Annotated in this window: 45 protein-coding genes and 1 other RNA gene (1 of these 46 cut by a window edge); 24 read left to right on the top strand and 22 right to left on the bottom strand. The window is 73.5% G+C overall.

What is annotated here, in order from left to right; all coding sequences use genetic code 11:
- Positions 1–38: 38 nt before the first annotated feature.
- On the bottom strand, positions 39–668 hold the full coding sequence (locus IF02_RS0112805; RefSeq protein WP_030156378.1) for a TetR family transcriptional regulator: 630 nt from the start codon (positions 666–668) through the stop codon (positions 39–41).
- Positions 669–906: 238 nt separating this feature from the next.
- Here IF02_RS0112805 and IF02_RS0112800 point away from each other — a divergent pair, with 238 nt between their 5' ends.
- The 3 genes from IF02_RS0112800 to IF02_RS0112790 are packed head-to-tail and all read left to right on the top strand — an operon-like array spanning position 907 to position 4,092.
- Complete coding sequence (locus tag IF02_RS0112800) at positions 907–2,220, top strand: glycosyltransferase family 4 protein (RefSeq protein WP_030156377.1); 1,314 nt, start codon at positions 907–909, stop codon at positions 2,218–2,220.
- Positions 2,221–2,278: 58 nt separating this feature from the next.
- Positions 2,279–3,013 (top strand): class I SAM-dependent methyltransferase, encoded by a 735-nt coding sequence (locus tag IF02_RS0112795; RefSeq protein ID WP_030156375.1) that lies wholly within the window; start codon positions 2,279–2,281, stop codon positions 3,011–3,013.
- A complete protein-coding gene (locus tag IF02_RS0112790; protein WP_030156373.1) occupies positions 3,010–4,092 on the top strand; it encodes a prenyltransferase in 1,083 nt (360 codons plus the stop codon). The genes IF02_RS0112795 and IF02_RS0112790 overlap by 4 nt, the downstream gene beginning before the upstream one ends.
- A 96-nt stretch (positions 4,093–4,188) precedes the next feature.
- On the opposite strand, the gene IF02_RS0112785 is transcribed toward IF02_RS0112790, so the two are convergent.
- Complete coding sequence (locus IF02_RS0112785) at positions 4,189–4,491, bottom strand: hypothetical protein (protein WP_078622056.1); 303 nt, start codon at positions 4,489–4,491, stop codon at positions 4,189–4,191.
- A 133-nt stretch (positions 4,492–4,624) separates the two neighbouring features.
- Here IF02_RS0112785 and IF02_RS0112780 point away from each other — a divergent pair, with 133 nt between their 5' ends.
- Together IF02_RS0112780 and IF02_RS0112775 are read left to right on the top strand one after the other, a co-directional pair.
- On the top strand, positions 4,625–5,275 hold the full coding sequence (locus IF02_RS0112780) for a hypothetical protein (RefSeq protein ID WP_030156370.1): 651 nt from the start codon (positions 4,625–4,627) through the stop codon (positions 5,273–5,275).
- A 92-nt stretch (positions 5,276–5,367) separates the two neighbouring features.
- Positions 5,368–5,775, top strand: coding sequence for a hypothetical protein (locus IF02_RS0112775; RefSeq protein WP_030156368.1), 408 nt, complete (start codon positions 5,368–5,370; stop codon positions 5,773–5,775).
- Here IF02_RS0112775 and IF02_RS0112770 read toward each other — a convergent pair.
- From IF02_RS0112770 to IF02_RS0112755, 4 genes are all read right to left on the bottom strand, one after another.
- A complete protein-coding gene (locus IF02_RS0112770; RefSeq protein WP_030156366.1) occupies positions 5,772–6,782 on the bottom strand; it encodes an LLM class F420-dependent oxidoreductase in 1,011 nt (336 codons plus the stop codon). The genes IF02_RS0112775 and IF02_RS0112770 overlap by 4 nt on opposite strands.
- A gap of 126 nt (positions 6,783–6,908) precedes the next feature.
- Entirely contained in the window at positions 6,909–7,724 is an 816-nt protein-coding gene (locus IF02_RS0112765; protein WP_030156364.1) for a DUF5336 domain-containing protein, read from the bottom strand.
- A gap of 136 nt (positions 7,725–7,860) precedes the next feature.
- A complete protein-coding gene (locus IF02_RS0112760) occupies positions 7,861–8,805 on the bottom strand; it encodes an N-acetylmuramoyl-L-alanine amidase (protein ID WP_030156363.1) in 945 nt (314 codons plus the stop codon).
- A gap of 109 nt (positions 8,806–8,914) precedes the next feature.
- The gene (locus IF02_RS0112755) at positions 8,915–9,562 is read right to left on the bottom strand and encodes a class I SAM-dependent methyltransferase (protein ID WP_030156361.1); all 648 of its coding nucleotides are present in this window, start codon (positions 9,560–9,562) and stop codon (positions 8,915–8,917) included.
- A gap of 77 nt (positions 9,563–9,639) precedes the next feature.
- On the opposite strand from IF02_RS0112755, the gene IF02_RS34780 reads away from it, so the two are divergent.
- On the top strand, positions 9,640–9,777 hold the full coding sequence (locus tag IF02_RS34780; protein ID WP_158708489.1) for a hypothetical protein: 138 nt from the start codon (positions 9,640–9,642) through the stop codon (positions 9,775–9,777).
- 6 nt (positions 9,778–9,783) lie between these two features.
- Here IF02_RS34780 and IF02_RS0112745 read toward each other — a convergent pair whose 3' ends face one another.
- Positions 9,784–10,794, bottom strand: a complete 1,011-nt coding sequence (locus tag IF02_RS0112745; RefSeq protein WP_051696171.1) for a polyprenyl synthetase family protein — start codon at positions 10,792–10,794, stop codon at positions 9,784–9,786.
- 220 nt (positions 10,795–11,014) lie between these two features.
- Between IF02_RS0112745 and IF02_RS0112740 the strand changes: the two genes are divergently transcribed.
- Positions 11,015–13,165, top strand: coding sequence for an acyl-CoA dehydrogenase (locus IF02_RS0112740; RefSeq protein WP_030156357.1), 2,151 nt, complete (start codon positions 11,015–11,017; stop codon positions 13,163–13,165).
- A 12-nt stretch (positions 13,166–13,177) separates the two neighbouring features.
- Positions 13,178–14,368, top strand: coding sequence for a lipid-transfer protein (locus IF02_RS0112735; protein WP_030156355.1), 1,191 nt, complete (start codon positions 13,178–13,180; stop codon positions 14,366–14,368).
- Positions 14,369–14,447: 79 nt separating this feature from the next.
- Here the strand turns inward: IF02_RS0112735 and IF02_RS0112730 are convergent, their stop codons facing one another.
- Positions 14,448–14,807, bottom strand: coding sequence for a DNA-binding response regulator (locus IF02_RS0112730; protein WP_234318181.1), 360 nt, complete (start codon positions 14,805–14,807; stop codon positions 14,448–14,450).
- A 292-nt stretch (positions 14,808–15,099) separates the two neighbouring features.
- On the opposite strand from IF02_RS0112730, the gene IF02_RS0112725 reads away from it, so the two are divergent.
- From IF02_RS0112725 to IF02_RS0112715, 3 genes are read left to right on the top strand one after another with little or no spacing between them, the layout of a single operon-like run.
- Positions 15,100–15,954 (top strand): MaoC/PaaZ C-terminal domain-containing protein, encoded by an 855-nt coding sequence (locus IF02_RS0112725; RefSeq protein WP_030156352.1) that lies wholly within the window; start codon positions 15,100–15,102, stop codon positions 15,952–15,954.
- 34 nt (positions 15,955–15,988) lie between these two features.
- Complete coding sequence (locus IF02_RS0112720) at positions 15,989–17,068, top strand: Zn-dependent alcohol dehydrogenase (RefSeq protein WP_030156350.1); 1,080 nt, start codon at positions 15,989–15,991, stop codon at positions 17,066–17,068.
- A gap of 41 nt (positions 17,069–17,109) precedes the next feature.
- Positions 17,110–18,051 (top strand): 3-oxoacyl-ACP reductase, encoded by a 942-nt coding sequence (locus IF02_RS0112715; protein WP_030156349.1) that lies wholly within the window; start codon positions 17,110–17,112, stop codon positions 18,049–18,051.
- 39 nt (positions 18,052–18,090) lie between these two features.
- On the opposite strand, the gene IF02_RS0112710 is transcribed toward IF02_RS0112715, so the two are convergent.
- On the bottom strand, positions 18,091–19,155 hold the full coding sequence (locus tag IF02_RS0112710) for a hypothetical protein (protein WP_037836107.1): 1,065 nt from the start codon (positions 19,153–19,155) through the stop codon (positions 18,091–18,093).
- A 211-nt stretch (positions 19,156–19,366) separates the two neighbouring features.
- Here IF02_RS0112710 and IF02_RS0112705 point away from each other — a divergent pair, with 211 nt between their 5' ends.
- The 4 genes from IF02_RS0112705 (at position 19,367) to IF02_RS0112690 (ending at position 23,495) form a co-directional block, all read left to right on the top strand.
- Positions 19,367–20,416 carry an ABC transporter substrate-binding protein gene (locus tag IF02_RS0112705; RefSeq protein ID WP_030156346.1) on the top strand — a complete coding sequence of 350 codons (1,050 nt, stop codon included), beginning with the start codon at positions 19,367–19,369 and terminating at the stop codon, positions 20,414–20,416.
- A gap of 141 nt (positions 20,417–20,557) precedes the next feature.
- A complete protein-coding gene (locus IF02_RS33690; RefSeq protein ID WP_030156344.1) occupies positions 20,558–21,424 on the top strand; it encodes a Nif3-like dinuclear metal center hexameric protein in 867 nt (288 codons plus the stop codon).
- Entirely contained in the window at positions 21,421–22,164 is a 744-nt protein-coding gene (locus IF02_RS0112695; protein ID WP_199809215.1) for a zinc ribbon domain-containing protein, read from the top strand. The genes IF02_RS33690 and IF02_RS0112695 overlap by 4 nt, the downstream gene beginning before the upstream one ends.
- Positions 22,164–23,495, top strand: a complete 1,332-nt coding sequence (locus tag IF02_RS0112690) for a bifunctional RNase H/acid phosphatase (protein WP_030156340.1) — start codon at positions 22,164–22,166, stop codon at positions 23,493–23,495. The genes IF02_RS0112695 and IF02_RS0112690 overlap by 1 nt, the downstream gene beginning before the upstream one ends.
- A 63-nt stretch (positions 23,496–23,558) precedes the next feature.
- Here IF02_RS0112690 and rnpB read toward each other — a convergent pair.
- Positions 23,559–23,967: RNase P RNA component class A (gene rnpB, locus IF02_RS33095), an RNA gene on the bottom strand.
- Between the two features lie 77 nt (positions 23,968–24,044).
- On the opposite strand from rnpB, the gene IF02_RS0112685 reads away from it, so the two are divergent.
- The gene (locus tag IF02_RS0112685) at positions 24,045–24,779 is read left to right on the top strand and encodes a MerR family transcriptional regulator (protein WP_030156338.1); all 735 of its coding nucleotides are present in this window, start codon (positions 24,045–24,047) and stop codon (positions 24,777–24,779) included.
- On the top strand, positions 24,776–25,609 hold the full coding sequence (locus IF02_RS0112680) for a hypothetical protein (RefSeq protein ID WP_030156336.1): 834 nt from the start codon (positions 24,776–24,778) through the stop codon (positions 25,607–25,609). Before IF02_RS0112685 ends, IF02_RS0112680 begins: the two co-directional genes overlap by 4 nt.
- A gap of 110 nt (positions 25,610–25,719) precedes the next feature.
- On the opposite strand, the gene IF02_RS0112675 is transcribed toward IF02_RS0112680, so the two are convergent.
- Together IF02_RS0112675 and IF02_RS0112670 are read right to left on the bottom strand one after the other, a co-directional pair.
- Positions 25,720–26,643, bottom strand: a complete 924-nt coding sequence (locus IF02_RS0112675; RefSeq protein WP_051696170.1) for an AraC family transcriptional regulator — start codon at positions 26,641–26,643, stop codon at positions 25,720–25,722.
- Positions 26,644–26,804: 161 nt separating this feature from the next.
- Positions 26,805–28,250 carry an RNB domain-containing ribonuclease gene (locus IF02_RS0112670; protein ID WP_030156333.1) on the bottom strand — a complete coding sequence of 482 codons (1,446 nt, stop codon included), beginning with the start codon at positions 28,248–28,250 and terminating at the stop codon, positions 26,805–26,807.
- A 102-nt stretch (positions 28,251–28,352) separates the two neighbouring features.
- Here IF02_RS0112670 and yaaA point away from each other — a divergent pair, with 102 nt between their 5' ends.
- Entirely contained in the window at positions 28,353–29,153 is an 801-nt protein-coding gene (gene yaaA / locus IF02_RS0112665; protein ID WP_030156331.1) for a peroxide stress protein YaaA, read from the top strand.
- Positions 29,154–29,178: 25 nt separating this feature from the next.
- On the opposite strand, the gene IF02_RS0112660 is transcribed toward yaaA, so the two are convergent.
- Positions 29,179–29,925, bottom strand: coding sequence for a bifunctional DNA primase/polymerase (locus IF02_RS0112660; protein WP_030156329.1), 747 nt, complete (start codon positions 29,923–29,925; stop codon positions 29,179–29,181).
- A 214-nt stretch (positions 29,926–30,139) separates the two neighbouring features.
- On the bottom strand, positions 30,140–30,757 hold the full coding sequence (locus IF02_RS0112655; protein WP_030156327.1) for a TetR/AcrR family transcriptional regulator: 618 nt from the start codon (positions 30,755–30,757) through the stop codon (positions 30,140–30,142).
- A gap of 111 nt (positions 30,758–30,868) precedes the next feature.
- On the opposite strand from IF02_RS0112655, the gene ddaH reads away from it, so the two are divergent.
- The gene (gene ddaH / locus IF02_RS0112650) at positions 30,869–31,699 is read left to right on the top strand and encodes a dimethylargininase (protein ID WP_420708137.1); all 831 of its coding nucleotides are present in this window, start codon (positions 30,869–30,871) and stop codon (positions 31,697–31,699) included.
- A 27-nt stretch (positions 31,700–31,726) separates the two neighbouring features.
- On the opposite strand, the gene IF02_RS0112645 is transcribed toward ddaH, so the two are convergent.
- A complete protein-coding gene (locus IF02_RS0112645; RefSeq protein WP_030156323.1) occupies positions 31,727–32,740 on the bottom strand; it encodes a small ribosomal subunit Rsm22 family protein in 1,014 nt (337 codons plus the stop codon).
- A gap of 128 nt (positions 32,741–32,868) precedes the next feature.
- On the bottom strand, positions 32,869–34,209 hold the full coding sequence (locus IF02_RS0112640; protein WP_078622053.1) for a multidrug effflux MFS transporter: 1,341 nt from the start codon (positions 34,207–34,209) through the stop codon (positions 32,869–32,871).
- 108 nt (positions 34,210–34,317) lie between these two features.
- On the opposite strand from IF02_RS0112640, the gene IF02_RS0112635 reads away from it, so the two are divergent.
- Genes IF02_RS0112635 through IF02_RS0112625 form a run of 3 tightly spaced genes read left to right on the top strand, consistent with a single transcriptional unit; the run spans position 34,318 to position 36,547 of the window.
- Positions 34,318–35,079: an SDR family oxidoreductase gene (locus IF02_RS0112635; RefSeq protein WP_030156319.1), complete on the top strand. Its 762-nt coding sequence runs from the start codon at positions 34,318–34,320 to the stop codon at positions 35,077–35,079.
- A 56-nt stretch (positions 35,080–35,135) separates the two neighbouring features.
- On the top strand, positions 35,136–35,993 hold the full coding sequence (locus tag IF02_RS0112630) for a PhzF family phenazine biosynthesis protein (protein ID WP_030156318.1): 858 nt from the start codon (positions 35,136–35,138) through the stop codon (positions 35,991–35,993).
- Positions 35,994–35,995: 2 nt separating this feature from the next.
- Positions 35,996–36,547 carry a GNAT family N-acetyltransferase gene (locus tag IF02_RS0112625; protein ID WP_234318174.1) on the top strand — a complete coding sequence of 184 codons (552 nt, stop codon included), beginning with the start codon at positions 35,996–35,998 and terminating at the stop codon, positions 36,545–36,547.
- Positions 36,548–36,602: 55 nt separating this feature from the next.
- Here the strand turns inward: IF02_RS0112625 and efeU are convergent, their stop codons facing one another.
- The 6 genes from efeU to IF02_RS0112595 form a co-directional block, all read right to left on the bottom strand.
- Positions 36,603–37,451, bottom strand: a complete 849-nt coding sequence (efeU, locus tag IF02_RS0112620) for an iron uptake transporter permease EfeU (RefSeq protein WP_051696168.1) — start codon at positions 37,449–37,451, stop codon at positions 36,603–36,605.
- A 25-nt stretch (positions 37,452–37,476) separates the two neighbouring features.
- Entirely contained in the window at positions 37,477–38,799 is a 1,323-nt protein-coding gene (efeB, locus tag IF02_RS0112615) for an iron uptake transporter deferrochelatase/peroxidase subunit (RefSeq protein WP_030156312.1), read from the bottom strand.
- Positions 38,800–38,819: 20 nt separating this feature from the next.
- Positions 38,820–39,968 carry an iron uptake system protein EfeO gene (gene efeO / locus IF02_RS0112610; RefSeq protein ID WP_030156310.1) on the bottom strand — a complete coding sequence of 383 codons (1,149 nt, stop codon included), beginning with the start codon at positions 39,966–39,968 and terminating at the stop codon, positions 38,820–38,822.
- A 185-nt stretch (positions 39,969–40,153) separates the two neighbouring features.
- Positions 40,154–41,002: a heme ABC transporter ATP-binding protein gene (locus tag IF02_RS0112605; protein ID WP_030156308.1), complete on the bottom strand. Its 849-nt coding sequence runs from the start codon at positions 41,000–41,002 to the stop codon at positions 40,154–40,156.
- Between the two features lie 2 nt (positions 41,003–41,004).
- On the bottom strand, positions 41,005–42,111 hold the full coding sequence (locus IF02_RS0112600; RefSeq protein WP_030156306.1) for a FecCD family ABC transporter permease: 1,107 nt from the start codon (positions 42,109–42,111) through the stop codon (positions 41,005–41,007).
- A 31-nt stretch (positions 42,112–42,142) separates the two neighbouring features.
- Positions 42,143–43,186 (bottom strand): heme/hemin ABC transporter substrate-binding protein, encoded by a 1,044-nt coding sequence (locus IF02_RS0112595; protein WP_030156305.1) that lies wholly within the window; start codon positions 43,184–43,186, stop codon positions 42,143–42,145.
- A 122-nt stretch (positions 43,187–43,308) separates the two neighbouring features.
- Here IF02_RS0112595 and IF02_RS0112590 point away from each other — a divergent pair, with 122 nt between their 5' ends.
- Complete coding sequence (locus tag IF02_RS0112590; RefSeq protein WP_030156303.1) at positions 43,309–44,751, top strand: HtaA domain-containing protein; 1,443 nt, start codon at positions 43,309–43,311, stop codon at positions 44,749–44,751.
- Positions 44,752–44,816: 65 nt separating this feature from the next.
- Positions 44,817–45,311, top strand: partial view of an HtaA domain-containing protein gene (locus tag IF02_RS0112585; protein ID WP_030156301.1) — the start only. The gene runs 969 nt beyond the window's last position; the window shows 495 of its 1,464 coding nt (coding positions 1–495); the start codon lies at positions 44,817–44,819; its stop codon lies off the right edge, out of view.

Below are 45,311 nucleotides of genomic sequence, written 5' to 3'. Positions count from 1 at the left end.
CCCCCGAAGCCCCCGCCCCGCCCTGCGCGCCGCTTCCTTCAGGCCGAATCTTTCGGCGGCGCCGTCAGTGTGATCAGGCGGCAGACCGTTTCGATGTCGATCTTGACCTGGGCGATCGAGGCGCGGCCCGAGAGCCAGGTGATCAGCGCCGAGTGCCAGGTGTGCTCGATCACCCGGACCGCCGAGAGCTGCTCCGCCGTCGGCGGGGCGTCCAGGCCCATCGCGTCCAGGATGATCGCCGTGGTCAGCCGGGACACCGTGTCCACCTCGGGGCTCACGCTGCGGTCCGCGAACGTCAGTGCGCGGACCATTGCGTCGGCGAGGTGCGGTTCCCGCTGCAGGGCGCGGAAGGCGCGCATCAGCGTCTCCGCGACCCGGGCCGCCGGGTCCTCGCCCGCCGGGGGCCGTTTGCGGAGCGTCGTGTGCATGTGCTGGAGCTGGTCCTGCATGGTGGCGACGAGCAGGTGCACCTTCGACGGGAAGTACCGGTACAGGGTGCCCAGCGCGACCCCGGCCGCCTCGGCGACCTCCCGCATCTGGACGGCGTCGAAGCCGCCCCGGCTGGCCAGCTGTGCGCTGGCGTGCAGGATTCGGCGGCGGCGCGCCTCCTGGCGCTCCGTCAGGGGAGGGGACGCCGTCGTGGCGACGGCTTTCGCGTCCGCTGTCATCTGTCCCGTTCCATGGCGTTCCGTGTCGTTGCGGTGCTGATTTCCGGGCTGTTCGCGTCGTGATCGGCGGCCAGCATCTCAGGCGTCCGAGCCGTGGCGCGAATCACCTGCTCCGCCTCTTACGGTGTGGTTTCCGGCCGGTAGATTCAATGCTCTTCGACGGATCAAGTCTGAAACTTGTTCTACATTATGCGAGCGGTTACGCTCCGGCGAAAGTGCAGGGAGAAGGGGGCCGAGAGTGACCGCTGAGGCCATGGTGACGAGCCCTTTCGTGGGTTCCGCCACCGACGGCGACCGCCCGTTGCGCATCGCACTCCTCACCTATAAGGGGAACCCGTTCTGCGGCGGCCAGGGCGTCTACGTCCGGCACCTCTCGCGGGAGCTCGTGAGGCTGGGGCACTCCGTCGAGGTCATCGGCGCGCAGCCCTACCCGGTCCTCGACACCGGCGCCACGCTCACCGAACTGCCGAGCCTGGACCTGTACCGGCAGCCCGACCCGTTCCGTACCCCGAAGCGCGACGAGTACCGGGACTGGATCGACGCCGTCGAGGTCGCCACCATGTGGACCGGCGGATTCCCCGAGCCGCTGACCTTCTCGCTGCGGGCCCGGCGCCATCTCGCCGCCCGCGCCGGCGAGTTCGACGTCATCCACGACAACCAGACGCTCGGCTACGGCCTTCTCGCCGACCTCGGCGCCCCGCTGGTCACCACCATCCACCACCCCATCACCGTCGACCGCAAGCTGGACCTGGCCGCCGCCAAGGACCGCCGCAAGCGGGCCTCCGTGCGGCGCTGGTACGGCTTCACGCGCATGCAGGGGCGCGTCGCCCGCCGGCTGCCCTCCGTGCTGACCGTCTCCGGCTCCTCCAAGCAGGAGATCGCCGAGCACCTGGGCGTGCGCGACGAGCGCATCCACGTCGTCCACATCGGCGCCGACACCGACCTGTGGTCGCCCGACGCCTCCGTCGCCGAGGTGCCCGGACGGATCGTCACCACCTCCAGCGCCGACGTCCCGCTCAAGGGCCTCGTGCACCTCGTCGAGGCGCTCGCGAAGCTGCGCACCGAGCAGCCCGAGGCGCACCTCGTCGTCGTCGGCAAGCGCGCCGAGCAGGGTCCGGTCGCCCGCGCGATCGAGACGTACGGGCTCCAGGACGCGGTCCGCTTCGTCAAGGGCATCACCGACGCCGAGCTCGTCGACCTGGTGCGCAGCGCGCAGGTCTCCTGCGTGCCCTCGCTGTACGAGGGCTTCTCGCTGCCCGCCGCCGAGGCCATGGCCACCGGCACCCCGCTGGTGGCGACCACCGGCGGTGCGATTCCCGAGGTCGCGGGCCCGGACGGCGAGACCTGCCTCGCGGTGCCGCCCGGCGACGCGGGCGCGCTGGCCGCCGCGCTGGGCCGGCTGCTGGGCGACGCGCAGCTGCGGGCCCGCCTCGGCGCCGCCGGGCGCGAGCGGGTGCTGTCCCGGTTCACGTGGGCCAGAGCCGCCGAGGGTACCGCCGCGCACTACCGCGCCGCCGTCGAGCAGGCCGCCCGCAGCCGCCGCGCGCGGTGACCTTCCGCCTTTTCCACACCACCCCCGTACACCCCCGCGACCGCGAAGGCAGGACCCCGTGCTGACCGTCGATTTCTCCCGGTTCCCGCTCGCCGCAGGCGACCGTGTGCTCGATCTGGGCTGCGGCGCCGGCCGGCACGCCTTCGAGTGCTACCGGCGCGGCGCCCAGGTGGTCGCAGTCGACCGCAACGGCGAGGAGATCCGCGAGGTCGCCAAGTGGTTCGCCGCCATGAAGGAGGCCGGCGAGGCCCCGGCCGGCGCCACCGCCACCGCCATGGAGGGCGACGCGCTGGCCCTGCCCTTCCCCGACGAGTCCTTCGACGTCGTCATCATCTCCGAGGTGATGGAGCACATCCCCGACGACAAGGGCGTGCTCGCCGAGATGGTCCGGGTCCTCAAGCCCGGCGGCCGCATCGCCATCACCGTCCCGCGCTACGGCCCGGAGAAGATCTGCTGGGCGCTGAGCGACGCGTACCACGAGGTCGAGGGCGGCCACATCCGCATCTACAAGGCGGACGAGCTGCTGGGGAAGATGGAGGCCGCGGGCCTCAAGCCGTACGGCACGCACCACGCCCACGGGCTGCACTCCCCGTACTGGTGGCTCAAGTGCGCGTTCGGCGTCGACAACGACAAGGCGCTGCCGGTGAAGGCGTACCACAAGCTGCTGGTCTGGGACATCATGAAGAAGCCGCTGGCCACGCGGCTCGCGGAGCAGGCGCTCAACCCGGTCATCGGCAAGAGTTTCGTGGCGTACGCGACGAAGCCGCACCTGCCCGTCGGCGCGGCGAAGTGAGCTCGCCCGGGCGCACCGAACGCCTGGTCCTGGACGGCGTGCTGACCGCCGAGGAGGCCGCCGGGACGGTGGCCGGCATCCTCGCCGCGCAGCGCTCCGACGGGGCCATCCCGTGGTTCCGCGGCCACCACCTGGACCCGTGGGACCACACCGAGGCCGCGATGGCCCTGGACGCGGCGGGCGAGCACGAGGCCGCGGAGCGGGCGTACGACTGGCTGGCCCGGCACCAGAACGCCGACGGCTCCTGGTACGCGGCGTACGCGGACCGGCCGGACGGGGTGGACACCGCCGAGCCGCAGGACGCGAGCCGGGAGAGCAACTTCGTCGCGTACATAGCCGTCGGGGTCTGGCACCACTACCTGGCCACCGGCGACGACCCGTTCCTGGACCGCATGTGGCCCGTCGTCTTCGCGGCGACCGAGTTCGTCCTCGGACTCCAGCAGCCGGGCGGCGAGATCGGCTGGAAGCGGGAGGCCGACGGCGGTGCGGTGACGGACGCGCTGCTCACCGGTTCCTCCTCGATCCACCAGGCGCTGCGGTGCGCGCTGGCGATCGCCGAGCACCGCGAGGAGCCGCAGCCGGACTGGGAGCTGGCGGCGGGGGCCCTCGGGCACGCGATCCGGCGGCACCCGGAGCGGTTCCTGGACAAGTCCCGGTACTCGATGGACTGGTACTACCCGGTGCTGGGCGGCGCGCTGGGCGGCGCGGAGGCGAAGGCGCGGATCGAGGAGCGCTGGGACGAGTTCGTGGTCCCCGGGCTCGGTGTGCGCTGCGTCCTGCCGAACCCGTGGGTGACGGGCGGGGAGTCGTGCGAGCTCGCCCTGGCCCTGTGGGCGATGGGCGAGTCGGACCGGGCGCTGGAGATCCTGCGCTCCATCACCCACCTGCGCGCGGACAACGGCATGTACTGGACGGGCTACGTCTTCGACGACAAGGCGGTGTGGCCGGTCGAGCAGACGACCTGGACGGCCGGGTCGCTGCTGCTCGCCGTGGCCGCGCTGGGCGGGGACGAGGCCACCGGGGCGGTGTTCGGGGGGCTGGAGCTGCCGTCCGGACTGGAGCCCGACTGCTGCGGTTAGCCCGGAGCCCGGAGCCCGGAGCCCGGAGCCCGGAGCCCGGTGGACGCGGGCGGGGCAGGCCGCCCCGGAGGCGGCCTGCCCGTACGTGGCCCGCGGTCAGCGGCGGTAGAGCCGGCCCGCGATGAGGTGGCCCAGGACGAGGTACGCCACGGCCGCCACGCCGTAGCCCACCACCACCTGGACCCATTCCCGGTCGAAGGTGAACAGGTCGTAGGACCAGCCGGCCAGCCAGGTGGCGGCGTCGTGGATGAACTCCACCAGGCCGTTGCCCCGGTTGGCGTCGAGGAAGTAGAGCAGGACCCACAAGCCGATCGTGAAGGCCAGCACGTCCGCCACCGCGGCGACGACCCGGCCGGCTTGAACGCCTCCTCGGGCGTGTACTCCGGTGTGTGTGCGCATGCACCGCGTCTTGCCCCGTCGGTGTGAAGCAAACCCGAATGGGTCATCCAAGTGGCGCAACGCCGGGGCCCGGGTGACGCTGCGGGAGACACCTCACTCCCCGGAGGCCACCGTGTCGAAACCCAGCGTGTCCATACCCGGTACCACCCGAGTCCGCCGCGCCTTCACCGCCCTGCTCCTGTCCGGTGCGCTGCTCGCCGGCGCCACCGCCTGCGGCAGTGGAGCCGGCAGCAGGGGAGGCAGGGGCGAGGACGTGGCCCTGTCGGTGCCGGCGGCTCCGGCCGCCGAGGTGGGGGCGCCCGAAGCGTGGCGGGCGGCGGAAGCGGCGGAGGTCGCGGCCCTCGCCGAGCCCACGCCCAGTACCACTGCGGAGAAGCAGAAGTTCGCGAAGGCGCGCTTCGTCGCCAACGCGGGGCTCGCGGCCGGGGCGACGTACCAGTGGATCATCAAGCCGTACCGCGCGGGCAAGTTCAAGAAGGGCGCCAAGGGCCGTACGTTCGCCCTCATCAAGGCGGGCCTCGCGGGCGCGTTCGCGTACAACCGGCTGAAGGCGGCGGCGGAGAACGCCAAGGCGGACCCGCTGCTGTCGAAGGCGGTGGCCCCGCTGACGGCGGGCATCGAGTCCCTCAAGGGCCTGGGAACCAAGCTGCGCAAGGGCGATGCGAACGACGCCGACCTGAACTCGATCCAGGACGTCATCACCGGAGTCAAGGACGCGGGCCAGGGCGCCGGCGCCACGGTGACCGACAAGGTCCCGAGCCTGTCCCAGCTGAGCGGCGGATAGGCCTTCGTGCGCCGCGGGCCGGCCGGGCAGCGTCGCCCGGCCGGCCCGTCGGCATGTTCGTACGCTTGCCGCTCGCCTGTTTCAATGGGCGGATGATCGATTTTCTGCGGCGCAAGCGGCGTGAGCGCCTCGCCGCCGGGATCCCGGACGGGATCCCGTGCATGGCCCGGCATCCGGCCGGAGCGGGCCGCTGGCGGATGGGCCGGGTGTTCGCCGGCCCCGGCGGGGCGAGCTGGGTGCCGCGCAGGGGCGAGCCCGTACCGCTGCCCGGCGCTCGGGCCACCGGTGTGCGGGCGCCGTCCGTGAAGGAGGGGATCTCCATCAACCCCGGGTCGCGGATCGTGGCCTGCACGTACGAGACCGGCGCGGCTGACGAGACCGGCGCGGCTGACGGGGCCGGCGCGGCCGCCGGGACCATCGAGATCGCCGTCATGCCGCTGGACCTGCGCGAACTCCTGGAGGCCGTCCCGCAGGCCGCCGGGCCGGACGCCGCTGCTTAGCCGTTGAGTTCGGCCAGGACGCGCAGGGTGTGGGGGTCGGGGGCCGTCAGGAGGAGGTCGGTGACCGGGCCCTTGCGCCACAGGTCCAGGCGTTCGGCGATCCGCTCGCGCGGTCCGATCAGGGAGATCTCGTCGGCGAAGGCGTCCGGGACGGCGAGGACCGCCTCCTGCCTGCGCCCGGCGAGGAACAGCTCCTGGATGCGGCGGGCCTCCTCCTCGTAGCCCATGCGCGCCATCAGGTCCGCGTGGAAGTTGCGGGCCGCGTGCCCCATCCCGCCGATGTAGAAGCCGAGCATCGCCTTGACCGGCAGCAGCCCCTCGGCGACGTCGTCGCAGACCTTCGCCCGGGCCATCGGGGCGATCATGAAGCCCTCGGGGAGGTCGGCCAGCGAGGCCTGGTAGACGTCGGTGCGGGTCGGCGACCAGTAGAGGGGGAGCCAGCCGTCCGCGATGCGGGTGGTCTGGGCGATGTTCTTCGGGCCCTCGGCGCCCAGCAGGAGCGGCAGGTCCGCGCGCAGCGGGTGGGTGATGGGCTTGAGCGGTTTGCCGATGCCGGTGCCGTCCTCCCCGCGGTACGGGTGCTGGTGGAAGCGGCCGTCGAGCGCGACGGGCCCCTCGCGGCGCAGCACCTGGCGGACGACGTCCACGTACTCGCGGGTGGCGGTGAGCGGGCTCGCGGGGAAGGGGCGCCCGTACCAGCCCTCGACCACCTGGGGGCCGGACAGCCCCAGGCCGAGCATCATCCGGCCGCCGGAGAGGTGGTCCAGGGTGAGGGCGTGCATGGCGGTGGCGGTGGGGGTGCGGGCGGCCATCTGGGCGATGGCGGTGCCGAGGCGGATCCGCGAGGTGTGCGCGGCGATCCAGGTGAGCGGGGTGAAGGCGTCCGAGCCCCAGGCTTCGGCGGTCCACACCGAGTCGTAGCCGAGGTCCTCGGCCTCGGTGGCGAGGTCGAGGTGGGTCCGGTCGGGGCCGCGGCCCCAGTAGCCGAGTGCGAGTCCGAGGCGCATGTACGTCCCCTCCAGCCGTATATGACGCTGCGTCAGGTGACTGTAGGGCAACGGCCCCCCGCCCGGAAGGGCGGGGGGCCGTCGGCCGTACGGGGGGCGGGGTCAGCCGCCGTACGGGGGGCGGGGTCAGCCGCGCTGGATGCCCGAGGTGTCGTTCAGGACGCCGCGGCGGCCGTCCTGGGTCTGGGCGATCAGCGTGGCCGGGCCGCTCTGGTCCACGGCCAGGTACCAGGTGCCCGGCGCGAGCTCGGCGATCGGGGTGGGGGAGCCGTCCTCGGGGAAGAGGGGGCGGGCCACCGGGACCGCGAACCAGAACGGGGTGAAGTCCGCCGCCGGGGCGGGCGCCGAGTCCTGCGGACCCGGACCCGGAGCGGGCGTCGGGTTCGGGGTGCCGCCGTACGGCGGGACCGGCTGCGGGGTGGCCCCGTACGGCTGGCCCTGCTGGGCGCCCGGGTAGCCGTACCCGGTGCCGGGCTGGGGCTGGGCCCCGTACGGCGCGGGGGCGACGGGCTTGGGCTCGGGCACCAGCCCGCCGGCGAGCGCGGGGATCTTCGCGCCCGCGACGGCCACGCCGGCCAGCGCGAGGGTGGCGAGGAAGGCGATGATGCAGCCCGCGCCGAGGTCGGCGCCGCTCGGGCTGGTGATCAGGGACCAGAGGGAGGACCAGGCGGCCGCGACCGCGAGCACCGTCCCCCACGCGGCCAGCGGGAGGCCCGCGAGCTTGCGGGTCTCCGGCTGGAAGCGGGCCGCGATGAGCAGACCGGCCGCGATGAAGCCGAGCAGGAAGATCGAGGGAAGCGCCAGACGGTAGACGTCGGTGTCCCACACGCTCGGCAGGTCGAGGCCGGTTGCGGAGTAGAAGTCGAGGAACGAGGCGATGAACAGCAGCGCCGCTGCTCCGATCACCACGCCGTCGCCTCGAGTGAGGGAGCGGATGTTCACGTGTTAGGTGTCCTTCTCGGTCTCGGTCGTCTCGTGGTGCCGCGGTCGCGCACGTGCAGGAGCGGGGCGGGCGGGACCATGGTACGGAGGTTCCCGGCAACCGAGAGGATCGGGGCGGCAGGCTGTCCCCGGGGGACTACCCGCCCAAGAAGCCGACGATGCCGTCCGCGATGCCCTGGGCGGCCTTCTGCCGCCACTCCGGACTCGTCAGCAGCGCCGCGTCCTTGGCGTCACGCATGTTGCCGCATTCGATGAACACCTTGGGCTGTGTCGAGAGATTGAGTCCGCCGAGATCGTCGCGGACGACCAAGCCGGTGCCGCTGCCGAGGTAGTTGGCGGGGGCGGAGCCGGTGGTCCGGGCGAAGTTCGAGCCGATCCTCTCGCCGAGGTCCCGAGAGGGGCCGACGATCTTTGCGGTGTCTGCGGCGCCGCCCTTGACCTTGGCCGGGAGGATGACGTGGTAGCCGCGGCTGCCCTCGGAGACCCCGTCCGCGTGGACCGAGACCACGGCGTCGGCGGCGGCCTCGTTGCCGATGCGGGCGCGCTCGTTGATGCACGGGCCCCAGGCGCGGTCGGCTTCGTGGGTGAGGACCACCTTGAGGCCCTTGGCCTCCAGGACGGTGCGCAGCCGGCGGGACACGTCGAGGGTGAACTCGGCTTCCTTGTAACCGGCGTTGGTGGTGGTGCCGGTGGTGTCGCACTCCTTGCGGGTGGTGCCGATGTCGACCTTCTTGTCGATCTCGGAGGTGTGCTGGAAGTTGCCGGTGTTGTGGCCGGGGTCGATGACCACGGTCTTGCCGGCGAGCGGGCCCTTGGCCTGCGGGGCGCTCGCGCTCGGGGTCGCGGTCGCGCTCGCGCTCGCGGTGGTCGTGGGGGAGGCGGCCGGCATCACGATCCGGGGCGGGCGGGCGTCGTCCGCCCCCGCCCCGGTGGTCACCTGGACGAGGACCCACCCGGCCAGGAGGGTCGGGGCGAGTACGGCGGCCCCGACGGCGAGGCCGGAGCGGCGCGCGAACCACCGCCGCTCCGGGCTGACCGAGGAGGCGGACTCGGGGGATGGGGGACTGTCGTCGTAGCGCACGTCGCGATGCTAGACCGGCGGCCCGCCGTCGGCGCGGACCGTGGGCCATATGGGGGCGTGGTGCGCTTATCTGCTTATACGTGCGCTGCTGGGCGTGGGTCGGCGATGCCTAGATGCCGGGGGCGGTGCGGCGCAGGACGCGCAGGGAGTCGGTGACCGAGATCTCCTCGAAGGCGCCGGAGGCCAGGGCGCGGAGGTAGATCCGGTACGGGGCCTGGCCGCCGTCGGCCGGGTCGGGGAACACGTCGTGGATGGCGAGCGTCCCGCCCTCGGCGACGTGCGGGGCCCAGCCCTCGTAGTCGCCGGCGGCGTGCTCGTCGGTGTGGCCGCCGTCGATGAAGACGAAGCCCAGCTTGCCTCCCCAGGCCGCCGCGACCTGCGGGGAGCGGCCCACGATCGCGATGACGTGGTCTTCGAGACCCGCCTTGTGGAGGGTGCGGCGGAAGGCCGGGAGGGTGTCCATCAGCCCGACCTCCGGGTCCACGACGGTCGGGTCGTGGTACTCCCAGCCCGGCTGCTGCTCCTCGCTGCCCCGGTGGTGGTCGACCGTGATCGCGGCCACCCCGGCCTCGCGGGCGGCGTCGGCCAGCAGGATCGTGGAGCGCCCGCAGTACGTGCCGACCTCCAGCAGCGGCAGCCCGAGCGCGGCCGCCGCGGCGGCGGCCTCGTACAGGGCGAGGCCCTCGGGTACGGGCATGAACCCCTTGGCGGCCTCGAAGGCGGCGAGGGTCTCCGGCTTGGGGGTGGCGGGGGCCATGGGGTTCCTCCGGCGGGTACGCGGGTGTGGCGGTCCATCGTGCCGTACGCCGCCGGCGGTGTTACCGGTGGGTCGGGGTGCCGGCCGTCACGCCGGCCGGGGCGCCGGGCGGCGTCTTCAACGACGCGGGCACCGTCTCGCTGACCGCCACCACCGTGGCGGACAGCCACCCCACCGACCGCGCCCCCGGCGTGTTCACCGGCTGCGCCGACTGACGGGCCCTATACGGCGGCCGGGACGAGGGGTGCCTGCAGGAGCATCCGCGCCGCGTGGTCCACGAGGTGCCGCATGCCCGGCAGGTGGCGCTCGTCGCCGCCGAGCGCGCCGAGCAGGCGGTGGGCCTCGGTGCGGAAGGAGTCGAGGTCCGCGGCGTACCGGTCGAGCACGTCCGGGGCGAGGAGGAGGCGGCCGAGCTCCGCGCGCTCCCGCCCGCAGCCGCGTGCCGCCGCGCTCCGGCCCAGGATGTCCTCCCGGGCCCGCGGTGTGGGCGCGTCGTCGAGGGCGCACGTGAGCAGATAGGTGACCGTCCCGTTGCGGAGGTCTTCATTGCGGCCGGTCAGGATGTCTTCCTGGTCGTTGAACAACTGCCACAGGATGCCGAATATGTATCCGAACTCCCGCCACAGTTCGACTCTTTCGTCACTCGCGCCCGACAATATCGCCGCCATCGCCGTGACCATCGAGTAGGGTCCGCCGGATTTCCCGCGGTAGGTCTCGATCACCGAGTTCCGGGTGGCGAGGTCGGCGTCGGCGTCGATATCCGTCAGCTGGCCCTCGGTGCCCACCGCCCAGCCCGTCGCGACCTCGGCCGTCAGGGCGACCTGGACCGCGGGCGGCACCGGGAGCGACCGGATGATCCGGATCGGCAGCACCGTGCCGCTGAGTACCGAGGCCAGCAGCGCTTCGTCCTGGCTCATGCTGTCGGACGCGGTCGTGCCGTGCCCGTCGGCGAGGTCGTCGAGGTAGCAGGCCGAGGTCCACCAGAGCACGTGCACGGCGGCCAGCGGGGCGGCCGGTCCGGGATTTCCCGTCTCGATGGCGTGCACCATCATCGGCAGCACCGAGAGGGGATGCCGCATTTTCTGATGCCTGAGGAGTTTGCCCACGGCGTTCCTGGCGGCGCCGCTGCCCGAAGCGGGGGTGAGGCTCGAGACGGCCGCCTCCAATTCCGCCTGGATGTCCTGGGCGACGCTCCGGTGCAGGTCCACATACGTGATGCAATTCACGGCCATTTCCTTCCTGAAATGAATTGGGGTCGGCGTCAACGCCCCAGATTCGGTCATTTGGCGCGGAGGGATCTAGAGCGATTTCCGGACATGGCCGGTTCCGCGACGCCCTTCCGGCCGCCCTGCGTCTGACCTTCCGTCAGAATGGAACGTGTTCTACTCTGGCCCGCGATCAGGGGGACCGCCCGGCGCCGGCCGGGGCGTCGGAGAGGCGGCAGGGATCCGTATGGGCATCGGAATCACGCAGGAACAGCGGGAGTTGGCCGAAGCCGTGCGCGGCTGGGCAGCGCGCGCCGTGCCACCCGAGGAAGTGCGCAAACTGCTGGAGACCCCGCCGCGGACCGGCGTACGGCCCGCGTACTGGGACGGGCTCGCCGCCGCCGGGCTCCTCGCACCGCACCTGGAGGGCGGCACCCTCCTCGACCTCGCCGTCGCCGTCGAGGAAGCCGCCCGGGCGGCGCTGCCCGGGCCCTACCTGCCCAGCGCGCTGGCCTCCGTACTGCTGGACCGCGCCGGCGCGGACGAGCTCACCGCGGCCCTGGCCGACGGCACCCGCGTCGCGGCCGTCGCCCTCGGCCCCGGAAGCCTGACCGCCGTCGCCGTCGAGGGCGGCGGGCACCTGCTCGACGGGCTCGCGCCCCCGGTGCTCGGCGCCGGGGAGGCCGACCTCGTCCTGCTCGCCGCCGAAGCCGCGCACGGCACGTGCTGGTTCGCCGTGGACGCCGCCGCGCTGGACATCCGTACGCACGACAGCGCCGACCCCACCCGGCCCACCGCCGAGGTCCGGGCCCGCGGGGTCACCGTGGCACCCGGCCGCCTCCTCGGCCTCGACGCGGCCCTCGTCCGGGACCTGGCCTGCGCGCTGTTCGCCGCCGACGCCTGCGGCACCGCCGCCTGGGCGCTGCACACCGCCGCCGAGTACGCCAAGGTCCGCGAGCAGTTCGGCCGCCCCATCGGGCAGTTCCAGGGCGTCAAGCACCTGTGCGCCGACATGCTGGTACGCCTCGAACAGGCCAGGGCCCTGGCCTGGGACGCCGCCCAGGCGGCGGACGAGCCGCCGCAGGTGCGCTCGCTCGTGGCCGCGCTCGCCGCCGGGAGCGCCCTCGACGCCGCCTACTCCTGCGCCAAGGACTGCATCCAGATCCTCGGAGGCATCGGCTTCACCTGGGAGCACGACGCCCACATCCACCTGCGCCGGGCGATCGTCGCCCGCCAGCTGCTCGGCGCCGGGGACGGGCACCGCGTACGGGCGGTGCGGCTCGCGGCCGACGGCGCGCGGCGGGAGCTGCGCCTCGAACTCCCGGCGCGGGCGGAGGCGTACCGGAGCCGGGCGCGCACCGCCATCGAGGACGCGCGCGGCCTCGATCCGGCCGCCGCCCGCCGGATCCTGGCCCCCACCGGGTACGCGGCGCCGTACCTGCCGCCCCCGTACGGGCTCGGCGCCGGCCCCGTCGAACAGCTAGTCGTCCAGCAGGAACTGGCGGCGGCCGGGGTCAAGGTCGCCGACCTCGGGATCGCCACCTGGGTCGTGCCCTCACTGCTCGCGTACGGCACGGAGGCGCAGCGGGAGGAGTACGTACGGGCGACCCTGCGCGGGGACGTCACCTGGTGCCAGCTCTTCTCCGAGCCGGGGGCGGGCTCGGACCTGGCCTCGCTGCGGACCAGGGCGGAGCGCACGGAGGACGGCTCCTGGAGGGTCAACGGCCAGAAGGTCTGGACGAGTTCCGCGCACAGCGCCGACTTCGGGATCCTGTTGGCCCGGACCGACCCGGCCGCCCCCAAGCACAAGGGGCTGGGCTACTTCGTGGTCGACATGCGGGGCACCCCCGGCATCGACGTGCGCCCGCTCAAGGAGATCACCGGCGAGGCCCTGTTCAACGAGGTCTGGTTCGACGACGTCCTGCTGCCCGCGGACGCGCTCGTCGGCGCGCCCGATGACGGCTGGAAGATCGCCCGCAACACGCTCGGCAACGAGCGGGTCCACATGGCCGACCAGATGACCTTCGACACGGGGCTGGAGGCGCTGATCGCCCGCTCGGCCGGACTGGACGGCGCGTACCGGGCGCGGATCGGGGCGCTCACCGCCGAGGCGCACGCCCTGGCCTGCATCGGGCTGCGCACCACGCTCCAGCAGGTGTCGGGGCTGGAGCCGGGCGCCGGTGCTTCCGTGCGCAAGCTCGTCCAGACCCCGCACCAGCAGCGGACCGCCGAGCTCGCGCTCGAACTGCTGGGCCCGGCGGGCGCGGTGCGGGAGGGGGCGGGGGAGCGGGCGGTGCACGGGATGCTCATGTCCCGCTGCCTGACCATCGCCGGGGGCACCACACAGGTCCAGCTCAACGTCGTCGCCGAGCGGATCCTCGGCCTTCCCAGGGACTGAAGGGCATCAGTGATGAAGTCGTACATCGTGGGCGTCGGCATGACGAAGTTCGAGAAGCCGGAGTCGCGGGACTGGCAGTACTGGGACATGGCGAAGGAGGCGGGGACGGCGGCGCTGGCGGACGCGGGGATCGCGTACGACCAGGTGGAACAGGTGCCGGTGGGGTACTGCTTCCAGGCTTCCACGGCCGGCCAGCGGGCCGCGTACGAACTGGGGCTGACCGGGGTCCCGGTCTACAACGTGAACAACAACTGCGCGACGGGGTCGACGGCGCTGATGATGGCGCGCCAGTTCGTGGAGGGCGGGATCAGCGACTGCGTGCTGGCGCTGGGCTTCGAGAAGATGAAGAAGGGCGCGCTGGGCGGCGGCGCCGACGCGGGCTCCGACTTCAAGACCTCGCCGGTCGCCCGGCACTACGGGATCATGGCCGCCGGGCACGGCTTCGAGATGTCCCCGCCGACCGCGCAGATCTTCGGGAACGCGGCCCGCGAGCACATGGAGCGGTACGGGACCACGGCGGCGCAGCTGGCGATGGTCGGGGCGAAGAACCACCGGCACTCGGCGAACAACCCGAACGCCCAGTTCCAGGACGTGTACACGGTGGACGAGATCCTCGGGGCCAAGCCGATCCACGCGCCGCTGACGAAGCTGCAGTGCTCGCCGACCTCGGACGGGGCGGCGGCCGCGGTGGTGGTGTCGGAGCGGTTCGTGGTGCGGCACGGGCTGCACGACAAGGCGGTGGAGATCGTCGCGCAGGCGATGACGACGGACACGGAGGCCTCGTTCGCCTCCGGCTCGTGCATCGACGTGGTCGGCAAGCCGATGACGCAGGCGGCGGGGCGGCGGGTGTTCTCGGCGTCCGGACTCGGGATCGAGGACGTGGACGTGATCGAGCTGCACGACTGCTTCTCGATCAACGAGCTGCTGACGTACGAGGCGCTGGGCATGTGCGAGGAGGGCGCCGCCGGGAAGCTGGTGGAGGCGGGGGCGACCACGTACGGCGGGCGGTGGGTGGTGAACCCCTCCGGGGGCCTGATCTCGAAGGGCCACCCGCTGGGAGCGACGGGGCTGGCGCAGGCGGCGGAGCTGGTCTGGCAGCTACGGGGCCAGGCCGGCCCCCGCCAGGTCCCGCGGGCCCGGGTCGGGCTGGCCCACAACATAGGCCTGGGCGGAGCGGCGGTGGTGACCCTGCTGCGGAGGTAGCGGCCGGGCGGGGCCGCGGGGGTGGTGGCAGGGGGCCGCGGGGTGGTGGCAGGGGCCACGGGGTGGCGGCCGGGCGCGGCTACGGGTCCGTCAGGGACGGGTCGACGACCGTTTCGCCGCGGGAGGCGGCGCGGATGGATTCCGCCAGGTCCTCCAGGGGGCCGTCGCGCAGGACCAGGCCCGCCGCGCCCGCCGCCAGCGCCGCGTCCCGCAGCCCCGGATGCGCCGAACCGGTCAGCACCAGCACCCGGCACTCCGGGTCCTCCGCCAGCAGCGCCGTCACCGACGCGAGCTCCTCCACCAGGGCCACGGCCGGCCGCGCCAGCGCCGAGGCCACCACCTCGATGTCCGGCTGCAGCCCCAGCCGCAGCGCCAGCGCCGGGTCCGGCGGGAACAGCAGCACCCGCAGGGACCTGGCGGGGCGGTGGTTCACCGGCATCTCGTCCACGCGGCCAGCCTAGGGGCGGCGCCTTGCGCGGGCCCGGCAACACGCCTCGGCCAAGCTCATCCTGACGTGGAGTCAGGAGTCTTCCCAACTGCTGGGGCGTGCGTTATACATTCCTCACCGCTCGGCCCTAGAACGCGTTCTAGAACCGAACCGGTCCCGCAAACGACCTCGGTGCGGCCGACGGTGCGGACGGCCGCACCGAGGTCTTCCACGCAATGGGAACCGAAGAACCGAACAGCCGAAGAACCGAAGCCGAAGAACCGAACAAGGAGCAGCATCCTCAATGCCGATCGATGCCGCCAGGGCCCTCGCCGCAGACCCCCGCCGGGGGGACATCGCCTGGGACCACAAGGACATCCAGCTCTACCACCTCGGCCTCGGCGCCGGCCGCCCTGCCACCGACCCCGACGAACTGCGCTACACCCTGGAGTCCAAGCTCCACGTACTCCCCAGCTTCGCGACCGTCGCCGGCGCCGGCATGGCCATGCTGGGCGGCCTCGCCGCCCCCGGGATCGAGGTCAACCTCGCCAACGTCCTGCACGGCGGCCAGTCCATCGAGCTGCACCGGCCCATCCCGGTCAAGGGCAGCGCCACCTCCTCTGCCAAGGTCGCCGCCCTCTACGACAAGGGCAAGGCCGCCGTGATCGTGCTGCGCACCGAGGTCGCGGACGCCGACGGGCCGCTCTGGACCAGCGACGCGCAGATCTTCGTACGGGGCGAGGGCGGCTTCGGCGGAGAGCGCGGCCCCTCCGTCACGTCCGAGCTGCCCGAGCGGGCGCCCGACCGGGTCGAGGAGCGGCACATCCGCGAGGAGCAGGCGCTCCTGTACCGGCTGTCCGGCGACTGGAACCCCCTGCACGCGGACCCCGAGTTCGCCAAGCTGGCCGGCTTCGACCGGCCGATCCTCCACGGCCTGTGCTCGTACGGGATGACCCTCAAGGCCGTCGTCGACACGGCGCTCGGCGGGGACGTCTCGCGGGTGCGCGCCTACCGCACGCGGTTCGCCGGGATCGTCTTCCCGGGCGAGACCCTGCGGATCCGGATGTGGGAGGAGCCCGGGCAGGTCCGGGTCGCGGTGACCGCCGTCGAACGGGACGACGCGCCGGTCCTCGCCGACACCGTCGTCGAACACGCGTAACGCCCGACCTTCGCGACACACAAGGAGCCGCACCGTGCGCGCAGCACTGCAGAGCGAGATAGGCCAGGACAAGCTCGAGGTCGTCGACGACATGGAGACCGCGGGCTTCGGCCCCGGCAAGGTCAAGATCCGCATCAAGGCCACCGGCCTGTGCCACTCGGACCTGTCCGCGATGAGCGGCGTGCTGCCGCAGCCCGCGCCCTTCATACCCGGCCACGAGGGCTCGGGCGAGATCGTCGACGTCGGCGACGGGGTCACGACCCACGCCATCGGCGACCGGGTCCTCGTCTGCTGGCTGCCGCCGTGCGGACACTGCCCCGCCTGCAAGCGCGGCCAGGGCCACCTGTGCCTGGAGTCCTTCGCGAACGTGGCCACGCCCAACTTCCGCCGCGCGGGCGGCGGGGACATCTTCGGCTTCGCCGGCACCGGCACCTTCGCCGAGGAGATGGTCGTGCCCGCCGCGTGCGCCGTGCCGATCCCCGACGACCTGCCGTACGACATCGCCGCGCTGATCGGCTGCGGGGTGACCACGGGCCTCGGCGCCGCCATCAACACCGCCAAGGTGGAGGCCGGGTCCTCGGTCGCCGTCATCGGCTGCGGCGGCGTCGGCATCTCCGTCATCCAGGGCGCCAAGGTGCAGGGCGCGGCGCAGATCATCGCCGTGGACCCGGTGGCCTCCCGGCGCGAGGCGGCGCTCCGCTTCGGCGCCACCGAGGCGGTCGCACCGGAGGCCTTCGGCGACGCCAAGAACCGGATCACGGCCGGCGAGGGCTTCGACTACGTCTTCGAGGTCGTCGGCAAGTCCGCGACCACGCACACCGCGTACGAGATGACCCGGCGCGGCGGATCCGTCGTCGTGGTCGGCGCGGGCGCGCTCGACGACAACTACTCGGTCAACATGTTCTCGCTGTTCTTCGACGAGAAGAAGATCCTGCCGTCGATGTACGGGGGCGGGGACGTGCTCCGCTCGTACGAGCGCACCATCGCGCTGTGGCGGGCGGGCCGGGTGGACCTGGCGGGCCTGATCACGCACCGGGTGCACCTCGGCGAGATCAACGACGCCCTCGACCAGATGCGTACGGGTGTGGCCCTGCGCACCTGCATCGAACTCTGAGCATCCCGACCGATCCAAGAGCTCTGAGAGGAATCCGGTAGATGTCACTCCCACTTGAGGGCCTGTCCGCCATCGTCACCGGCGCCGGCCGCGGGCTCGGCCGGGCCGAGGCGATCGAGCTCGCGCGGCTCGGCGCGAGCGTGGTCGTCAACGACTTCGGCCAGAGCGGACGGGACGGCTCCGGAGAGGCCTCGGCCGCCCCTGCGGAGGAGGTGGCCGCGGAGATCCGCGCCGCGGGCGGGCAGGCGGTGGCGCACCTCGGCGACGTGGCCGACTTCGAGCAGGCGCGCGAGCTGGTCGAGCTGGCGGTCACCAGCTTCGGGAAGCTCGACGTCCTGGTCAACAACGCGGGCATCCTGCGCGACCGGATGGTCTTCTCCATGTCGGAGGAGGAGTGGGACTCGGTGATCCGGGTCCACCTCAAGGGCCACTTCAACACGACGCACTTCGCCTCCGTCCACTGGCGCGAGCGGTCGAAGGCGGCGGGCGGACCGGTCTACGGCCGGATCGTCAACACCTCCTCCGAGGCCTTCCTCGGCGGCTCGGCCGGCCAGCCGAACTACGCGGCGGCCAAGGGCGGCATCGTGGGCCTGACCACCTCGACCGCCCTGGCCCTCGCCAAGTACGGGGTGACGGCCAACGCCATCTGCCCGCGCGCCCGGACCCGCATGACGGAGGACGTCTTCGCCGGCTTCCAGCTCCCGGAGGACGGCAAGCTCGACCCGCTGGCCCCCGAGCACGTGGCCCCGCTGGTCGGCTACCTGGCCTCGCCGGCCTCGGCGAAGGCCAACGGGCAGCTGTTCGTCGTGCACGGCGGGATCGTCGTCGTGATGGAACGCCCGAAGGTGGCCGCGAAGTTCGACACCGCGAAGGAGGCCTTCTCCTACGAGGAACTGGACGGACTGCTCACCCCTCACTACGACTCCCGCCCGGCGGGCGAAACGTTCGCCGCGGCGGAGGTCCTGGGCCTCAAGCACGACTAGGGGGGAGTGTCCGGCGGCGGGCTCTTGTCGCGGGCCCCGCTACAGCGGGGCCTGTTGCAGGGGTACGGGGCGCGGCGCGGCCGGCGGCGGCGGGTCCAGCCGGACCGGGGGCGGCGGGGACACCGGCAGGGTCAGCCCCGCGATCCCGCAGGGGGTCCCGGGGGTCGCGTACGGGAGGTGCAGGCGGCCCTGCGGGCTCCACAGCCCGGTGCCGAGCCAGCCTTCGGGCGCGGCGAGCCGGAACACGTGCCGGTCGGCGGGCCGCCACAGGCCGATCCCACCGCCCTCCAGCCGGAGCGCGACCCCGCAGGTCTCCGGCATCAGGGCCTGGCCCGGCTGCACGGCGAACGGGGTCCCCGCCTCCCCCCGCAGGCACTCGGGGAAGCGCACCGGGAGCGAGCTGCCCAGCACCCCCCAGCCCAGGCGCGGTTCGCCCGGGGCGTCCGAGCGGATCAGCAGCAGCCCGCTGTCGGGGTCGGCCAGCAGGAGCCGGTCGTCGCTGCCCTCCGCGATCTGGAGCAGCGGGGAGACCTCGCCGCCCCGGCCCAGGTCCACCGCGACGGCCTTGGTGGTGCCGTCCAGCTCGCGGTCCAGCGCCAGCATCCGGCCCGCCCGGTCCAGCCAGACGCCGCCGGAGCAGCGGCCCGGGATCCGGGCGACCGGCCCGAAGGGGCCCCCGGCCACCTGCCAGACCGTGGTCCCGGCGGCCGACGCGGCCAGGGCGAAGGCGCCGCATCCGTCCGGGGACGGGGGCAGCAGGGACACCCGTACCTCTTCGCCCCCGGGGTCCACCGAGCCCAGCGGGAGCTCCCCGGTCCGCGGCCCGGCCGCGGCGCCGCCCGTCGGGTACAGCAGCGCGAAGGCGTGCCGCTGCGCGACCCGCCGGTGGATCAGCACCCGGCCGTCGGCCAGCGCCAGCACCTCGCTGTCGGCCTCCTCGGGCTGCGCGAGCGGCAGCGGCACCGCATACGGCTCGGGCCCGGCCAGGGTCCAGCGCTCCGGGTAGCGGGCCTCCCCGTCCCCGGCCAGCCGGGCCGCGTACGACCCGTCCGCCGCGATGGTGAACGGGGCCGTCGTCGTGATCTCGATGGCACAGACAGTCATCCGTGCGTCACCTCCGGGGAGGAAGCTAGTTTTCGCCCTTCGGGCCGAACAACACGACCTTCCCCGCTTCACACGTACGGGTGGCCGCCAGGCGGTTCAGGTCTGCCGGCGGGGGCGACTGTGCTGTGCCATGGCGGGGCGTTTAGGGTGAGCCGGGTTGGTTAGGTTTACCTAACTCGCTCGTGCCCCCCCCCACTCCAGGAGATCCGACATGTCCTTCCGACGCCGCGGAACAGCCGCCGTCGCCCTCGCCGCAGCCGCCGCGCTCGCCCTCACCGCCTGCGGCGGCCAGGACGCGAAGGCCGGCAAGGACGGGAACGGCAAGGACACCGCCCCGGCCGGGGGCGGGAAGGCCGTCGCCCAGGGCGGCAAGGAGTTCTCCGAGGCCGCGCGGAAGACGGCCGCCTTCGGAACCACGTCCCCGGCCGGTCAGTTCCCGCGCACGATCACCCACGCCATGGGCGCCACCGAGATCACAGCCGCGCCCAAGCGCGTCGTCGTCCTCGACGTCGGTGAACTGGACAACGTTGTCTCGCTCGGCCTCCAGCCCGTCGGCTACGCCCCCACCGAGGGCGACGACGGCATTCCGGGCTACCTGAAGAAGGAGGCCGGCGAGCCCAAGTCCGTCGGCACCATCAACAACCTCAACCTCGAGGCGATCAACGCCCTCAAGCCCGACCTGATCCTCGGCAGCCAGCTGCGCTCCGCGGACAAGTACGAGGCGCTCTCGAAGATCGCCCCGACCGTGTTCTCCATCCGCCCGGGCTTCCCGTGGAAGGAGAACTACCTCCTGAACGCGGCCGCCCTGGACAAGACCGCCGAGGCCAGGACCAAGCTCGACGCCTACCAGGCCAAGGCCGCGAAGCTCGGCGACGACCTCGGCGAGAAGAAGCCGACCGTCACCATGCTCCGCTACATGCCGGGCAAGACCCGCCTCTACGCGGGCGCCTCCTTCATCGGCACCATCCTCAAGGACACCGGCATCCCGCGCCCGCAGAACCAGCAGGTCGAGGACCTCGCCGTCGAGATCAGCCCGGAGCGGATGGACGAGGCCGCCGCCGACTGGATCTTCACCGGCGTGTACGGGAAGAAGGACAAGACCAAGCGGGACTCCGCCGAGGCCAACCCGCTGTGGAAGAACCTGGAGGCCGTGCAGCAGGGCCGCGCCAAGGACGTCCCGGACGAGACCTGGTACCTGGGCCTCGGCGTGACCGCCGCCGACAAGGTCCTGGACGACCTGCGCACCTTCCTCGTCAAGTAAGCAGTGAGTACGGAGTGCCCGCAGGGGTCCCGGCCGCCCGGGACCCCGCACGCCCGCCGGGACCCCTACGCCCGCCGGGACCCCTACGCCCGCCACCCCGTGGGGACGGACCCGCTCCCGTACGGACGGTAGCCTTGGCCTGTGCCCCGTCTCTCCGAAGTCATCGCCGCGCTGGACGCCCTCTGGCCCCCCTCGCGGGCCGAGCAGTGGGACGCCGTCGGAACCGTCTGCGGCGATCCCGACGCCGAGGTCTCCCGCGTCCTGTTCGCCGTCGACCCCGTGCAGGACATCGTCGACGAAGCCGTGAAGCTGGGCGCCGACCTGGTCGTCACCCACCATCCCCTCTACCTGCGCGGCACCACCACCGTCGAGGCCGGCACCTTCAAGGGCCGCGTCGTGCACACGCTGATCAAGAACGACATCGCGCTGCACGTCGCCCACACCAACGCGGACACCGCCGACCCCGGCGTCTCCGACGCCCTCGCCGGCGCCCTCGACCTGCGCATCACCGGCCCGCTGGTCCCCGATCCCACCGACCCCGAGGGCCGCCGCGGCCTCGGCCGGATCTGCGAGCTGGACCACCCCGAGACCCTGCGCGCGTTCGCCGCCCGCGCCGCCGCCCGGCTGCCGCGGACCGCGCAGGGCATCCGCGTCGCCGGCGACCCCGAACTGCTCGTCCGTACCGTCGCCGTCAGCGGCGGCTCCGGGGACAGCCTCTTCGACCAGGTCCGGGCCGCCGGCGTGGACGTGTTCCTCACCGCCGACCTGCGCCACCACCCCGTGTCCGAGGCCCGCGAGCAGAGCCCGCTCGCCCTCGTCGACGCCGCGCACTGGGCCACCGAGTGGCCCTGGTGCGAGCAGGCGGCCACGCAGCTCGACGCGATCTCCGAGCGCCACGGCTGGGGTCTGCGCACCCACGTCTCGCGCACGGTCACCGACCCGTGGACGGTGCACGCGCCGTCCGACGTTCCTTCATCTCCCTCTTCTATCTCAGGAGCCCCCAACTGAACGCCGAGCCCGCCGACCAGATCCGACTTCTCGACGTCCAGGCCCTGGACGTCCGGCTGTCTCAGCTCGCCCACAAGCGCAAGTCGCTGCCGGAGCACACCGAGGTCGAGTCCCTGGCCAAGGACCTGACGCAGCAGCGCGACCTGCTCGTGGCGGCCCAGACGCAGGCGAGCGACGCCGCCCGCGAGCAGACCAAGGCGGAGCAGGACGTCGACCAGGTGCGCCAGCGCGCGGCCCGCGACCAGCAGCGGCTCGACTCCGGCGCGGGCATCTCCGCCCGCGACCTGGCGAACCTGCAGAGCGAGGTCGTCTCCCTCGCCAAGCGCCAGGCCGATCTGGAGGACGTGGTCCTGGAGGTCATGGAGCGCCTGGAGGGCGCGCAGGAGCGGGTCACCGAGCTGACGGAGCGGGTCGCCGCCCTCGAAGCCAAGCTGACGGACGCCACCGCCCGCCGCGACGCGGCCACCGGCGAGCTCGACGCCGAGGCCGCGAAGATCGCCAAGGACCGCGAGGTCATCGTCGCCTCGATGCCGGCCGACCTGATGGCCCTGTACGAGAAGATCCGCGTCAAGCAGGGCGGCGTCGGCGCCGCCCGCCTGTACCAGCGCCGCTGCGAGGGCTGCCGCCTGGAGCTCGACATGGCCGAGGTCAACGAGATCAAGGCCGCGGCCCGCGACCAGGTCGTGCGTCACGAGAACTGCGGCCGCATCCTGGTCCGTACGGCCGACTCGGGCATCTGATGCAGAGGCCTGTCCGGTTCGTCGTGGAGGCGGACGGCGGCTCCCGGGGCAACCCGGGGCCCGCCGGCTACGGCGCGGTCGTCCTCGACCCGGCGACGGGCGAGACGCTGGCCGAGCGCGCCGAGTACATCGGCGTCGCGACGAACAACGTGGCCGAGTACAAGGGCCTGATCGCCGGGCTCAGGGCGGCCCGCGAGCTGTCCCCCGACGCCGTGGTCCAGGTCCGCATGGACTCCAAGCTGGTCGTCGAGCAGATGTCGGGCCGCTGGAAGATCAAGCACCCCGACATGAAGCCCCTCGCCGCGGAGGCGGCGAAGATCCTGCCGCGCGCGCAGGTGACGTACGAGTGGATCCCGCGCGAGCGCAACAAGCACGCGGACCGGCTCGCCAACGAGGCGATGGACGCGGGCAAGCGCGGCGAGCAGTGGGAGCCGTCGGCCTCTTCGGCGGCCCTGGACACCTCGGCGGCCCGCGCCCTGGCGACCCCGCCGGCCGGCCCTCCGGGGGATGCCGCGAAGGGGGCCGCGGCCGTACGGGCCGCCCTCGCCACTGCTTCCGGTACGTCGGCCACCGCGCCGGCACGCGAGGAGGCAGGGGCCGACACCCTGTTCGCGGAGCACGGCGCCACCGCATCGGGACGCATCCCCGCCCCGGCGCCGGGCCCGGCCCAGGCCCCGTCCGCCACGCCGGGCTGGGGCCCCGACATGGGGACCCCGGCGACCTTCGTCCTGCTGCGCCACGGGGAGACGGCCCTCACCCCGCAGAAGCGCTTCTCCGGCAGCGGCGGCACCGACCCGGAGCTGTCCGAGGCCGGCCGCCGCCAGGCATCGGCGGTGGCCGAGGCCCTGGCCGCGCGCGGCACCGTCCAGACGATCGTCAGCTCCCCGCTGCGCCGCTGCCGGGAGACCGCGCAGGCCGTCGCGGACCGGCTCGGCCTCACGGTCACCGTCGAGGAGGGCCTGCGCGAGGTGGACTTCGGCGCCTGGGAGGGTCTGACCTTCGGCGAGGTGCGCGAGCGCTTCCCGGACGACCTCCAGGCCTGGCTGGACTCCCCGAAGGCGGCCCCGACGGGCGGCGGCGAGAGCTTCACGGCCGCCACCCGCCGCATCTCGGCGACCCGGGACCGGCTGCTGGCCGCGCACGCGGGCCGCACGGTGCTGCTGGTCACGCACGTGACCCCGGTCAAGATCCTGGTCCGGCTCGCGCTGGGGGCCCCGCCGGAGGCGCTGTTCAAGATGGAGCTGTCCGCGGCCTCCCTCTCGGCGGTGGCCTACTACGCCGACGGCAACGCCTCGGTGCGCCTGCTGAACGACACCTCGCACCTGCGGTAGAAGCGACGTACGGCGAAGGGCCCGCCCCCTGACGGGAACGGGCCCTTCGGCTTCGTCGAGTGCAGAACAACCGGAGCTGTACGCCGGGTTCTGTCGCCCGGTGACCTCGCGGTCGCCGGGGAGACGGCCATCCATCTAGGACCGGCGTTGCCGCCGGCCTCCTGCGGTCTACCCGCGAACTCGGGCGGGCAGCCCTCGAACGTTCGCGCAGGGCCCGCCGTCCGAAAACGGCCGGCCCCTCTTGACCTTGCTCCGGGTGGGGTTTACCTAGCCGCCTGGGTCACCCCAGGCGCTGGTGGTCTCTTACACCACCGTTTCACCCTTACCGAGGGCCGAAGCCCCGGCGGTCTGTTTTCTGTGGCACTGTCCCGCGGGTCACCCCGGGTGGCCGTTAGCCACCACCCTGCCCTGTGGAGCCCGGACGTTCCTCGGCGGGATCCGGGGATCCCGACGCGGCCGCCCGCTCCGGTTGTTCTGCGAGTGACCATGCTACCCGCGCCGGGCGCCGCGCTTGACCTTGACGCAGCGGCAGGGTTTCTACTGGAGGGCATGCGGATCGGAGAGATCGCCGCGCTCGTCGGGGTCACGACCCGGGCGATCCGGCACTACCACCATGTCGGGCTGCTCCCGGAGCCGGAGCGGCGCCCCAACGGCTATCGCGCGTACAGCGTGCGCGACGCCGTCCTGCTGGCGCGGGTGCGCCGGCTCACCGAGCTCGGGCTGAGCCTCGACGAGGTGCGGGACGTCCTCGCGGACGACGAGGGGCGCGAGCTGGCCGACGTACTGGCGGAACTCGACGCCGACCTCGCCCGCCAGGAGGCCGAACTCGCCTCCCGCCGGCAGCGGCTCGCGGCGCTGCTCGCCGCCGGGCCGGGGGACGGCGAGCCCGTCTCGCCCGGGCTCGCCGCGCTGTTGGCGAAGGCGCCGCCCACCGCCTCCCCGGCCGCCGCCAAGGACCGCGACCACCTCACCCTGCTCGACGCCACCGGCGCGGCCGGCGAGGAGCTCTACGCCGCGCTCGCCCCCGTGGCCGCCGACCCGGCCGTCCTCGCCCTGTACGAGCGGCTCGACGAGCTCGCCGCGGCCCGCGTCGACGACCCCCGCATCGGCCCGCTCGCCGACGCGCTGATCGCGGCCGTCCCCGCCGGGGTCTTCGAGGCGGTCCCGGCCGGCGGCCCGGTGGTGCCCGGCTTCCAGGAGGCGCTGCTCGCCGACTTCGCGCCCGCCCAGGCGGAGGTCGTCCGCCGTCTGATGGCGGCCTTCGCGGACCGGGGCCGGGCGTGAGCGCGCTGCGCGCGGCCCGGATCGCGGCCGCCGCGGTGATCCCGGGCGAGCTGGTCCTCGTGCTCTGCCTCGCCGCCGGGCTCCGGCCGCCCGGGTGGCTCCTGGCGGGCGCCGAGGTGCTGGTGCTCGGGGTGCTGCTGCTGGAGGCGCGGGTGCTGTGGTCCCTGTACGCGGCCGCCCGTGCGCGGGGCCTGGCGCCCCCGGCGGCCCGCCGGGACGCGGTCGGCGCCGCCGTCCCGGAGCCCGTACGGCGCCTCCTGCTGCACGAGCTGCGGGCCTTCGTCTCCTTGGGCCGCTGGGTGGGGCGCCGCAGGCACGGGGTGCGCCCGGGGGACCTCGCCGCCGCGTACACCGGACCGCAGACGGCCATGATGTACGGGCTGCTCTTCGTGTCGGTCATCGAGACGGTCGGGCTGGCCGTGCTGATCCCCTGGCCGGCCGTGCACCGGGTGCTGCTCGTCCTCGACGTGTACGGGGTGCTGGCGGTACTGGCCCTGCACGCCGCGTGCGTGACCCGGCCGCACGTGGTGCGGCCCGACGGGACGCTGCGGATCCGGTACGGGGCGCTGTTCGACCTGACCGTCCCGCCGGACGCGGTCGCCTCGGTCCGGGTGGACCGGCGCTACCCGGAGGGCCGGCTCGTCAGCCTCTCCGACGAGGGGGTCCTCGACCTGATCGTGGGCAGCCAGACCACGGTGACCGTTGAGCTGAACCGGCCGCTGGACTTCCGCAGGCCGCTCGGGGCCCGCGCGTCGGCCCGTACGATCCGCTTCCACGCGGACGACCCCCGCGCGCTGGTCGGCGCGGTACGGCAACCCGCACCCCCGTGACGGGCTGCCGCACTGCGTGGGGACTCTCCGGGGGGAGGAGGAGTCGTAGGCCGAGCCTGACAAGCGGAAACCGGCCTGTCTTGCAGAAAACGGCGACGGGAGCCGGTCGGTCACTCCGCCTCGGGCGGGAGCAGCACGCTGGTGATCCGGCCCGGCATCCGGTCCAGCGCCGAACACGGCGGCAGGCCGCCGCGCAGGGCCGCGAACCGGGCGGGCGGCAGTCCCGTCATGGCCTTCACGTCCCGGCTGAAGTGGGCCTGGTCGTGGTAGCCGCGGGCGGCCGCGACCTCGGCGGGGGCCACCCCGGCCGCGAGGGCGCGCAGCGCGTGCTGGAGCCGGAACACCCGGGCCATCGCCTTGGGCGGCAGCCCGATCTCCTCACGGAAACGGGCGCGCAGGTGACGGGCGCTCCAGCCGGTGTCGGCGGTGGCCCGCGCCAGCGAGCCCGGGCCGCTGTCCGTCCACAGCCGGGCCAGTGCCCCGCGCACGCCCGGGGTGACGGCCGGGCCCCGGTCGAGGCGGGCGGCGAGGACGGAGTCGAGGAGGTCGAAGCGCTCGTCCCAGCCGCCCAGGGACCGCAGCCGCTCGGGCAGGTGGCGGCCGACGGGCCCGAGCACCTCGCCGAGGTCCACGAGGCCGTCCTCGAAGTGCACCATCGGCACCCCGAACAGCCGGTACGCGCCGAGCGGGCTCATGTTCACCTCCAGCCCGTGCACCGCACCCGCGTGCACCCCGATCGCGGGGACCGTGCGCGGCCCGGCGATCAGGGTGCGGGAGACGGCGGCGGGGCGCGGACGGGCGGCGGCGAGCCCGCCGGTGCGGGTCACCCAGAGGCCCTCGCTGAAGGTGAAGACGAGCGTGACGAAGCCGGTGGGCAGCTCCAGGCGGCGCCGGGGCGCGGGGAAGCGGGTGTGGAAGCCGGTGTAGCCGACCACGTGGGGCCGCAGCACGGGAGCCGGCCGCCGCCGTGCCCCGTTCGCGGGCGCGCCGCCGGGCTGGGCGGGCGGCCGGGCGGGCGTGTCGACGTGGGCCATCTCCGCTGCCTCCCCGGGGTGTCGGTGCGCAGATGATGACAGCCGCAGGCTTCCGGAGCCAGGGGCGGCGCGGGCCGAAGGGCCCCGGTCGCGGGCGGGGGCGTGCCGAGGGCGTGCGGAGGGGCGTGCCGAGGGGCGGTGCGAGCGCACGGCCGGGTTGCTCACGCCGGGGCGAAGAGGATCTTCGAGGTGCCCGGGTCGGCCTCCGTCAGCCGGACCCGGATGCGGTCGCCCAGCGGCAGCCGCGCGGACGGAGATTCGACCCTGCCGACGACGGCCGGCTCCTCCAGGTGGACCGTGCCCACGAGCGGCTCGTGCTCCTTGACGTCGATCACGGTCGCCTCGAAGGTCTCCCCGACGTGGTCCTTCAGCAGGGCCGCCTCGACGAGGTCCACGCACTCCCGCTCGGCGGTGTTGGCCAGCCTGCTCCCGTCCGCCATCCGCTGCGGGAGCGCGTCCAGCGCGTCCGTCGCCCACTCCGGGGGCGCGACCCCGGCCGCAGCCGCCACGCACAGCTCGCCCGCGTACCGGTCGACGAGCCGGCGCAGCGGGGCGGTGCAGTGCGCGTACGGGGCCGCCACCGCGGCGTGCAGGAGGGGGTCCGGGGCCCGGCCGCCGGTGAACACCGTGTAGCCCGCGCCGCGCAGCAGGGCCGTGCACTCCTGGAGGAACGCGGCGTGGGCGGGCAGGTGCGGGTCGAGGGAGCGGACGAGTTCGGCGTACGGCATGTGGTGCGGCCAGTCGATCCGCAGGGCGGCGGCGGTGCGCCGGAGCCGGCCGACGGCCCCGTCGGGGGCGCTGGGGAGGGTGCGCAGGACGCCGGTGCCGGCGGCGAGCATCAGCTCGGCGGCGGCCATGCCGGCCATGAGGGAGATCTGGGCGTTCCAGCCGTCCGCGGGGAGCGGGGCCCGGTAGGCGAGGGTGTAGGAGCCGTTCTGCGCGACGATCTCCTGCTCGGGCACGTTCAACGAGACCCCGCCGCGTTCCTGCTCCAGGGTCTCGCGGAGCCGGCCGATGTCCCGGAGGAGGGCGACGGGCTCCTCGGCGGTCCGGGAGTCGATGGTCTGCTGGACGCCGTCGTAGTCCAGTTTGGCCCGGCTGCGGACCAGGGCGCGGCGGACCTCGGTGGTCTCCACGCGTCCGGCGGAGTCCAGGTCGAAGCGCCACAGCAGCGCCGGGCAGGTCTGGCCGGGCAGCAGGCTGGCCGCGCCCTCGGAGAGGACGGGCGGATGGAGGGGGATCCGGCCGTCGGGGAAGTAGAGGGTGGTGACGCGGCGGTGGGCCTCGGCGTCGAGGGCGCCGCCGGGGGTGACGAAGGCGGCGACGTCGGCGATGGCGTAGTGCACGCGGTAGCCGCCGCCGCCGGCGCGCTTCGCCAGGTGCATGGCCTGGTCCAGGTCGCGGGAGGCGGGCGGGTCGATGGTGAACAGGGGGAGGTCGGTGGCGTCGAGGTCGGGGAGCCGCGGGGCGCGGACCGCCTGCTCGGCCTCGGCGAGCACCGGAGCCGGGAATTGCGTGGGCACGCCCAGCTCCGTGCGCAGTTCACGCAGCGCGGCCCGCAGGGCAGCCCCGTCTGCGCCGGTCATGTGCATATGACGGCGTGGCATGGGTCGAGCGTATTGCGGGTGGGCGCCCGTGGCGCGGCGAGCCGTTTACCCTGGCTCGGGGGCCGCACCCCCTGCGCCGTGTCGTACTGAAGGAGAACCACCGTGCTCGTGCTGCTGCCGCCGTCCGAGGGAAAGGCCGTCGGCGGTTCCGGCGCGCCCCTGGAGCCGGAGACGCTGTCGCTGCCGGGACTGGCCGAGGCGCGGGCGGCCGTGCTGGGGGAACTGGTCGAGCTGTGCGCCGGGGACGAGACGAAGGCCCGCGAGGTGCTCGGCCTGAGCGAGGGGCTGCGCGGCGAGGTGGCGAAGAACGCCGGGCTGCGGTCCGCGGTGGCCCGGCCGGCCGGGGAGATCTACACCGGCGTCCTGTACGACGCGCTGGGCCTGGCCGACCTGCCGGCGGCGGCGCGGACGCGGGCGGAGCGGTCGCTGATGGTGTTCTCGGGCCTGTGGGGCGCGGTCCGGGTGACGGACCGGATCCCCTCGTACCGCTGCTCGATGGGGGTGAAGCTGCCGGGGCTGGGCGCGCTGGGGGCGTACTGGCGGGAGCCCATGGCGGCGGTGCTGCCGGCCGCGGCGGGGGACGGGCTGGTCCTGGACCTGCGCTCCTCGGCCTATGCGTCGGCGTGGAAGCCCAAGGGCGAGGTGGCGGGGCGCACGGCGACGGTGCGGGTGCTGCACTCGCAGGTCGTGGACGGGGTGGAGAAGCGGTCGGTGGTGAGCCACTTCAACAAGGCCACGAAGGGTCGGCTGGTACGGGACCTGCTCGTCGCCGGGGCCGTCCCCGCGACCCCGGCCGAGCTGGTCACGACGCTGCGCGACCTGGGCTACACGGTGGAGGCCGAAGCCCCCGCGAAGCCGGCCAAGGCCTGGTCCCTGGACGTGGTGGTCACCCAGATCCACTGACCGCCCCCGGGCCGGGGCGGCCCCTTCAGCGGTTCAGGGGCCAGGCCGCCGAGGGGGTTTCGGTGGCCGCGACCGCGTACGTGGCGCAGGCGTCGGTCAGGGTTTCGAGGAGGGTGAGGGGGTCCGGCAGGGGGTGTTCCGTGCCGCGGATCCAGGTCACCGCAAGGTCACCGGGGAGCGCGGCCGGGGGGATGAGGACGTAGCTGCCGCGGCAGTGCCAGCGCAGGCCCGGGTGTTCGTCCATCGTCTCGGGGTGGCAGTCCAGTTCGCAGGGCCACCACTCGTCCTCGTCCTCGGGGGTTCCGCGCGTCGCGGTGAAGAAGAGCATCCGGGCCTGGTCGCCCGTTCCGCCCGATTCGGCGACCGGGCCGACCTCGACGCCGGCCGCCAGGAGGCGGTCCAGCGCGCTCGCCCCGGCTTCGAGGGGGACGTCCAGTACGTCGTGGACCATGCCCGTCGCGGTGATGAAGTTCGCCTGCGGCTGGTTGCGTGCCCAGCGTTCGATCTGTGCGCGGTCGGTCGTCGACTGCGTCTGCCAGGCGAAGGAGAGGGGGTGGCGTGCGGGGGTGGGACAGCCGATCCGGTCGCACGAACATCGGTAGCCGGCGGGATGGGCGGCGGGGGCGAGCGGCAGGCCCGCGGCGGCCGCGGACAGCAGAAGGGCCTCGCGTGCGCGCTCGGGATCTTCGGGGGAGGGTTTGGGCCGCCGGCGCAGCCACTGGGAAATCCTGCTCTGCTCGCCGCGTTTGACGCGGCCGGACTCAGACCCCATCTATCCCCTCACCTCACCGTTTCCCCGGCAGACCCTCACATGGTCCCACCATCCTGGGGTCCGGGTGACCGCTCTCCCCCACCGGGGGGTGGGGGACAGGTGCACGGAGAGCGCACAACAGCAGGCGGAATACCGTCACATACCCGTGAAATTCGGCCAATTGTCCCCGGCCGGCCACCGCCCCGTCAGCCCTCGGTGACCTTCGACACCCCGGTCACCGCGCCACCCCGCCCAGTACCCGGTCCACCAGCCCGTCCGCGAACGCGTGCGTCAGCGGTCCCGTCCGCATCAGCCAGCGGTACGTCAGCGGGCCCACCAGCATCTCCACCGCCAGGCGCAGGTCCGCGTCCGGCGCGAGCTGTCCGGCCTCCCGGGCCGCCCGCAACCGCGTCTCGTACAGGGCGAGCTGCGGCTCCAGCAGCCGCTCGGTGAAACGGGCGCTCAGCTCGGGGTCGGTCGCCCCGGCGGCGGTCAGGGCGCGCGTGGGGGCCGCGTACTTCTCGTCGTTGAACTGGTCCACCGTCACCCGCAGCACCCGCTTGAGGTCCGCGGCGAGGTCGCCGGTGTCCGGGAAGCCCGTCCAGTCGGCTTCCGCCTCCGCGTCCCCGAAGAGCGCGAGCGAGGCGTCCAGCAGGACCGCCGCCTTCGAGGGCCACCAGCGGTAGATCGTCTGCTTGCCGACGCCCGCGCGGGCGGCGATGGCCTCGATGGTCAGCTTGTTGTAGCCGACCTCCGTGACGAGCGCGAGCGCCGCGTCGAGGATGGCCCGCCGGGAGCGGTCGTTGCGGCGGGCGGGGTCGGGGGCCTTCGCGTCAGGCGATCTGCTGCTCATTCGGACAAATTATCAACGCGCGACGTCTCGTCTTTGTGTCATTCCGTAAACCACCCAATCAGTTCACTGCGCGGTTTCCCTTGAGGAGAGACGATTCTCTCGACATCCCTCGTGAGCCGTGAGGAGCCTTCTTTGCGCAGAGTCGCCACACCCCGGCGCTACTTGATGTGCCCACCCGCACACTTCAAGGTCACGTACTCCATCAACCCGTGGATGGACCCCACGAAACCGGTGGACCTGCCCCTCGCACACGCCCAGTGGGAAGACCTCCGGGACCGCTACCGCTCGCTCGGCCACACCGTCGAGACGCTCGTACCGGACCCCGAGCTGCCCGACATGGTCTTCGCCGCCAACGGCGCCCTCGTCGTCGACGGCCGGGTGCTCGGCGCCCGGTTCGCCTACCCGGAGCGCACCGCCGAAGCCGAGATCCACCTCGACTGGTTCCGGTCCCACGGCTTCGAGCACGTCCACGAGCCGTCCCACGTCAACGAGGGCGAGGGCGATTTCGCCGTCACCGCCACCTACATCCTGGCCGGCCGGGGCTTCCGCTCCAGCCCGCTCTCGCACGACGAGGCCCAGGAGTTCTTCGGCCGCCCGGTCATCGGCCTCGACCTGGTGGACCCGCGCTACTACCACCTGGACACCGCGCTGTGCGTGCTCGACGGCGACGAGGTCATGTACTACCCGCCCGCGTTCTCTCCCGGCAGCCGGGCCGTACTGGAGCGACTGTTCCCGGACGCGCTGATCGCCGGCGACGAGGACGCGGCGGCCCTCGGCCTCAACGCGGTCTCGGACGGCCGCAACGTGCTGCTCCCGCAGGCGGCGGCCGGACTGTTCCAGCCCCTGCGGGAGCGGGGCTTCGAGCCCGTCCCGATGGACCTGGGCGAGCTGCTCAAGGGCGGCGGCAGCGTGAAGTGCTGCACCCAGGAGCTGCGGATGTAGCGCCCGCCGCGCGCCGCGGCCGCGCGGCTACGAGGTGGCCGGCGGCCACTCCTGCCCCCAGTCGGCGTCCCGCGCCGCCTTGTAGAGGTCACCGTGGCGCTTGGTCACGTTGACCCGGGTCAGGCCCTCGCCCTCGGGACCGCACAGTTCCAGCAGGACGAGCCCCTTCCGGATCTGCGGCCTCCGCGTGATCCGGGACGGGGCCGGCTCCACCGGGAAGCGGGTCGCGGCCACGTAGCTGAACTTCTCGTCCTCGTACGGGAGGGAGCCGCCCTTGACCTTGCGGTGCAGGGAGGACCGGCTGACCCGCGCCGAGAAGTGGCACCAGTCCTGGCCGACCTCGATCGGGCAGGTGCCGTCGTGCGGGCAGGGGGCCGCGACCTTCAGCCCCGCCTCGATCAGCTGGTCGCGGGCCTCGCGGATGCGCAGGTACCCCTCGGGCGTGCCCGGCTCGATCAGCACCACGGCCTGCCCGGCGCGGGCCGCCTCGGCGACCACGGCCCGGCGGGCCTCCGGCGTCAGCTCGCCGAGTACGTACGACACCGTCACGAGGTCCGTCTCGGGGAGCGCCAGCCCGGACCCGATGACGGCCCGGCGCCACTCGGCGGCGCGCAGCACCGGCGAACCGGAGGAGGCCGCGAGCTCCTTGCCGAGGGCCAGCGCCGGCTCCGCCCAGTCCAGGACCGCGGTGTCGCGCGGGCCGTCCCAGGTGGCGTCCACCGCCCAGGCCGCCGCGCCCGTGCCGCCGCCCACGTCCACGTGGGAGCCCGGGGACCACTGCGGGGCGGCCTCGGCGAGGGCGTCCAGGGCGGACCGTACGGCCTCGAAGGTGGCCGGCATCCGGTACGCCGCGTACGCCGCCACGTCGGAGCGGTCGCGCAGGATGGGCGCGTCGGTCGGGGTCCGGCCGCGGTAGTTGGCGATCAGCCGGTCGACGGCGGCCGTGGCCTGCTTCGGCGGGATCCCGTCGAGCAGCCCGCCCAGCGCGGACCGCAGCGTTTCGGCGGTGGTGGGCACGGAGGCGGAGGCGGAGGCGTTCACCAGCGAAGTTTACGGCGCCCGCGGGGTCCGGGACGCCGCCAGGGGGTGTCGTCGAAGTCCCGTCTGGCCGGCCTCACGGGCGGCCGACGCCACTTCGACGACCCCCTGGGGCGTCCCGGAAGCCCGGATCAGACGGCGGAGTCCCGGTTCTGCCAGGGCCGGCACATGCCGGCGAAGCAGGCCACCGCCAGCAGCGAGCACACCAGCTGGACCAGGGCCATCGGCACGGCCGTGTGCTCGCCGGCGATCCCGACCAGCGGCGAGGCGATCGCCCCGACCAGGAAGGAGGAGGTGCCCAGCAGGGCCGAGGCCGAGCCGGCCGCGTGCGGGGTGCGCATCAGCGCCAGCGCGTTGGTGTTCGGCAGGACCACGCCCATCGCCGACATCAGCACGAACAGCGCCGCCGCGATCGGGACCAGCCCGACCTCCCCGAACACCCCGGTGGACATCAGCAGCAGCGAGAGCGAGGCCGCCGTGATGACGGTGAGCCCGCCGCCCAGCACCTTGTCCAGGCGGACCCGGCCGACCAGCAGCTTGCCGTTGACCTGCCCGGCGGTGATCAGGCCGACGGAGTTGAGGCCGAACAGCAGGCTGAAGGCCTGCGGCGAGGCCCCGTAGATCTCCTGCACCACGAAGGGCGAGGCCGAGATGTACGAGAACAGCGTGGCGAAGGCGAAGCCGCCGGCGAGCGTGTACCCGGCGAAGACGCGGTCGGCCAGCAGCCCCCGCATGGTCCGCAGCGCGGAGCCCACGCCGCCGGTCTGCCGCTGCTCGGGCGGCAGGGTCTCGCCGAGGCTGCGCCAGACGACGAGGGTGAGCACGGCGCCGACGCCGGTGAGGACGACGAACACCCCGCGCCAGTCGGCGAAGCGCAGGATCTGGCCGCCGATGAGCGGGGCGATGACCGGGGCCACGCCGGAGATCAGCATCAGCGTGGAGAAGAACCGGGCCATCTCGACGCCTTCGTACAGGTCGCGTACGACGGCCCGCGCGATGACGATCGCGGCCGACCCGGCCAGGCCCTGGAGCAGCCGGAAGCCGATCAGCAGTTCGGCGGTCGGCGCGAGGGCGCAGATCGCGGTGGCGAGGACGTAGACGACCATGCCCATCAGCAGGGGCCTGCGGCGGCCCCACTTGTCGCTCATCGGGCCGATGACGAGCTGGCCCAGCGCCATGCCGGCGAGGCAGGCGGTGAGGGTGAGCTGGATCGTGGCGGCCGGGCTGTGCAGGGCGCCGGTGACCTGAGGCAGGGCCGGCAGGTACATGTCCATGGACAGCGGGGGGAGGGCACTGAGCCCGCCGAGTATGAAAGTGACGAGCAGTCCGGTACGGCGGGCAGCCGTGAGCGGGGCGGAAGCGGCCCCCGCCGGCGTGGAAGCGGTCTGCGGTGCGGAAGCGGTCTGCGGTGCGGAGGGCGTTTCGGGCGGCGGCTCGTGCGAGGGGGCCGTCGCGGGGCCTCTCTCCGACATGCGGAACTCCAGTCTTTTCGTCGTCTTTTCACACCCCCGACCGACCCATGCTCTCAGCTATCGGAACGTCCGTGGACCGATGCGACATGTGACGTACCCTGCGGCCCCATGAGCGCAAGTGGGAAGAAGATCGCCGTCGTGACCGGTGCGGGCTCCGGCATCGGCCGCTCCGTCGCCCTGACCCTGGCCGCCGCCGGCTGGTCGGTGGCCGTGGCCGGCCGCCGGACCGAACCGCTGGAGGAGACGGCGAAGGCGGCCGGGCCCGGGGCGGACGTGCTGTGCGTACGGGCGGACGTGAGCGATCCGGACGACGTGGCCGCGCTGTTCGCCGCGGTACGGGAGCGGTACGGGCGCCTCGACCTCCTCTTCAACAACGCCGGGACCTTCGGCCCGGGCGGGGTCCCGCTGGAGGACCTCGCGTACGAGGCCTGGCGCCAGGTGGTGGACGTCAACCTGACCGGGGCCTTCCTGTGCGCGCAGGCCGCCTTCCGGCAGATGAAGGCGCAGGACCCGCGGGGCGGCCGGATCATCAACAACGGCTCGATCTCCGCGCACGTGCCGCGGCCGAACTCGATCGCCTACACCGCGACCAAGCACGCGATGACGGGCCTGACGAAGTCGCTCTCGCTGGACGGGCGCCCGCACCGGATCGCCTGCGGGCAGATCGACATCGGCAACGCGGCCACCGAGATGACCGAGCGGATGCAGACCGGGATCCTCCAGGCGAACGGGCAGCTGGCGGTGGAGCCGGTGATGGACGCGGCGGACGTGGCGCGCACGGTGCTGCACATGGCGGAGCTGCCGCTGGAGGCGAACGTGCAGTTCGCGACGGTGATGGCGACGACGATGCCGTACATCGGGCGCGGCTGATCCCCCGGCCGGGATCGGACGGGAATGCGGGCGTGGGACCGGGAGTTGGGGTGATCATGACTGACGTACTGCGTTACACCGCCTTCTCGGAGGACCCGGCCGGAGGCAACCCCGCCGGGGTCGTGCTCGACGCGAGCGGCCTGGACGACGCCCGGATGCTGGAGATCGCGGCCGGCCTGGGCTACAGCGAGACCGCCTTCCTCACCGCGCCGCCGCAGGGCCTCGGCGGGGAGCCGGGCCGGGCCTTCACGCTGCGGTTCTTCAGCCCCAAGGCGGAGGTGTCCTTCTGCGGGCACGCCACCGTGGCCGCCTCCGTGGCGCTGGCGGAGCGGATCGGTCCGGGCGAGCTGGTGTTCGCGACCCCGGCCGGTAGGGTGCCCGTCTCGGTCACCGCATCCGACGGGGGCCTGCGGGCCGTGCTGACCAGCGTCGAGCCGTACGTCGAGGACGTCGCCCCGGCCGACCTCGCCGAGGCACTGGCCGCCCTGGACTGGCCGGAGGCCGATCTGGACCCGGGCATCCCGCCCCGGATCGCCTACGCCGGAGCCCGCCACCTGGTGCTCGGCGCAGCCACCCGGGCCCGGCTCGCGGACCTCGCGTACGACTTCCCCCGGCTGGAGGCGCTGATGCGGCGCCTGGAGCTGACCACGGTCCAGCTGGTGCACCGGACGGGCCCGGCGCTGTTCGACGTACGGGACCCCTTCCCGGTCGGCGGCGTCGTAGAGGACCCCGCGACCGGAGCCGCCGCGGCCGCCTTCGGCGCGTACGCGCGCGAGCTCGGCCTGGCCGCGGAGGACGCCGTGCTCACCCTCCACCAGGGCCAGGACATGGGCCGCCCCGGAGTCCTGACGGTGGAACTGCGCCCGGGCGACGCCCGGATCCGGGTGGGCGGCAACGCGGTCCGCATCGGGTGAGGGTGCTGACGTACGCGGAGGCCGAGCTGCCGCCGCGGCTCGCGGAGCAGGTCGCGGACCTGGAGGCGCAGGCCTGGCCCGGGTCCCGCGCCGGGCACGACCCGGACCTCGCGCCCGAGGTGATGCTGCTGTGCGACGACGAGGGGACCGTGGTCGCCTCGCTGGCGCTGCTGCACAAGCCGCTCCGGCACGGCGGGCGGACGTACCGGGCCGCGGGGCTGAGCGCCGTGGTGACCCGGGACGCCGCGCGGGGGCGCGGGTACGGCGGGCGGCTGGTGGCGGCGGCCCGCACGGCGCTGGCCGCCGACCCGGCCGTGGACCTCGTCCTGTTCAGCTGCGACCGGCCGCTCGTCCCCTTCTACGAGGCGGCCGGCTTCACCCGGCTGCCCGGGACCGTGCTGGTCGGCGGAACGCCCGAGCAGCCGCTGGCCACGGACGCACCCGGGTTCGACAAGGAGGTCCTGGCCGACTTCCCCGGCGCGGACGGCGATGCCGCCGCGTTCTCCGGTGCGCGGATCGCCCTGTACCCGGGGCTCGTCGACCGGTTGTGGTGACCCGGACGTGCGGAAGGGGCCCGGATCGTCTCGATCCGGGCCCCTTCCCCCTGTCTTACGAGCCGCTCTCGGTCCGCGCGGGCGCGGCCGGCGCCGGGACCGCCGTACGGGCGAAGACCCCGAAGAACAGCAGCAGCGTCGGGACCAGGTAGGCCACCCACACCCCGACCTGGAGCCAGGTCGGGTCCGGCTGGAAGTTGAACGTGCCCTTCAGCAGGGTCCCGTACCAGCTGTCCGGCGGGACGGTCGTGCTGACGTCGAAGGCCTTGTTCATCAGGCCCGGCAGGAACTCGGCCTCCTGGAGGTCGTGCACCCCGTAGGCGAGCACGCCCGCGGCGACCACGACCAGCATCCCGCCGGTCCAGGTGAAGAACTTGGACAGGTTGATCTTCAGTGCGCCGCGGTAGAACAGCCAGCCCAGCAGGATCGACGAGCCGATGCCGAGCAGTACGCCCACCAGCGGGCCAGCGCCGTCGCCGGCCGCGTGCACCGAGCGCCACACGAACAGCGAGGTCTCCAGGCCCTCCCGGCCGACGGCCAGGAACGCCGTCGTCACCAGGGCGCCCGTGCCCATCGCGAGGGCCGCGTCGAGCTTGTCCTGCAGTTCGGCCTTCATGTGCCGCGCGGTGCGCTTCATCCAGAAGACCATCCACGTCACCAGGCCCACCGAGACGATCGACAGGCTGCCGCCGATCGCCTCCTGCGCCTGGAACGTCAGCTCCGAGGTGCCGAATTCGAGCCCCGCGCCGAAGGCCAGGCTGAGCGCGGCCGCGAGGCCGACGCCGAGCCACAGCGGTCCCAGCTTGTTCTTGTTCCCGGTCTTCACCAGGTACGCGATGAGGATGCAGACGACCAGACTGGCCTCCAGCCCCTCGCGCAGGCCGATCAGATAGTTGCTGAACACGTAGGTTCCTTTCGGGTCCGCGGAACTACGCGAACAGCGCCCGGCCCCACCAGTCGTCCTTGTCGCGGACGCCCGGCGGGACGGCGAAGAGGGCCGAGCTCACGTGCTGGATGTACTCGTTGAGCCCGTCGTTCTTGGACAGGTTGCGCTGGATCGGGATGAAGCCCTTGCGGACGTCCCGCTGGTAGGCCAGGAAGAACAGGCCCGCGTCGAGCCGGCCCAGACCGTCCGAACCGTCGGTGAAGGAATAGCCGCGGCGCAGGATCGTGGCACCGCTGTTGGTGTCCGGGTGCGCGAGGCGGACGTGCGCCTCCGGCTTCATCGCCTTCAGGAACGGCTCGTCGCGCTCCTTCGACTTCCCGACCGGGGCGCCCTCGGCCTTGTCGCGGCCGAAGATGTCCTCCTGCTCCTGGAGCGGAGTGCGGTCCCAGGTCTCGATGTGCATGCGGATCCGGCGGGCGACCAGGTACGAGCCGCCGGCCATCCACGCCGAGCCGTCCTTGGCCTCGTCCCCGACCCAGACGTGCTTGTCGAGGGCGGCGGTGTCGGTGCCGGCGACGTTCCGGGTGCCGTCCTTGAAGCCCATCATGTTGCGCGGGGTCTGCTCGTCCGGGGTGGTGGACGAGGTCTTGCCGAAGCCGAGCTGCGACCAGCGCACCGCCGTCTTGCCGAAGCCGATCCGGGCGAGCTGGCGGATCGCGTGCACCGCGACCTGCGGGTCGTCCGCGCAGGCCTGCACGCAGAGGTCGCCGCCGCTCTTGGCGGGGTCGAGGTTGTCGCCGGGGAATTGCTCCAGGTCGACCAGGGCCTCGGGGCGCCTGCCCTCCAGGCCGAACCGGTCCTTGGCGAAGAGCGAGGCGCCGAAGCCGATGGTCAGCGTCAGCCGGGACGGCTTGAGGCCGAGGGCCTCGCCGGTGTCGTCCGGCGGGGCCTCGGGGAGTCCGCCGACGGCGCCCTCGCCGACGGGGAGTCCGGCGGTCATCCGCTCGGCGGCCCGCGTCCAGTCCTTGAGGAGCTGGACGAGCTCGGCGCGGTCCTTCGTCTTCACGTCGAACGCGGCGAAGTGCAGCCGGTCCTGGACGGCGGAGGCGATGCCGGCCTGGTGCGCGCCGTGGAAGGGCACGGAGGAGCCGCTGAGCGCGGCCGGCACCGGGTCGTCGCTCCCGGTCAGCGCGGCGACGGTGCCGCCGGCCGCGGCGGCGCCGAGCGCGAGCCCGGCACCGCCCCAGCCGAGCACGGACCGGCGCGACGGCCCGCCGGCGCCGTCGCTGCCGGCGGCGGACGCGGCGGCTTCGCCGGACGTGGCGGACTCGGCGGCCGAGTCGGTGGTGCTGGTGTCCTCAGACATGTCCGTACCCCTGATACGCGTTACTTGGCGACGGCTGCGGCGAGCTTCGACAGCGGCTCCCCGAGCGCGCTGACGGCGTCCGAGAGCTCCTTGCGCTGCTCCTGGGCGACCGTGTCGTACGCCGTGAAGTCGTAGCCGTTCTTGTCGGCGCGGTACTTGTCGAGCAGCGTGTTCATCGCGGCGAACTGCTTGTCCAGCTCCGCGGACAGGGCCGGGTCGTTCTTCGCGGCGACCGGCTTGAGCAGCTCGTACGCCTTCTGGGCGCCCTCGACGTTGGCCTTGAAGTCGACCAGGTCGGTGTGGCTGTAGCGCTCTTCCTCACCGGTGACCTTGCCGCTGGCGACCTCGTCCAGCAGCTCCTTGGCACCGTTGGCCATCGAGGTGGGGGTGATCTCCGCCTGGCCGACCTTCTTCTGCCAGTCGGTGAGGTCGGTCATCAGCTGGTCGGCGAGCTTCTTCTCGTCGTCGCCGATCTTCTTGTCGGCGAACAGGGACTTCTCCAGGCGGTGCCAGCCGGTCCAGTCCTTCGCCGGGTCCTGGCCGGCCTCCAGGCCGTCCTCGCGGACGTCGACCTTCGGGTCGATGTCGCCGAAGGACTCGGCGACCGGCTCGGTGCGCTCCCAGCCGATGCGGGAGGCGGCGTACGCCTTCTTGGCGGCCTCCAGGTCGCCGGCCTTGACCGCGTCCGCGAAGGCCTGCGCCTTGGGGAGGGTCTCGTCGGCCTGCGCCTGCACGTACTTGCGGTACTCGGCGACCGCGGCGTCCAGCTCGGGGCTGCGCTTCTCGGCGGCGCCGCCGCCCGTGGCCTTGACCTTCTGGCGGATGCCGTCGCCCTTCATGCCGGGCTTGCAGGCGATCTCGTAGTCGCCGGCCTTGATCTCCGCGGTGATGGAGGCCTTGGTGCCGGGGCCGATGTTCTCGCGCTCGGCGACGATGCGGTCGTCCGGGAAGAGGACGTAGACCTCGGTGACCTTGGAGCCCTTGTTCTCGACCTCGAGGGTGACCTTGCCGGCCGGGAACTCGGTCTTGGAGACCTCGCACGCGCTGTCGGAGGCGGCGATCTTGACGGCCCCGTCGCCGCTGCCGCTCTTCTCGGCGCAGCCGGTGACGGCGGTGAGCGCGGTCACGGCGGCGACCGCGGTGAGGACGGTGAGGCGGGCGGGACGCATGCGGGCTCCTGGCTGTCTGGCGTTCGGCAGACGGCCGCCCCGATCAGGAGGGACGGCCGGTGAGGCGGACCTAACTTAACCGAGGCTTACCTGACCCATACCCGTACGTCCAGTGATTCAGCCCACACGACGGGCCGCCGGACACGGGGCCGTCACGAGGCCTCCAGGGCCAACCCATGAGAGGGTCAAGCGGAGGTAAAACCGGCTTGGTCGTCCCGTACGGGGACCACGAGCGGAACCCCGGTCCGCGGATGGGGCAGCACTTCCACCGGTTGTCGGTAGACCCGGCTGAGCAGACCGTCCTCGAACACCTCGGCCGGCGGTCCGTCCACCGCGATCCGCCCGTCGTGCAGTACGGCGGCCCGGTCGGCGTACGCGGCGGCCAGCCCCAGGTCGTGCAGGACGACCACCACCGCGTCCCCGGCCGCGGCCCGCTCCCGGCAGATCCGCAGCACCAGCTCCTGGTGGCGCAGGTCCAGGGCCGCGGTGGGTTCGTCGAGCAGCAGCAGCGGGGCCTGCTGGGCCAGTACGCGGGCCAGCGCGACCCGGGCCCGTTCGCCGCCGGAGAGCGCCGAGAAGGGGCGGGCGGCGAAGCCGGCCAGCTCCGTGGCGGCCATGGCCGCGGCCACCGCCTCCTCGTCGGAGTCGGCGAACGGGGTGCCGGCCCAGGGGGCGCGGCCCATCCGTACGACGTCCCCGACCGGGAACGGGAAGGACATCTCGGCCGACTGGGGGAGCACGGACCGGCGCAGGGCCAGATCCGCAGCCGCCCAGTCGCCCACCGGGCGCCCGTCGATCCGTACGAGCCCCTCGGCCGCGGGCAGATCGGCCGAGAGGGCGGCCAGCAGCGTGGACTTGCCGGCGCCGTTCGGGCCGACCAGGGCCAGCACCTCGCCGGCCCGGGCGGTCAGGTCGATCCCGGCCAGCACCTCGCGCTCGCCGAGCCGCACGCGCAGGCCGACGGCTTCGGCGAAGGCGGCGCCGGGGGCCGGCCGGGCGGGGACGCAGCGCCGGCCGCGCCGCGGGAACGGGATGCTCACGCCCAGCCTCCCTGCTTGCGGCGGGTGCGGCGCAGCAGCCAGAAGAAGAAGGGGCTGCCGATCAGCGCGGTCAGCACCCCGAGCGGCAGCTCGGCGGGCCGGGCGATGGTCCGGGCGGCCAGATCGCCCGCGAGCAGGACCACGGCCCCGGCCAGCGCGCTGCCCGGGACCAGGAAGCGGTGGCCGGGGCCGTTCGCCATGCGCAGCAGGTGCGGGACGAGCAGCCCGACGAAGGTGATGATGCCGGCCACGGCGACGGCGGCCGCGGTGAGCAGCGCGACGACGAGGATGAGCGCGAGGCGCAGCCGCTCCACGTCCACGCCGAGGTGGCGGGCGGGGCGCTCGCCGAGGGAGAGCAGGTCCAGCTTGCGGGAGTGGAAGGGGGCGATCAGCAGACCGGCGAGCGCGCAGGGCAGGACGGCGAGCACCTTGGGCCAGGTGGCCTGGGCGAGGGAGCCGAGCTGCCAGAAGGTGATCTGGTTGACCTGGCCGCTGTCCGCGAAGAAGACGAACAGGCCGATCAGGGCGCCGGCGAAGGCGTTGACGGCGATGCCGGTGAGGATCAGGGTGACGACCTCGGTCCTGCCGCCGTTGCGGGAGAGGAGGTAGACGGAGCCGACGGTGACCAGCCCGGAGACGAATGCGCAGGCGGTGATCGTCCAGTTGCCGAAGAAGCTGAGCCCGAGCCCGATGGCGGCCACCGCGCCGACGGCGGCGCCCGCGGAGATCCCGATGACTCCGGGCTCCGCGAGCGGGTTCCCGAACACCCCCTGCATCAGGGCCCCCGCGCAGCCCAGGCTGGCGCCGACGAGCAGCGCGAGCACGACCCGGGGGAGCCGTACGTTCCACAGCACGCTCTCGCCGACCCGGTCGAGGGCGGCCCCGCCGAGCCCGAGGCGGTGCTGCACCGAGCCGAGGACGTCGCCGACGGGTATCCCGTAGGCCCCGACCCCGGCGGAGACCAGGGCCAGCCCGGCGAGGACGACGACGAGCCCCACGGCCAGCAGGGAGCCCGTCCGGGCCCCGGGTGCTGCGTCCTGCGACGGCGCGTCCGGCCCCGTCGGTGTTCCGGGCGCGGGCGTTCGGGGGCCGGCCCCCGGCAAGGTGGCCGCGCCCGTGTTCTGTTCCGTCACGTCACGCGTTCTTTCCGTACAGCTGGGAGATCAGCGAGCTCAGCACCTGGTCGGTGCGCGGGCCGTAGTTCAGCAGGACCCCGTCGTCGACGGTGACGACCCGCCGGTCCATCCCCGCCGGGGTCTGGGCCACGCCCGGGATCTTCACCAGGCCGTCCGTACCGCCCACGGACTCCAGCCCCTTGGACATGACCAGGATCGCGTCCGGCGCGGCGGCCGCCAGCGCCTCGCTCGTGATCGGGGTGAAGTCCTTGCCGAGCCCCGACTCCTTGCCCGTGTCCACCGCGCCGGCCGCTTCGAGCAGCGAGGCCGCGCCCGAGTCGGAGCCGCCCAGCAGGTACACGGACGCGGTGCCGCGCAGGTACAGGAAGGCCACCCGCGGCTTCTTCCCGGAGGCCGCGGAGGCGGGGATGCCCTTGCGGGCGGCGGCGATCCGCTCGGCCGTGCGCTCGTTCAGCCGCGCCCCGGCGTCCTTGACGCCCAGCGCGGCGGCGACCGCCTCGATCCGTTTCGGCACGTCCTCCAGCGACTTGGCCGGGTCCACCACCAGCAGCGGGATGCCCGCGTCGCGGATCTGGCGGACGGCCTCGGCCGGTCCGGAGGTGGTCTCGGCCAGCACCAGCGTCGGGCGCAGCGACAGCACGCTCTCCGCAGAGACGTCATGGCCCCGGGTCACCACCGGCAGCTGCGCGGCCTGTTCGAAGGTGGCCGTGATGTCGCGGGCGATGACCTGCGGGCCGAGGCCCAGCGTCTGGACGATCTCGTTCAGGCTGCCGCTCAGCGGGACGATCCGGTCCGCGGACGTGACGGTCACCCGGCGGCCGTCCGCCGACGCCGCGGTGACCGGGAGGGCGGGCAGCGGCGCCGGGGCGAGCGGCTCCACCCGGTCCGGCGCGGCGGCCGGGCGGGCGGCGGTGCCGGGCCCGGCACCGGTGGCGGACGTGCCTGCGCATCCCGTCAGGGCGGCCACGGCCACTGCGGTGAAGGTGACCGCAAGGGCAAGGGCGCGGCGGGGGAAGCGGGTTGACGCGGCGGGCGTAGGCACGAAGGCACCGTCCTGATCGTCCGGCTGGGGTGTTGAGGTTCCGGGGAACCGGGGGTTCCTCTCTGACTGGAGGTAGCTTAGGTTAGCCTAACCTTATTAATCAGCCCTGGGAGGGGACAACCATGCCTGCAAGACCCGCCCGCGCGTCGGCAGTCGCCCTGTTGGCAACCCTGGCGGCCTTGCTGGGCGCCCTGCTCCCAGCCACGGCCGCTCATGCGGCCGGCCGCACCGTACAAGGGGGCCGGCTGGATTGGGGCATCAAATCGTCTTTCCAGAGTTATGTCACCGGTCCCGTCGCGAAAGGTGCTTTCAAGCTGAAGAACGGAGCCGCCACGGTCGGCGGCAGCCTGTTCCGCTTCCACTCGGCCACCGGCTCCTACGATCCGGACTCCGGCGTTTTCGAGGCGGCCTTCAGCGGCGGCGTCAGCTTCCAGGGCCACCGGAAGCCGGACGGCACGTACGAGCTGGACCTGACGGTCAGCCGCCCCACCGTCAAGATCAGCGGCGGCCGCGGCACCCTCTACGCGGACGTCTCCGGCAAGGCCAAGGACACCGGCGCGGTCACCACCCAGACCCAGGTGCCCTTCGCCACCCTCGGCCTCGGCGGGGTCGACATGAAGGGCGGCGGCAGTCCCGTCGCCCTGACCAACATCCCGGCCACCCTCACCGACCAGGGCGCCAAGGCCTTCGCCGGCTACTACTCGGCGGGCGCGCAGCTCGACCCCGTCTCGCTCTCCGCCGACGTCCTGGCCCCGGCCGCCGAGCCCTCGTCGTCCGTGCCGTCCGCGAGCACCCCGGCGCAGCCCTCGCAGGACCCGCAGGTCCCCCAGGGGGCGTTCGCCGACGCCGCCGTCGACTGGGGCGTGCGGCGTACGTTCCGCGAGTACGTCACCGGTTCCGTCGGCCAGGGCAAGTGGACCCTTTCCGAGGGGGCCCAGGACGGCGGCGCCCTGTTCCGCTTCCCGCAGGGCAAGGGCGCGTACGACGGCCGGAAGGGCACCCTTGACGCCGCCTTCGCGGGCACGGTCCACTTCACCGGCGCCCATCTGGACCTGAAGCTCGGCAAGCTGAGCGTCAAGGTGGAGAACGGCAAGGGCGTCCTGTCCGCCGACGTCACCACGGGCTCCGAGACGAAGAGCGCGGTCGCGCTCGTCGAGTTCGACGCCAAGGGGCTGAAGACCGAGGGCGCGCTCGCCACCCTCACCGAAGCCCCCGCCACCCTCACCGAGGGCGGCTCGCAGGCCTTCGGATCCACGGACATTTCTTCTCTGTACGCGGCCGGCACCGAGATGGACCCCGTCTCGCTCTCCATCGCGCTCGACGCCACCGCGAAGCTGCCGGCCCTGCCCGACCTGGGCTCGACGGCCCCGCCCGGCGCGCCGTCGCCGTCCGCCTCCTCGCCCGCGCCGGCCGCGAAGGCCGAGGAGTCCTCGCACACCGGGCTGTACGCCGCCTTCGGCGTGGCCGTCCTGGTCCTGGCCGCGGGCGCCGTCTTCCTCGTCCTGCGCCGCAAGCGCGCCGCGGATGCCGCGGATGCCACCGACGCGCCGATGCCGCAGCCCTGACCCCCTCCCGCACCTCCTCTCCGTCCCCGACCGTCACCCCCGTCGCCTTTCAGGAGGCCCTCGTCATGTCGTCGTCCCACCGCCGTTCGCTCGCCCTCGCGGCTGCCGTCGCCACCGCAGCCGCGCTCGGCGCCACCGCCTTCGTCCTGCCCGCCACGGCGGTGGGCGGCGGGCAGGCCTCCGCGGCCGTCGCCTCCGCGCCGATGCCGATCGTGAACGGCACCCTCGACTGGGGAGTCCTGGCGAGCTACCGCTCGTACGTCCTGAACATCGCGAAGGGCACGATCACCCCGGCGGACGGGGCCACCCTGAACGCCGACGGCACCTTCCGCTTCAGCTCGGCGACCGGCCAGTACGACAAGGACGGCGGGCACATCGTGACCGCCGCCTTCAAGGGGAGCGTCACCTTCGACGCACCCGCGCACGGCTTCAAGCTGACCCTCGCCAACGTCCGCTTCGACACGGGCACGAAGAAGCTGACCGCCGACGTCACCAAGAACGGCACCCTCACGCCGGCCGTCCCCATGGCCGACGTGGCCTTCGGCGGGCAGTCCATGGAG

This window comes from Streptomyces sp. NRRL S-244 (assembly GCF_000717915.1).
GTDB lineage: Bacteria > Actinomycetota > Actinomycetes > Streptomycetales > Streptomycetaceae > Streptomyces.
This window is presented reverse-complemented; position numbering and strand designations above follow the sequence as displayed.

Bases quoted from the DNA above. Each gene is read 5' to 3' on its own strand.
- IF02_RS0112805 (WP_030156378.1), bottom strand. From the start codon at position 668: ATGACAGCGGACGCGAAAGCCGTCGCCACGACGGCGTCCCCTCCCCTG.
- IF02_RS0112785 (WP_078622056.1), bottom strand. From the start codon at position 4,491: ATGCGCACACACACCGGAGTACACGCCCGAGGAGGCGTTCAAGCCGGC.
- IF02_RS0112775 (WP_030156368.1), top strand. From the start codon at position 5,368: ATGATCGATTTTCTGCGGCGCAAGCGGCGTGAGCGCCTCGCCGCCGGG.
- IF02_RS0112770 (WP_030156366.1), bottom strand. From the start codon at position 6,782: ATGCGCCTCGGACTCGCACTCGGCTACTGGGGCCGCGGCCCCGACCGG.
- IF02_RS0112755 (WP_030156361.1), bottom strand. From the start codon at position 9,562: ATGGCCCCCGCCACCCCCAAGCCGGAGACCCTCGCCGCCTTCGAGGCC.
- IF02_RS0112745 (WP_051696171.1), bottom strand. From the start codon at position 10,794: ATGGCCGTGAATTGCATCACGTATGTGGACCTGCACCGGAGCGTCGCC.
- IF02_RS0112740 (WP_030156357.1), top strand. From the start codon at position 11,015: ATGGGCATCGGAATCACGCAGGAACAGCGGGAGTTGGCCGAAGCCGTG.
- IF02_RS0112735 (WP_030156355.1), top strand. From the start codon at position 13,178: ATGAAGTCGTACATCGTGGGCGTCGGCATGACGAAGTTCGAGAAGCCG.
- IF02_RS0112730 (WP_234318181.1), bottom strand. From the start codon at position 14,807: ATGCCGGTGAACCACCGCCCCGCCAGGTCCCTGCGGGTGCTGCTGTTC.
- IF02_RS0112725 (WP_030156352.1), top strand. From the start codon at position 15,100: ATGCCGATCGATGCCGCCAGGGCCCTCGCCGCAGACCCCCGCCGGGGG.
- IF02_RS0112715 (WP_030156349.1), top strand. From the start codon at position 17,110: ATGTCACTCCCACTTGAGGGCCTGTCCGCCATCGTCACCGGCGCCGGC.
- IF02_RS0112710 (WP_037836107.1), bottom strand. From the start codon at position 19,155: ATGACTGTCTGTGCCATCGAGATCACGACGACGGCCCCGTTCACCATC.
- IF02_RS0112705 (WP_030156346.1), top strand. From the start codon at position 19,367: ATGTCCTTCCGACGCCGCGGAACAGCCGCCGTCGCCCTCGCCGCAGCC.
- IF02_RS0112690 (WP_030156340.1), top strand. From the start codon at position 22,164: ATGCAGAGGCCTGTCCGGTTCGTCGTGGAGGCGGACGGCGGCTCCCGG.
- IF02_RS0112685 (WP_030156338.1), top strand. From the start codon at position 24,045: ATGCGGATCGGAGAGATCGCCGCGCTCGTCGGGGTCACGACCCGGGCG.
- IF02_RS0112675 (WP_051696170.1), bottom strand. From the start codon at position 26,643: ATGGCCCACGTCGACACGCCCGCCCGGCCGCCCGCCCAGCCCGGCGGC.
- IF02_RS0112670 (WP_030156333.1), bottom strand. From the start codon at position 28,250: ATGCCACGCCGTCATATGCACATGACCGGCGCAGACGGGGCTGCCCTG.
- IF02_RS0112660 (WP_030156329.1), bottom strand. From the start codon at position 29,925: ATGGGGTCTGAGTCCGGCCGCGTCAAACGCGGCGAGCAGAGCAGGATT.
- IF02_RS0112655 (WP_030156327.1), bottom strand. From the start codon at position 30,757: ATGAGCAGCAGATCGCCTGACGCGAAGGCCCCCGACCCCGCCCGCCGC.
- IF02_RS0112640 (WP_078622053.1), bottom strand. From the start codon at position 34,209: ATGTCGGAGAGAGGCCCCGCGACGGCCCCCTCGCACGAGCCGCCGCCC.
- IF02_RS0112635 (WP_030156319.1), top strand. From the start codon at position 34,318: ATGAGCGCAAGTGGGAAGAAGATCGCCGTCGTGACCGGTGCGGGCTCC.
- IF02_RS0112630 (WP_030156318.1), top strand. From the start codon at position 35,136: ATGACTGACGTACTGCGTTACACCGCCTTCTCGGAGGACCCGGCCGGA.
- efeB (WP_030156312.1), bottom strand. From the start codon at position 38,799: ATGTCTGAGGACACCAGCACCACCGACTCGGCCGCCGAGTCCGCCACG.
- efeO (WP_030156310.1), bottom strand. From the start codon at position 39,968: ATGCGTCCCGCCCGCCTCACCGTCCTCACCGCGGTCGCCGCCGTGACC.
- IF02_RS0112590 (WP_030156303.1), top strand. From the start codon at position 43,309: ATGCCTGCAAGACCCGCCCGCGCGTCGGCAGTCGCCCTGTTGGCAACC.